Consider the following 56782-nt stretch of genomic DNA (forward strand, 5'->3'; position numbering starts at 1 on the left):
CCGGCACTTTCACCGCCTCGGCAAACTGCTTGTACATGGCAAGATCGGTAATGGCCTCGGGGAAGATCATGTCGGCGCCGGCTTCGACGCAGGCAATGGCGCGCTCGATGGCGGACTCCAGCCCTTCAACCGCCAGCGCGTCGGTGCGCGCCATGATCACCATATCCTGACGGCGGGCGTCGACGGCGGCCTTGATCCGGTCAACCATTTCTTCCTTGCTGACGATGGCCTTGTTCGGGCGATGTCCGCAGCGCTTTTGCTGGACCTGGTCTTCAATATGCACGGCGGCGGCACCGGCTTTTTCCAGATTACGCACCGCGCGGGCAATATTGAATGCGCCGCCCCAGCCGGTGTCGATGTCGACCAAAAGCGGCAGTTCGGTGACGTCGGTAATGCGGCGTACATCGATCAGCACATCTTCCAGGGTGGTGATGCCAAGGTCGGGAATGCCGCAGGAGCAGGCGGCGACACCGCCGCCGGACAGGTAAATGGCTTTAAAACCGGAGTGTTCGGCAAGGCGGGCAAAATAGGCATTAACCGCGCCGACAACCTGCAGCGGTTTTTCTTGCTCGACGGCAAGACGGAAACGTTGGCCCGGGGTATGCATCTGGCGGCTCCTTGATGGTGCGTTGGCTGAGTGATTATTCCAAATTCTAGCAAGTGCTTGGTAAGTTCGTAAATGGCGTAGGCATTATTTTTCTGGAGTCTGGCTATTTTTTTGCAGCTTGTGTTGTTTTTGGCTGGTAAACGCATGTTTGCAAGAGCGTGCCACGGTCAGAAGCAGGGCTTGTCGGTTTTGCTTTGCAATATGCTCTGTTAAGGTGACAGCCTGTATGATCGAACTTATCCGGAACAGAGGCGTCATAAGGGATGACTATAAAAATCTGGACAGCAAGCATAGAAAAAATCAGGAGCTGTAAACAAGAATGAGTGATCGGGAACTCGATCAGCAGTTGGTGGAGCGTGTCCAGCGCGGGGAGAAGCGCGCCTTTGATTTGTTGGTTTCCAAGTATCAAAGACGTCTGGGGCGCTTATTGTCGCGCTTCATTAAGGACAGTGCAGACATTGAGGATGTGACGCAAGAGGCCTTTATCAAGGCCTACCGGGCATTGCCGTCATTTCGGGGTGAGAGCGCTTTTTACACCTGGCTATATCGTATCGGAATCAATACGGCCAAGAACTTTCTCAGTGCCAATGGTCGAAGACCTGTGTTCAAGGCCGGGGTTGAGGATGAGGATGGCGAGATCGCAGACCTGGGCGATCAGATGCCGGACTACCATACGCCCGAAGCGGACATGATGAATCGTCAGATCGTGGAAACGGTCAATCAGGCGGTGAATGCATTGCCTGAGGAATTGCGTACGGCCATTACCCTGCGTGAAATGGACGGCCTCAGCTACGAGGAAATCGCCCAGGTCATGGACTGTCCGATCGGTACGGTCAGGTCGCGTATTTTCCGTGCGCGTGAAGCGATTGCAACGCAGTTGCGCCCCTTGCTGGATACGGCAAAAGACAAGAGGTGGTAGTGATGAAAGAGAATATCTCTGCTTTGATGGATGATGCGCTGGATGATGCCGCGGCACATGCGGCCATCACTGATTTGCAGGCGGACAAGGCCTTGAAGGATAGCTGGGATACTTATCAGCTGATCGGGGATGCCATGCGTGGTGGCGCTGCGTTGCAGCTGGATGTGCGGTGTGAAGTCAGTGAGCGCTTGCGTGATGAGCCTACCGTTCTGGCTCCGGTCAGGTACGGGTTCTTGCCCGCTCGCAAGCTGCGCCATTATGCATTGGCCGCATCGGTCGCTTGCGCGGCCATTGTTGGCTGGATGGGCTGGCAGCAGGACGAGTCGGAAATGGTGGTGGCTAAAGCAAGTGAAACTCAGGTGTTTAGTCCGGCTACCGCGGTAGACGCGCCTTATTTGTTGGCGCATCAGGAAATGGCAGGAACGATTGATGGCTCGCAGCGGCGGGTCGCTTATGTGCCTGCACGTGACAAGGCGGTACATTGATGCAGTTTAGGTCCTGTATTTTTTTTGGCGTGTTGCTGGCGCCTCTGGTGCATGCTGCGCCTGATAGTGACTGGGCCTTGCTTGGCAAGGCGGCGCAAGCTGCACGCCAGCAAACATTGTCCGGTAGTTACCTGCATCAGATAGGTTCGGCATCCGAGACCTTCCGTATCCAGCGCGCAGTTAGCAAGGGGAAAGTCAGGGAGCGGCGTGTGTCGCTGGATGGTTTGCCGCGCGAGATTATTCGCCACGGCGACACGCTGATCACCGCCGCACCGGACGAACATTCGCTGCTGGCGGCAAAAATAAGCAGTGCCAAGCTGTTTCCTGCCATTTTGCCGGATGATGTGGCCATGCTGGCCGATAGTTATGCCTTAAGCCGCTTGGGTTCGGATAGGGTCGCGTCGCGTGAGTGCCAGTGGTGGCAGTTGAAATCGCTGGAGGCCGGTCAGCGCTATACCCAGCGCGTCTGTCTGGATAAGACCAGCCAGTTGCCGCTAAAGTGGGTCACGCTGGACGCACAGCAAGATGCGGTCGAATTATTCAGTTTTATCGATCTGGATGATCGCGCACCGCGCGCCAAGGTGAGTGTGCAGCCGGCTTATCCCTTAAGTGCCACATCCTCTGTGACTGCAGTGAAAGCGGTAGAGGGCGCCGAGTCGCTAGAGATCAAAGGTATTCCGCAGGGCTTTCGCTTGCTGCGTTCTGTCATGCGCAAAATGCCGGGCCATGATGCAGCACCACTGGTGCAGCACCGGGTGTATAGCGATGGTCTGGCCATCTTTTCCCTGTTTGTCGAGTATGCCAAGGATGCAAAACCGGCCCCGCATTTGACGCACGGGCCTATTTCGGTGGCAACCGATAACGAAGGCGAGTACCGCTTGACCTTGGTGGGCGATTTGCCTGATTCCAGCTTGCAGGCGATTGCCCGTAATTTGCGGCTGGTTAAAAAATCATGATTGAAACCGAAGCACGCGTGTTGCGCACCGAGCCCGGCGCGGCTTGGGTCGAGCCCAAGCCGCATTCGCCCTGTGGCCAGTGTGACGCTAAGGGGGGGTGCCGCTCCTTGAGTATCGCGCGCATGTTTAGTGGGCGGGATCCGGTGTTCCGGGTGCTGGATAGTCTGGGGGTCGGGGCCGGTGATCGGGTTATGGTCGCCGTGCCTGAAAAAAGCCTGCGGCAAAGCGTGTTGCTGATGTATGTCTTGCCGTTGTTTGCCTTGTTCGCCGGCGCGCTACTCGGCGCGCTGTATGGCGAGCTGGCATCGGCGCTCGCCGGTTTGGGCTGCTTGCTGCTGAGCCTGTTGCTGGTGCGCCGCCGGGCGCAGCGCTTGTCGGAAGATGGCCGTTTTCAGCCGCATATCGCCAGCAAGCTGGATCCTGACGCCATCGGGGCCGCACCGGATCGTACTTGCCGTTCCAAAAAGCGAGACATGGAGTAAGAATGACGCTGACACTGATGTTCCGCGACTATTGCAGCCTGTGTCATGCCATGCGTGATGCCTTATTGCCCTGGCAGGCACGCTACGGCTTTGAGCTGGATATTGTCGATGTGGATGCTGACCCGGTGCTGGAAGAAAAGTACAACGAGCTGGTGCCTGTGCTGCTGGATGCTGAGGGCGAGATCTGCCATTGGCACTTGAATGAAGCCGTCTTGGCGGAACGTTTGGCTGCACATGCCGGCGAAATCCGCTAGAATCGCGCACTAATTGATACCTGTACGAGGGCGCACTACGTGCCCTCGTCTTTTTGTTGTCTGCGAGCCTGATGAAACACATACGCAATTTTTCTATCATTGCCCATATCGACCACGGCAAATCCACGCTGGCTGACCGTTTTATCCAGTTCTGCGGTGGCTTGGATCTACGCGAAATGAGCGCCCAGGTGCTCGACTCAATGGATATTGAGAAAGAGCGTGGCATTACCATCAAGGCGCAGACCGCAGCCTTGCATTACAAGGCGCGCGATGGCGAGGTTTACAACCTCAATCTGATCGACACGCCGGGACACGTTGACTTCAGTTATGAAGTGTCGCGCTCCTTGTCCGCCTGCGAAGGCGCGCTGCTGGTCGTGGATGCGTCGCAAGGCGTAGAGGCCCAGACCGTTGCCAACTGCTATACCGCCATCGACCTGGGGGTCGAAGTGGTGCCGGTGCTGAACAAGATCGACTTGCCGGCGGCCGAGCCCGAGCGTGTCTGCCAGGAAATCGAAGACATCATCGGTATCGAGGCCATCGATGCGGTGCGCGCCTCGGCCAAATCCGGCATCGGCATTGAGGATATCCTCGAAACGCTGATTGCCAAGATCCCGCCGCCGGTTGGCGATGTGGATGCTCCGCTTAAGGCGCTGATTATCGACTCGTGGTTCGACAACTACGTCGGCGTGGTGATGCTGGTGCGGGTCAAGGATGGCGTGATCAAGCCCAAGGACAAGATCAAGTTCATGGCTACCGGTGCCGAGCACCTGTGCGAGCAGGTCGGCGTGTTTACGCCTAAAGCCCTGCAGCGCAGCGAGCTGCGTGCTGGCGAGGTGGGCTTTATCATTGCCGGCATCAAGGACATCAAGTCGGCCAAGGTGGGCGATACCATCACCCTGATGAAAACGCCGGCAGCCGAAGCCTTGCCGGGCTTTAAGGAAGTCCAGTCGCAGGTGTTTGCCGGTCTGTATCCGGTGGAAAGCCACGATTACGACAATCTGCGCGATGCGCTGGAAAAGCTGCAGCTGAACGATGCTTCGCTCAAGTACGAGCCGGAAGTGTCGCAGGCGCTGGGCTTTGGCTTCCGTTGCGGCTTCCTGGGTCTGCTGCATCTGGAGATTGTGCAGGAACGTCTCGAGCGCGAATTCGATATGGATCTGATCACCACGGCGCCTACCGTGGTGTACGAACTATTGATGAAAGATGGCGAGGTGATCCATGTGGAAAACCCGTCCAAGCTGCCGGACCCTGCCAAGGTAGAAGAAATTCGCGAGCCCATCATTACCGCCCATATCCTGCTGCCGCAGGAGTATGTCGGTGCGGTGATGACTTTGTGCAACGGCAAGCGTGGCGTGCAGCGCAATATGCAGTATCTGGGCCGCCAGGTGATGCTGACTTACGATATGCCGATGAATGAAGTGGTGATGGACTTCTTCGACAAGCTCAAGTCCACCAGCCGCGGCTATGCATCGCTAGACTACGACTTCAAGGAATATCAGGCGTCCGACCTCGTCAAGCTGGATATTCTGGTCAACAGCGAGAAGGTGGATGCCCTTTCGCTGATCGTGCACCGCCAGAGCGCCCAGTTCCGCGGTCGTGCCGTTGCCGCCAAGATGCGCGAGCTGATTCCGCGCCAGATGTTCGATATCGCGGTGCAGGCCGCTATCGGTGCGCACATTATCGCGCGCGAAACCATCAAAGCCTTGCGTAAAAACGTGCTGGCCAAGTGCTATGGCGGCGATATTACCCGTAAGAAAAAGCTGCTGGAAAAGCAGAAAGCCGGTAAACGCCGCATGAAGCAGGTGGGTAATGTGGAAATTCCGCAGGAAGCCTTCCTCGCCATCTTGCAAGTAGGGGACAAATAAGTGAGCGGGAATCTGTTCTGGGTGTTTGTCGTTGTCGCGATAGTCGGTATCGCGCTGATTGCGTCGGCTGGCAAGAAAGAAGCGGGTGCCAAGGAGTGGCCGGCTGCCGTGCAGTGGGGCTATATCGCTTTGCTGGTCGGCTGCTTCGGCGTGCTGTCGAGCTGGATGAGCTTTTCGGCGGTGATGCTGGTGATTGTGCTGGTGACCGGCTTTGGCTGGGCGCTGGACAAGTTCTATCTGGCAGGGCGCCGTGCGCCGGGCGAAGAGCCCGGCCATATGGTCGACAACGCCAAGGGCTTTTTCCCCATCATTCTGGTGGTGTTCCTGCTGCGTTCGTTTATTGCCGAGCCGTTCCAGATTCCCAGCAGCTCGATGCGGCCGGGGCTGATTGTCGGTGACTTTATTCTGGTCAATAAATTCACCTACGGCATACGGGTGCCGGTACTGAACAAGGTGGTGGTGCCGGTGCATGAAGTGGCGCGTGGCGACGTGGCAGTGTTCAATTTCCCGCCCAACCCGCGTGTCGACTACATCAAGCGTGTGATCGGGCTGCCGGGGGATACGGTCGAGTATCGCAACAAGAGCCTGACTATCAACGGCAAGGCCGTGCCGGATGTCGCAGATGGTACGTATGACTATCTGGAGCAGGGCCTGGCGATGATACGAAACGACCAGTACATCGAAACCCTGCCATCCACACCTGAGGCCAAGACCTATAAGGTACTGAAGATTCCGCAGGCGCCGGTTTACGATCCGGCCCAGGTGCGCGACTTCCCGTATCGCGATAATTGCCAGTATGCGGAAGACGGTTTTGTGTGCAAAGTGCCACAGGGCAACTACTTCATGCTGGGCGACAATCGCGACAATAGTCTGGATGGCCGTTACTGGGGCTTTGTTGCCGATGACCTCTTGGTGGGCAAAGCTTTCCTGATCTGGATGAATTTCGGTGATTTTTCGCGCATCGGAATGAAAATAGAGTAAGCGTTTCGCTTTTTGACTGCCCGGTTCCCGCCTGTACCGCTGCGGGGCCGGGCTTTTTCATTCGCTACATTTGGCCGCGCGTGCCAGCAGGTTTAGAATGCGGCTTTCGCCGTCATGATAACGATCAGTTAAAAACAGGAGCAGAGCGTATGCGTTCTCGGGAATACGGTTTATCTGTGGTTTCGCTTTTGATGACGATACTGCTGGCTGGTGCCTTGATTCTGGGGTTTTTCCGGGTGGTACCGGTTTATTCCGAGTATTTCGAGATCAGGAATGCCTTGAATGATATGGCCAAAAATCCGGCAGCCGAGGGCGAGTGGGGCTTGCGCCAGGATTTTGCCCGTCGTGCCGGAGTGAACGATATTAGCTCGATTAAGCCGCAAGACTTGCACATCTACGCGCCGGTCGGCCAGCAGCCGACCATTACCGTCGCCTGGCGCCGTGAAGTACCCATGGTCTCCAATGTGAGCCTGCTTTTCGATTTCAACATTCACGCTGGCCAAAAAGCCGGCATGCAACCCTAAGCCGTGACTCAACATAAAGATATCCGATTTCGCCGCCTCAGCGAGGCATTAGGCTACCGTTTTACCCGCCCCGAGTGGCTGCGTCAGGCTTTGACGCACCGTAGCTACGGTACGCCCAACAACGAGCGGCTGGAGTTTGTCGGTGACAGTATTCTCAACTATACCGTCGCCCGCATGCTGTATGACCGCTTCCCGCAATTGACCGAGGGCGAGTTGTCGCGCTTGCGTGCCAATCTCGTCAATCAGCAGACCCTGTCCGAACTGGCCCAGCTGCTCAAGCTGGGGGACGAGCTGTATCTGGGCGAAGGCGAGCTCAAAAGCGGCGGCTTTAACCGGCCGTCCATTCTGGCGGACGCACTGGAGGCAACCTTTGCCGCCGTGAGCTTTGACGCGGATTTTGCCGCGGCCGAAACCGTAGTGCGCCATTTGTACCGCGCCCGGGTTGATGCGATTGACCCGACCCGCCATGCCAAAGATGCCAAGACACGCCTGCAAGAAGCGCTGCAGGCGCGCAAATATCCGCTGCCGCGCTACCGTATCCTGAGCCAGTTGGGTGAGGCGCATGAGCAGCACTTCAAAGTCGCGTGCGAGCTGGGGGATCTGGGCATCGATACCAGCGGTGAAGGTAATAGCCGGCGCGCGGCCGAACAGCAGGCCGCCGAACAGGCGCTGCTGCAACTGGAAGCACAATTCAAACTGGGCAAGAAATGACCGAAACCTCTTATCGCTGCGGCTTTGTGGCCATCGTCGGACGTCCCAATGTGGGCAAATCGACGCTGATGAACCACCTGATAGGCCAGAAGATCAGCATCACCTCCAAAAAGGCACAGACCACGCGCCATCGCGTGACCGGCATTCATACCACCGATCACAGCCAGTTTGTCTTTGTCGATACGCCGGGCTTCCAGACTTTTCACGGCGGTGCGCTGAACGAGACCTTGAACAAGAGCGTCAAGGACACGCTGGGTAATGTCGATTGCGTGATGTTCGTACTGGAAGCCAAGCGCTTTACCCCGGCCGACCGCGAAGTGATGGCGCTGTTGCCGAAGAAAATTCCGGTGATTCTGGTGGTGAACAAGGTCGACAAGGCCAAGGACAAGATCGAGCTCGCCAACTTTATCGACGATGTGCGCGCCGAGTTCCCTTTTGTCGATGCCGAAGTGGTCAGCGCCAAGCATGGCCAGCGCATTGCCGAGTTGCTGGAAAAAGTTGCACCCCATCTGCCCGAGTCGGTGCCCCTGTATCCGGAAGATATGATTACCGACAAGAGTCAGCGTTTTCTCGCCGCCGAAATCGTGCGCGAGAAGCTGTTCCGCTATCTGGGGGAAGAGCTGCCTTACTCGATGAATGTCGAGGTCGAGCAGTTCGAGGTGGATGGTGCCATGTATCGCATCCACGTTGCCATCCTGGTCGACAAAGAGGGGCAGAAGCCTATCGTGATCGGCAAGGGCGGTGAAAAGCTGAAAAAAATCTCTACCGAAGCAAGGCTGGATATGGAGGCATTGTTCGATACCAAGGTTTACCTCGAGGTGTGGGTCAAGGTGAAGTCCGGCTGGGCCGACGATGTGCGCTTCCTCAAGGAATTCGGCCTCTGAGCGGCGTATCTATGTTTGCCCGCACCCCCGCGCCGCCTTATTGGGCGGTGATCTTCGCAAGCCAGCGCAGTGATGTGGCCGATGCTTACGCCGAAATGGCCGATGCCATGGTCGCGCTGGCGGCTGAGCAGCTCGGCTTTCTGGGGGTCGAGAGTGTGCGCGGTGATGACGGTTTCGGCATCACCGTTTCCTACTGGGAGAGCGAGGAGGCGATTGCCGCGTGGAAGGCAGAAGGCCGGCATCGCCAGGCACAAGCCGAGGGCTTTGCGCGCTGGTATGACGGACTGTTTACCCGCGTGGCCTGCGTGAAACGCGACTACGCATGGACGCGCGGCTGATGCAGCCGGGCAAGATAGACCGCCAGAGCGCGTATATCCTGCATGCGCAAGCCTATCGCGAAACCAGTTTGCTGCTGGATGTATTAACGCGCGACTACGGGCGCGTGGCCATGGTGGCACGGGGCGCACGCCGTCCGCGTGCCGAATTGCGCGGCCTGTTGCTGCCGTTTCAACCCCTGTCGCTTGCCTGGTTCGGCAAGACCGAATTGCGTACCCTGCATCGTGCCGAATGGCAAGGCGGGGTGCGTCTCTTGGCCGGGCAGAGCCTGGTATGCGGTTTTTATCTGAACGAGTTGCTGGTGCGCCTGACCGTGCGCGAAGACCCGACCCCTGCAGTTTTTACCGCTTACGATGCCGCTGTGCGGGCGCTGGCGCAAGGCGAGGCGCAGGGTGTGGTGTTGCGCCGCTTCGAGCTGGCCCTGCTGGGGGCGCTGGGTTATGCACCCTTGCTTGGGCATGATGATGCCGGGGCGCCGCTGGATGCCGGCGCTTTGTATCGGGTACAGGCCGGCTCTCCTCCCGAGCGCTGGCAAGGCGGCGTAGCGCATGATGGCCAGGCTGTCGTGCGCGGGGCAGTGTTGCTGGCACTGGCGGCCGGTGATTTTGACGATGTGCATGCGCTGCGCGAAGCGCGCGGCGTGACCCGGCTGATGCTGGCCAATCTTTTGGGTGACGACAGGCTCGCCACCCGCGAATTGCTGCTGCCGCTCGCCTAGGCGACGGAGGCAGCCAAACCGGTTTAAGACGAACGAGGAAACAGGCATGATCCTGCTGGGCATCAATATCGACCATGTGGCCACCTTGCGCCAGGCGCGCGGCACTCGCTACCCCAGCCCGATAGAGGCGGCATTGGTGGCCGAAACGGCTGGCGCCGACCTGATTACCCTGCATCTGCGTGAAGATCGCCGCCATATTCAGGATGCCGATGTTGTCGCCATGAAGCAGGTTATCAAGACCAGAATGAATCTGGAGATGGCGCTGACCGAAGAGATGCTGGAAAACGCACTTCAGGTCATGCCGGAAGATGTGTGTCTGGTGCCGGAAAAACGTGAAGAAGTCACCACCGAGGGCGGGCTGGATGTGATCCGCTACTTCGATGAGGTTAAACGCTTTACCCAGATCCTGTCCGATGCCGGTATCCGCGTGTCGCTGTTTATCGATGCCGACCGTGCCCAGATCGAGGCGGCGTTTGAAGCCGGTGCCCGGGTGATCGAGCTGCACACCGGTGCCTATGCCGATGCCCATTCGGCGGAAGTACGTCAGGCGGAACTGACCCGCATCCGCGAAGCGGCGGTGTATGCGGCGCATCTGGGCTTTACCGTCAATGCAGGCCACGGTCTTTCTTACCATAACGTCAAGCCGGTGGCAGCCATCCGCGAAATTGCCGAACTCAATATCGGCCACGCCATTGTGAGTCAGGCTCTGTTTGTCGGCTTTGCCGCTGCGGTGCAGGAAATGAAGGCGCTGATGCGCGAAGCGCGGCGCGGCGAATAATGATCTGCGGCGTGGGCACTGACCTGGCCGAAATCGCGCGTTTCGAGGCGATGCTGGCGCGGCGCGGCGCGGCCATTGCCCGCCGCTTGCTGGCACAAGCAGAGCTCGCTGCTTTCGCGCAAAGCCGCGAGCCGGCACGCTTTCTGGCCAAGCGCTTTGCCGCCAAGGAAGCGCTGGCCAAGGCGCTGGGCACCGGGGTGAGGGCGCCGGTGTTGCTGACGGCGATTGCCGTTGGCCATGACGCGCTGGGCAAGCCGCAGTTCGAACTCTCGGCCGAACTCTCGGCCTTTGTCGCGACACGCGGCGTCACCCATCTGCATCTGTCCATCAGTGACGAGCGCACGCAGGCGCTGGCCTTTGTGGTGGCCGAGTGCCGCATGGTGTAAGCCGCCAATAGCAAAAAATGGAAAAAATTATGAATGACGAATTGCAGGTTATCGATCTTGTATTGGGCGAAGGCAAGGCTGTGGTCAAAGGCGCCTTGATTACCACCCAGTACCGCGGCTGTCTGGAAGACGGCACCCAGTTTGATGCGTCTTATGACCGCGGCCAGCCTTTCCAGTGTGTGATTGGTACCGGGCGCGTGATAAAAGGCTGGGATCAGGGGCTAATGGGGATGAAAGTCGGCGGCAAGCGCAAGCTGCTGGTGCCGGCGCATCTGGCGTATGGCGAGCGCCAGATCGGCGCGCACATCAAGCCTAACTCCAATCTGGTTTTTGAAATCGAGTTGCTGGAAGTGCTGACGCGGGATTGACGCGCTCACGCTTGTGGTCTCTGCCATCTGTCTGACAAGGATGATCCGAATGTCTGCCCCCCTGAATCTTGCCCGCGGCCCGGTGATGGCCGATGTGGCCGGCTTTACCCTGACCGATGCCGAGCGCGTGCGCCTTTGCCACCCGCTGGTGGGCGGCGTGATCCTGTTCCGCCGCAACTTCGAGTCGGTCGAACAGCTGAAGGCGCTGAGCGCCGACATTCGCGCTTTGCGCACACCGCATCTGCTGATTGCGGTTGATCACGAGGGCGGGCGGGTGCAGCGCTTTTTGCCCGGCTTCACCCGGTTGCCGCCGATGAAGATGCTGGGCGAGGCATTTGACGCCGACCCGCAAGCGGCGCTGGCACTCGCCCGCGACGTCGGCGAAGTGCTCGCCGCGGAGCTTGCCGCCTGCGGGGTCGACCTCTCGTTCACGCCGGTGCTGGACCTTGACTGGGGCCAATGCGCGGTGATCGGCAACCGCAGCTTCCACCGCGACCCGCAGGTGGTTACGCAACTGGCGGTGGCCTTGCAGCAGGGCCTCGCCGCCGGCGGCATGGGGAGCTGCGGCAAGCATTTCCCCGGTCACGGTTTTGTCGAGGGCGACAGCCACCACGTGATCCCGGTCGACGCGCGCAGCCTCGACGAACTCAGGGCCGACGACCTCAAGCCGTTCGCGGCGCTCGCCGCGGCCGGCATGAGCTCGGTGATGCCGGCGCACGTGGTTTACCCGGCGGTGGACAGCCTGCCGGCCGGTTTCTCGCGGGTGTGGCTGCAGGACATCCTGCGCAGCGAGCTGGGCTTTGACGGGGTGATCTTCTCGGACGATTTGACCATGGAAGGCGCCGCCGGCGTCGGCAATATCGGCGCGCGCGCCGACGCGGCGTTTGCCGCCGGCTGCGACATGGTGCTGGTATGCAACCGGCCGGATCTCGCCGACGAATTGCTGGCGACCCTGCAGCCGCCGGCGCAGCCCGAACTTGCCGCGCGCCTCGCGCGCATGCAGGGCAAGGGCACGCCGGACGCCTGGCGCGCGCATTGTGACACCGACGCCTTCGCCGCCAAGCGCACGCGCGTCGCCGCGCTGTCCATCCCGCCGGAAGCCTGCCAGGGCGTTGCGGTGGGGGAGGCGAGCTGAAGAGGAGCTAATTCTCAAGCCGTCCGCTTGCTGCGAGATCAACGAAAGACGCCGACAAGTCGGCGTTTTTCAATTGCAATCAATTCATGGCTAATTATTTGAAGATGATATCTATCCGGCTTTCTCTTCCAGACGAGGGTGCGCGTGTTGTTGAAATCTGGCGTCGCGCGGTTGATGCCACCCATGACTTCCTGTCTCCAGAGGATCGCCAGGCCATCGATGAACTGGTCTGCGCTTTCCTGCCGAAAGCTACGCTCTGGCTGGCTGTTGATGTCCATGATTATCCTCTGGCGTTCATGCTGATCGATGATGGGCATATGGAGGCGCTGTTCGTTGATCCGGCTTACCGAGGGCTGGGGGTCGGCCGCGCGTTGGTCGGCCACGCCCTGCACCTTTGCCCTGCCTTGACCACCGATGTCAACGAACAGAACACGCAGGCCGTCGGCTTTTACCTGAAAATGGGCTTCCGGCTGACGGGGCGTTCGGCGCTTGACGGGCAGGGCCGGCCCTATCCGCTGATCCACCTAAAGTTCGGCAAGGCCTGACCCATGCAGCCGTCAGGCAAAGCCTGTGCTCACAGCGTGGCTGTCTTGACTTTGCAGGGGTGTTGCCTAGATTTGGCTCCGCGTTTCGCAGCTTTTTTGTTGTCCGCCGCAGGATGGCCCAAGCCTCAAGTCAGCAATCTGAGTCAGGATCGGCGGGGGCGCATCAGGCATAGTACGGACATGGAGGGAATATGGCGCGACATAGCGAACAGGTCTACGCACGTAGATTCAGCAAGGTGCTTGAGCATATCGACCGCTCGCTGGATCTTCCGTTGGATGTGGCGCATTTGAGCCAGCTTGCGCATTTCTCGCCCTACCATTTTCACCGGCAATTTACGGCGTGGTGCGGGGTGAGTGTGGGGCGTTACTTTCAGTTAATGCGACTGAAGCGCGCGTCGTTGTGCCTTGCCTTCAATAAACACGAACGCATTATCGACATTGCGCTCGATGCCGGTTTTAAAAATCCGGAGTCGTTCTCGCGTGCCTTCCGCCTTGCCTTTGCCCAGACGCCAACGGATTTCCGGCGTCATCCGGATTGGGCGGGCTGGTCGCGGCGGCTCCCGCACCCTGAACGGGAAAGGAAAATCAGTATGGACGTACGAATCGTTAACGTGGCCAGCGAGCGGGTGGCCGTCTTGCAACACCGCGGCAGCCCGGACATGCTCAATGCCAGCGCACAGCGGTTTGTCGAGTGGCGAAAAAGCAGCCATCTGGCGCCGCTATCAAGGGGGCGCACCTATGGTATCGCCTACGACAATCCGGCCACCACGACACCGGAAGCCTTCCGCTTTGATCTTTGCTGTACCGTGGAGCAGGCTGTGCCGGAAAACCCGCAGGGGGTGATGAACGGGGAAATGCCGGCCGGGCGTTGTGCGGTGCTGCGGCACCATGGCTCGCACGACGGCTTGCCGGAGAGTATCTATTCCCTGTACCGCGACTGGTTGCCAGGCAGTGGCGAGCAATTACGTGATTACCCTTTGTATTTCCACTACCTCAATTTCAAGTTCGATACACCCGAGCATGAATTGCTGACCGACATTTATTTGCCCCTGCAAGGTTGAAGCCAAGCCGCCTCTGGCTGAGCCAGACATGAAAAACGCTGCCTCGGCAGCGTTTTTTGTTGGCAGTTTCAAGACGCCGGCGTCGGTGGCGCGTGGCGGCGGGCGAGGCGGACGAACACCAGGCCCAGCGCGGCGAAGGCGAGCGACGCGGTGGCCAGCAGCGTGACGCTGTGCCAGATCAGCGGGGCGAGGGCGCCGGCGACCACGGCGCCGGTCAGCGTTTGCACGAAGCCCTGCATCGAGGAGGCGGTGCCGCGCTGCGCGGGGAACAGATCGAGAATGGCCAGCGTGATCGACGGTGCGGCGAGCGACATCCCCATGGTGTAGAGCCCGATCGGCAGCACGCTGGCCGGCAAGGATGGCGGAAACAGCAGCGCGTGCGCGACGTTGGCGAAACCGGCTGCAAGCATCATCACGTAACCTGCGTTGACCGCCTGCCGCGCGGTGAAGCGGCCGGCGGCGCGCCCGGACAGCCAGGCGCCGATTATCATGCCGGCGACCGCCGGGCCGAACAGCCACAAGAAGTCGTTGGGGCCGAGCCCGAGCTGGCCGATCAGCATGGCCGGGGCGGAGGGCACGTAGACGAAGAAGCCGACGAAGTTCAGGCTGACCGCGACGGTATAGAGCCGAAAGCGCGGGTTGGTCGCGACGGTGCGGTAGTTGGCCAAGAGCGCGCGCGCGGCCAGCGGCGTGCGTTTGTCTGCCGGGTGGGTCTCGGGTAGCGAGGTTGCGCACAGCACGAACAGTACGGCGCCGACCACCGCCATGAAGGCGAATACCGCGCGCCAGCCGAAGGCGGTGAACAGCCAGCCGCCGATCACCGGCGCCAATGCGGGAGAGAGCGCGAACAGCATGGTCACCTGCGACATCAGCTTCTGCGCGGCGATGCCCTGGTAGCAGTCGCGGATGATGGCGCGCCCGACGATCAGGCCGACCCCGCCGCTGACCCCCTGCAGCACGCGGAAGGCGATGAGTTCACCAAAGCTGTCGGCGAAAGTGCAGCCCAGCGCGGCGAGCGCGTAGCAGAAGGTGCCGGCCAGCAGCACCGGGCGGCGGCCGATGGCGTCGGCAATCGCGCCGTGCCACAGCATCATCAGCCCGAAGCTCGCCATATAGGCAGAGAGGATCAGCGGCGTCTGCGTGTCGTCGACGGACAAGGCACCTGCGATCGCCGGCATTGCCGGCAGGAAGGTGTCGATGGCGAAGGGGCCGAGGGTGCCGAGGGCGGCGAGGATCAGGGCAAGGGGCGGGGCATAGCGGGGCATGGATTCGTCAGGAAGGTGGGCTGCAGGATTCTAGCGTACTTGCGGCTGACCCTGCATCCGTGAGGTTTGGTTTGCCTGATTTGGCGCAATATTCTGCCGCAAATAACGGGCTACCTTGTCTGTTTATTGTCGAGGAGTGCGTCATGCGCTTGTTGCTGGTGGGTGGGCCGTTGGATGGGCAGTGGCATGAGGTGGTGCGCGAGCCGGAAACACTGCGGCTGGCGCATGCGGGGGCGCTGCTCGAGTACCAGCGCGTGCTATGGGTGTGGCCGCCGCGCGATGCGCTGTGGCTGTTCTGGTGGCATGGCGCGCCCGCTCCCGAGGCGGTGCTCTCGACGCTGGACCGTGCGGGCCTGGCGCCCTTGTGCAGTCAGCGCGAGGCGCTCGGGCAGGGCGCGCTGGAGGTGACGCCTGCCATCCGGCCGTAAGAGCCTGTTCACGATCTGCTGCGCATCGACGATACAGCGTTGAAAACGGCTTCGAAATGCTCATGTACCACTTGTACATTCCTCTTTCTCAGCCGTTTTCGCCTTGTCTTGCCCTCGCTCGCGAGATCGTGAACACGCTCTAAGCGGGCAGCCGGTATGGTTCTGCGCTTAAGGCATCGTCGTTGGCTGGCCGCTCTCCCTACTCCCTACTCCCCATTCCTTGTTGCCGTACGGCGGCAATTATTGCCGCTTGCGGATAGGGTTTTGTTTTTATTTTGTAAATTCACCCAATAAAAATCAGCTTTATTCGATAGCGTGTGAATAGTTTGTGTTTGGCACGAATCCTGCTATATCCTTGGCGATTACTGGGGGTGGATATGCTAGACAAAATTGCCAAACACTTTGAATTTCAGCAAAAATCGCTGAACCTGCGCGCCTACCGGGCCGAGGTGCTGGCGAGCAATCTTGCCAATGATGACACCCCCAATTACAAAGCCGTCGATTTCGACTTCGGCCAAGCCCTGTCTGCCGCCCAGTCGCAGCAAGGCGGTGCCTTGGCCATGACGCGCACCAGCGCCGCCCATCTGGATGGCGCTGCAGGTGCCACAAACGACAAGCCCAGTCTGGCCTACCGCAATAGCGTACAGCCCAGCCTGGATGGCAATAGTGTCGATATGGACGTAGAGCGGGCGGCATTTACCGACAACTCTTTACGTTACCAAAGCACGCTGACATTCCTCAATCGCCGCATCACCGGCCTTGCCGACGCAATCAAGGGTGGTCAATAAAAATGTCGCTTTCCAATGTATTTACCATTGCCGGCTCCTCGCTGACCGCGCAATCACAACGCCTTAATCTGGTCGCCAGTAATATCTCCAACGCCGAGAGTGCGACCAGTTCGACCGGCGAGCCTTATCGTGCACGCCATGTGGTGTTTTCGGCCACGCCGGTGTCGGCCAGCCAGCCACAAGTGGCCGGGGTGCGCGTGACCCAGATTGTCGAAGACACGTCGCCTTTCCGGTTGAAATACGACCCCTCGCATCCGCTGGCAGACGAGAAGGGTTATCTGAAGCTGCCCAATGTGAATCCGGTGGAGGAGATGGCCGACATGATCTCGGCCTCGCGCTCCTACCAGACCAGCGTGGAAGTCATGAATACCGCCAAGACCCTGTTGCAGAAGACCCTGCAGCTGGGCCAGTAAGACTAAAGGATTGAATCATGGTTAGCAGCGTCAGCAACGACATCATCTCCGACCTGAACAAGACAGCGAATGCCAGAAGCGGCAACAGTAATGCCAATTCGGCCCAAGGCATTCAGGATCGTTTTCTCAAGCTGCTGATGACGCAGTTGCAGGCGCAGGACCCGATGAATCCGATGGACAACGCCGAGATCACCAGCCAGATGGCGCAAATCAGCACCGTCACCGGCATGGAAAACATGAACCAGACGATGAATATGCTGCTGCAGTCGCAGTTTGCCAACCAGTCGATGATGGCGGCGACGCTGATCGGCAAGAGTGTGATGACCGACGGTGACACGCTGACCTTGAAGGGGGAAGCAGGTACGGCAGGCGGTGCGGTCGAGCTGAATGGTCCTGCCGACAAGGTCATGGTGTCGGTGACAGATAAGGACGGCAATGTCGTGCGCCAGATTGCCATTGATAAGCCGACCACCGGCATCAACAAGTTTGAGTGGGATGGCAAGGACGGTAATGGCGAGGCTTTGCCTGAGGGCGAGTATAAGTTCAAGGTCGAGGCCAGTAATGGCGGCACTGCGGTGAAGGCTACGACGCTGGGTTTCCAGAATGTGAACGGCGTGACCTGGGAGCAGGGTATTCCGATGCTGATGCTGGGTAATGGCAAGACCACGTCGCTGGCAGAAATCATTCAGATCGTTTGAACCGGGCGCGACAGATCAAATTAAAGAGGGGTAGGCAATGAGTTTCCAGCAGGGTCTGAGTGGTCTGGGGGCTGCATCCAAGCAGCTTGACGTCATCGGCAATAACGTGGCCAACGCCAGTACCGTCGGCTTTAAGCGCGCACGTGCCGAATTTTCCGATTTGTACGCAGCCAGTATGTACGGTGTGTCGGCCACGGCTACTGGTATCGGTTCCCGTACGGTGGCGGTGACGCAGCAGTTTAACCAGGGCCCGGTGACCAGCACCGGCAATCCGCTGGATCTGGCGATTACCGGGCAGGGCTTTTTCCGTATGCAGGGCGCAGACGGGCAGGCCATGTATACCCGCAATGGTGAATTCCAGCTCGACCGCGAAGGTTATTTCGTCAACGCCGGCCATTACCTCACCGGTTATGGGGTGGATGACAAGGGCCAAGTGATTGCCGGCCCTCCCCAGCCCTTGCGCGTGGACACCTCGAATATCGGCGCCAAAGCCACGACCGAGATGATTCTGGGCACCAATCTGGATGCGCGCGCCGAGCCGCCGGCCAAGGCGTTTCCGAATGTGGCGCCTGGCTCGAATACGCCGGACCCGGATAGTTATAACTACACCAATACCGTAACGGCTTACGATAGCCTTGGGGTTAGCCATCAGGTGAGTTTTTATTATGTGCGCCGTCCGGATGCCGCGCCAGTACCACCGGCCACGGAGGGGACGAAGTCGCTGGAATGGGATGTCTATACACGGGTTGATGGGGATGCGGTGGCAACAGCCGCACCGGTGCCGCCGGCGACGGTGGGCGCACCGATTGCCGCGACCCAATTGCAGTTTGACAGTAGTGGCAAGGTTGTATCGCCTGCAGGCTCTTTTTTGTTGAATCAGGCGGTTACGAGTGGCGGGGCGCCATTATCGATTGCAGTCGATATGACCGGCTTTACTCAAAATGCCGGCCCTTATGCCAATGCCGAGCAGCGCGTCGATGGCTGGGCTGATGGCGTGCTCTCCAGTGTAGGGACATCGAAAGAAGGTTATGTCGAGGCGCGTTACTCCAACGGCCAGACCAAGATCGTCGGACAGGTGGTGTTGGCCAACTTTGCCAATGCGCAAGGCTTGCAGCCTATTGGCGACAACCGCTGGGTCGAAACCTATGCTTCGGGTGGTGCCAAAATCAATGCGCCGGGTAGCAGTAACGTCGGCTATGTACAAGGCGCGGCGCTGGAGGACTCCAACGTCGACATGACGACCGAACTCGTCAATATGATTACCGCGCAGCGTTTTTATCAGGCCAATGCGCAGACCATCAAGACGCAGGACACGGTGCTGCAGACGCTGATCAACCTGCGTTGATAAGGAGCTAGGCGATGGACCGCATGCTGTATCTGGCCATGAACGGCGCCAAGCACGTCGAGTGGCAACAGTCGACCACGGCGCAAAATCTGGCCAATGTCCACACCAACGGCTACAAGGCCGATCAGGTGGTGTTTCGCGCCTTGCCGGTAGTGGGCGACGGTTCGCCTACCCGCGTTTATCAGGTCGACAATACCGTGGGGCATGATCTGTCGCAGGGCAGCTTGCAGCAAACCGGCAACGAGAGCGATTTTGCGCTGGCCAACGATGGATTTTTTGCCGTCACGGCACCGGATGGCTCCGAGGCTTACACGCGTGATGGCGGTTATGTGCTCGACGAGGCAGGCACCATGCGCACCCGCTCCGGCCTGCCGATTATCGGCGAGGCCGGACCTTTGCAGGTGCCGCCCAATAGCCGGGTACTGATTGCGCGCGATGGTTCGGTGTCTGCCGTGCCGACCGAAGGCGGCGACCGCAACCCGCAGGAAGTCGGGCGTATCAAGCTGGTCAACCCGGGCGCACGCGCCGTGTACAAGGGCGAGGATGGCCTGTTCCGCCAGCATGGTGGCGCGGTGGCGCTCGCCGACCCGAATGTAAAAGTCGTCAGCGGAGCGCTGGAAGCCTCCAATGTCAATGCGGTCGAATCGCTGGTGCAGATGATCAGCCATGCCCGCCACTATGATCTGCACGTCAAGCTGATGCAGACCGCCGACCAGAATGCCCAGCGTGCGACACAGTTGCTGTCGTTGAACGCTTAAGCCGCCAGATAAGGAATCTGCATCATGATGCGCTCGCTGTATATCGCCAAAACCGGCATGGACTCCAGCCAGTTCCGGCTGGATGTGACCTCCAATAACCTGGCCAACGTGAATACCAAGGGCTTCAAACGCTCCAATGCGGTATTCGAAGACCTGTACTACCAGACACTGCGTCAGCCCGGCTCGCAGATTGCCGGCGGCGGCACCTTGCCGACCGGCTTGCAGGTCGGTACCGGTTCGGCTGCGGTGGCTTCTGCCCGCATCCACTCGCAGGGTAATCTGGTGCGTACCGAGCAGACCTTTGATCTGGCGATCGTCGGGGATGGCTTCTTTCGGGTGCAGATGCCGGATGGAATTACCGGCTATACCCGTAATGGTGAATTCAGGCGCAACGAGGAAGGCACGATTGTGAATTCCAGCGGTTATGCACTGGACCCGGCGATTACCATTCCGTCCGATGCGTCCCAGGTCAGTATTTCCGACTCGGGTGTGGTGCAGTATTTCATCAAGGGCAATCCCGACCCGGTCGTGGCCGGCACCATACAGACCGCGTCCTTCATCAATCCGCAGGGTCTGGAGAGTCTGGGCGAGAACCTGTATCTGCCAACCGCGGCTTCCGGCGCGGCAATCGAGGGTGACCCTGGCGTCGAGGGGCGCGGGCGTGTGAGTCAGGGTTATCTGGAAGACTCCAACGTCAATGTGACCGAAGAGCTGATCAATATGATTCAGGCGCAACGCGCATTTGAAATGAACTCCAAGGCGATCAAGACCGCCGACGAGATGCTGCAGCGTGTAGCGCAGTTGTAAATAAGCAGAGACCGTTGATGAATCAGTATCGGGTAAGGCGGCTGGCCATGGCGCTGGCCTTGTGTATCTTGTCGGCCTGTGCGGTACAAGCGCCTTCCATCGTGCAGCAGCCGGTGACGGTGCGCCCGCAGCCGGTGCCGCTGGCCGTACCTGCCAATGGTTCCATTTTCCAGCAGAGCAGTTTTCGCCCGCTGTTTGAAGACCGCATGCCGGTCGGCGTGGGCGATATCCTGACGGTGCAGATCGAGGAAAATACCCGCTCCTCCCTGAGCGAGGAGTCCAAGGGCAGTCGTGACGCCAGTATCAAGGGCGGCATCGATGCCGGCATCAATATTCCGTTTTTCTCCAATTATCTGGAAAACAAGCTAGGTGGTGCCGCGCTGAATGGTAGCGGCTCGGCCAGCCGTAACGGCAAGGGCAGTAATACCAATGTCAGCTCGTTCAATAGCTCGATTTCGGTGACGGTAATCGATGTACTGGCCAACGGTAATCTGGCAGTCAGCGGCGAGAAGCAGATGCAGATCAATGAGGAGCTGGAAGTCGTGCGCCTGTCGGGGGTGATCAATCCGCGCGATATCAAAAAGGGCAATGTGGTGTCGTCGACACGCATGGCCGATGCGCGCATCGAACAGGTCAATCAGGGCAGTAACCGTCTGTTTAACCAGACCGGCTGGTTGTCACGCTTCTTTCTGACCATCTTGCCGTTCTAGGAGCGCATGTGCGTAATATTATTTTTGCCTTGTTGACGGCCCTGATGCTGCCATTGACGGCACAGGCCGAACGACTGAAAGATATTTCCACTATTGCCGGCGTGCGCCAGAACCAGTTAATTGGTTACGGTTTGGTGGTTGGTCTTGACGGTAGTGGCGACAAGGGCAATTCGTCGCCCTTCACCACCCAGTCGCTGGGTAATATGCTGAACCAGCTTGGGGTGCAGATTCCGCAAGGCATGAAGCTGGATCCGAAAAACGTAGCAGCCGTCAGTCTGACCGCGACCTTGCCGGCTTTTGCCCGCAGCGGGCAGAAGATTGATGTCACCGCCTCGTCGCTGGGCGATGCCAAGAGCCTGCGTGGCGGTACTTTGCTGCTGTCGCCGCTCAAGGGTGTGGACGGGCAGATCTATGCCATGGCGCAAGGCAGCCTGATTGTAGGCGGGGTGGGCGCGGCGGCGGCCGGCAGCAGTGTGCAGGTCAACCATTTGTCGGTCGGACGCGTGCCAGGCGGCGCCATTATCGAGCGCGATGCGCCGGCCGCCGCGCGTGGCGGTCTGGTTGAACTGGAGCTTAATGAAGCCGATTTCAGTACCGCGAATAGTGTGGTGTCGGCGATTAACCGCGAGTTTGGCGGGGGCGTGGCGCGCGCCATAGACGGGCGACTGGTCGAGGTTTCCGCGCCGCAGGACAGTAATAGCCGGGTCCAGTTTTTGGCGCGGCTGGAAAATATTGCCGTCACACCGGCAAAAGCATCCCCTTTGGTAATCGTGAATGCCCGCACCGGCTCCATCGTGATGAACCAGACCGTGACGCTGGAGCCTTGCGCCGTGGCGCACGGCAATTTGTCGGTAACGGTCAGTAATACCCCGCAAGTGAGCCAGCCTGGCGCTTTGGCCGGCGGGCAGACCGCCGTGACCAATCAGGCAGATATCAATATCAAGGCGGATGGCGGCAAGGTGATCAGTGTGCCGCGCGGCGTGGATCTGGCCCGCGTGGTTGCAGCGCTTAATTCGCTGGGGGCCGGCCCGCAAGACCTGATTTCCATCTTGCAGGCGATGAAGGCTGCCGGTGCACTTAAAGCCGAATTGCAAATTATTTGATAGTTGGCACTATTATTGCATGATGTAGTGCAATAAGGAGAGCTTGTATGTCCGTGGTGTCATCCCTTAATCCCGCGACTGATTTATCCCGCCAGCTGGCACTCGATCCATCGGGTGCCAGCCGTCTGGCCGATATTGCACGCAAAAGCCCGGAAGAGGGCATACGTCAGGTTGCCCACCAGTTCGAATCCATGCTGATGGAGACCATGGTGCGCTCTATGCGGGCAACCGATCTGGGCGGCGAGGAAGATAGCTCGGACATGCAGACCTGGCGCGGCATGCTGGACCAGCAGATGGTGCAGGCCATGGTGGGCTCGGGTGGCATCGGCATGGGGGATATGCTGGCGCGTGAGATAGGCAAGCTCTCCCAAGTTGAGATGCCCGCGCGCGAGGTGCAGCGTTTAGCCAGCCCGGCATCGACCTTGCCCTCTGCACTCATGCAATCGCTTGAGCGTGCCCGCCTGGCCGTCAAAACCGTGGCCGAGCCGGCGGCTGTGCCGACCGATAGCCAGGTTGCCATTCCGCGCGAGGCGCGAGCCTTTGTGGAAACGCTGTTGCCGCATGCGCAAAAAGCGGCCGCGCAACTGGGGGTCGATGCACACCTGATCGTCAGCCATGCTGCGCTGGAGTCGGGCTGGGGCAAACGTACCATCCGCCACCCCGACGGGCGCGAGAGCTACAACCTGTTCGGCATCAAGGCCGGCGGCAGCTGGCAGGGCGACAGCGTCGCGACGCTGACCACCGAATTTGTCGGTGGCAAGGCGCAAAAACAGGTGGAAAGCTTCCGCGCCTACGGCTCTTTGCAAGAGGCGTTTAACGACTATGCCCGGCTGATCCAGGGTAGCTCGCGCTATCAGGCGGCGTTGGGCAGCGGCACGGATGCCGCCGCTTACGGTAAAGCGCTGCAGCAGGGCGGTTATGCGACCGATCCGGCTTATGCCCAGAAACTGCAGGCTGTCGCGCGTAGCGCCCGACAGGGATAAATACTAAACATTCTGCCGAATGGGTCGATAAGCAGAGTGTGATGAAGGAGATAACGTGTCCATTTTCAATATCGGTTTGTCGGGGCTGAATGCGGCGCAAGTTGCGCTCAGTACCGTAGCCCAGAACGTGACCAACGTGAATACTCCGGGCTATCACCGTCAGCGCGTGAGTCAGGCCGCACAAATGCCGAGCTTCGAAGGTTATGGCTTTGTCGGGCGCGGGGTCGAGATGACGGCGGTGAACCGTGTCTATAACAGCTATCTGGAGCGTCAGCTGACAACTGCGACGACGCAGGACAGCAAGCTGATGACGCAGATGTCGTATTTGTCGCAGCTGGAAGACTTGCTGGGCGATGAGAGCACCAGCCTCGGCAATAGCATGTCCGATCTGTTCAAATCCATGCAGGCATTGAATTCGACACCCGACTCCATTCCGGCACGTCAGTCCGTGGTCAATAGTGCGCAAGCATTTGCCGGACGGGTGCAATTGGTGAATGGCCGTTTTGAAGAGTTGCGTACCGGCATCAATACCCAGATACATTCCAGCGTCAGCCAGATCAACGCCATTGGCAAGCAAATTTCCGAAATCAATGTGCAGATCCAGTCCTTGGGCCAGGGCGCGGCGATCCCCAATGATCTGATGGATAAGCGGGATCAGCTGGTACTGGATCTGAACCGTCTGGTGAAGGCCGATGTGACCGTGCAATCGGATGGCCGCTATACCGTCTCGATTGGCAGCGGACAGGCACTGGTGGCTTCTGGTGACCACTTTCCTTTGGAAGTGGTTCCATCGCTGGAGGATCCGCAGAAGCTGGAAATTGCCTATGCCGGCAGTAATGGCACGGTTCGTATTCCCGACCGTTTATTCGAAGGCGGCTCGCTCTCCGGTCTGATCAATAGCAAGGCCGAGGCACTTAACCGCTCGCAGGCGGATTTGGGGCGTCTGGTGATTGAGGTCGCCGACCAGCTCAACCGTCAGTCGAGTACTGGCCGCGACCTGTATAACCAGCCCGGTGGTGACATTTTTAAAAGCCTCAATGCGTTCCGGCCCTTGCCGGTAGGTGAAGAGATTCAGCCCCCGACGGTGCCGCCGACTTTCCAGACACTGGAAACGCAGATGAAAAGCTACCGCGATGCGGCTGCGAATTTTGCCGTCGTGATTACCGATCCGTCCAAACTGGCGGTGGGTTCTTCGCTTAAGGCTTCGCTGCCGCTGGATGGCAAGCTTAAACCGACGATTTCCTCGGTGTGGCAATCGGCGCAAGGTAGTAATGGGGCAGCCATCCCCACCTTGCCCGGGCCGATAGAACTCAAATATGTCCCGGATGCGAAGCCGCCATTCACTGCCGCAGGCTATACCGTGACCGATGCGCCAGGCGTGCCGGGCGGATATGTCCTGACCAGCGATACGGATCCGTCTTTGGTGGTCGAATTCAAAGCCGAGGGCATGGGCGAGGATGCGGCGACCTTGCTTATTTCGAACAAGGCGCTGGGCAAGGATACCAACTCAGGTTTTGCCGTCAAACCCGAGGCCGGCGGGATTGCCGCCATGTGGGCACCTTATGGCGATACGGTAGGGAGTATGCCGGCCGCGGGTGTCAGTATCAGCTGGGATGGGAGTGCCTGGTCTGCACCGGCAGGCTATACGGTAGAGGCGGCCAATCCGCCTGACAACGGTTACCGCATTATGAATGCTGCTGGTGAGCAGGTGGTCGGCTTTGCCGCTAATCCGGCCAAGCTTGCTGCTGGCAATAGCTTTACCATCGGATCGGGGCCATCGGATTTCACGCCATCCGACAACAGCAATATGCTGGCGATGGTCAAAATTCAGACCAAGAAGACCATGAGCAGCACCCCTAATGGTATTAACAACTTCCATCCGGGGGATGCGGCAGGAAAAACGACGGACTTTCAGGGGTTTTTTGGTCAGTTGGTCAGCTTTGTCGGCAATAAAACCAATGAAGTTAAGATTGCAGCACAGGCTCAGACCGTGACTCTGAAAGAAACCTATCTTGCCCGGGAATCCTTTTCCGGCGTGAACCTGGATGAAGAAGCAGCCAATTTGATTCGTTTCCAGCAGGCGTATCAGGCATCGAGCAAGGTGATCCAGATTGCGCAGCAGGTTTTTTCCGATCTGCTACAGATGCGTTAACCGAGAGATTGAGTCATGCGTATTAGTTCGAATACCCAGTTTATTGCCTCCAATTACAGCCTGAATTCTAATCATGCCCGGTTGAGCAGTCTGAACGAGCAGCTCTCTTCACTGAAACGCATCAACCGTCCGTCGGATGATCCGGTTGCTTCCGCCCAATTGATCAATCTGGGGCAGTCCATGTCGCGCAATGACCAGATGATGATCAATACCCGCACGATAGAGTCGACGCTGGCGCTATCCGAGGAGTATCTGTTCCGGGGCGGGGAGGTTCTGCAGAGCATTCAGAATCTGGCCATTCAAGCCGGTAATGCCTCATTGACGGATGAGGATCGCAGCTATTTGCGTACCCAGTTGCAGGAGCAGGTCAAAGGTCTGGTTGGTATTGCCAACAGTGCGGATGGCCAAGGCAAGTATTTGTTTAGCGGTACCAAGTCGGATACGCCGCCATTCGAATTGACGCTGGAGCCGACCATGAGCATCCAGTACAAGGGCGACTGGCAGCGGCAGGACGTTGCGGCTTCTGCATCGCGAGATATTGCCATTACCGAACCGGGGGGATTGTTGTTTGGCGCCTCGTCTACGGTGGCCGATGCGAGCAAACCTGACGAATTCAGCGCCGGCAATGAGCTGTGGCAGGCGCTGGCTCGTTTTGACCAGATTCTGGCCGCCGGCCCGAATGGGATGGCTAAGGCGGGGCCGGATGGCGAGGTCGTGATGAATAATGCGACGCCACCTGCTGCGGTGTTGGGTGCCGATGGTAAGCCCATGCAGTTCAAGGATGGTTTGCCGCGACTGGATGTGAATGGTGCTGCCTTGCTTGAGCCCGTGCTGGATGCCGGTGGCAATCCTGTGCTGGGGCCAGATGGTGTGACCCCCTTGCAGCAGGCGCAGACCAAGGATTTGCCGCCGACTTATGATGAGTCGCTAGCCAAAACCATTGAAGGCTTGAAGGATGGGCAGGAGCAATTGCTACGCTCCCATACCTCTATCGGCGCGCGCCGCGCCGAGGTGGAGACTTTGAGCAAAACCGGCGAAGGTTTGGATGTGCAATATAAATCTGCCGTAGGCCAGTTGCAGGATCTGGACTATGTACAGGCCATTACCGACCTGAATATGGCGATTACGGCACTGGATACCACGCAAAAAACGTATAAGCTGGTGTCCGAGCTCAGCCTGTTCAAATATATCTGATCCGCGCCGGTGAAAGCCGCCTCAGGCGGCAACCGGCTCGATCACGATCCCTGCCCTTAGCCCCGGTTTGACGCCGGGGTTGGGGAACAGGATGCGTTCATTCCCGCCTTGCGCGATATAGCGCGTGTCGCCATCCTCGGCAATCACCATGCCATCAGGTAGTAGCGTGAAATTCTCTACCTTGTCATCCAGATTGAGCCTGAAGTCATCGCTGTGCTTGATCAGATTGTATTTGGCGCGAAATAGCAGCGGGCAGGGGGCGAGTCTGGGTTTTGCTGCGGCCAAGAGGCGGCGCAAGCCCTCTTCAATACCGGCAAAGCGTGAAAGATCATTTTCACCGAAGGGGCGTGCCTTGCCCAGCTCCAGCGTAAAAGCATCGGCTTGGCAGTGGTAGCTGGTGTAATAGCTGAAGGTCGTGGCGGGTGCGCTATGCAATAGCAGCGCCTCTATCCCGCAACCGCCCAGCCATGCCTGTTGCGCGTCGTTCTGCTGTTTGTCGTGCAAAAAGGGGACGATGGCGAATTTTTCGAATACCGAGCCGCGAATAGCGGTATGCAAATCGTAGTGCAGGCGCCGTGCGCCATCGGGCGTGCTTGAGAAGAAGTGTGCGGCAATGCGCTCGATTTCGGCCGCGCGCAAAGACTCCTGCGCGTCGGGGTGTTGCCGGTGTGCACCCGCAAATAGCCGGTTCATGTCGAAATCGATATAGCGCTCGCCGCTCTTGAGTGCAGCGGGATGGCCCAAAACCAGCAATAGGCGGGTCTGTAGCAGTAGGCGTCCAGCGAGGATGTCGCTTAGCAGGGTATTGAGGACTTCGACGGGTGCCGTTTCATTGCCGTGAATGCCGGCGGAGATCAGGATATGGTCGGCATGTGCGGCCAGCTTGTGCGGAACGAGTTCCAGCAAGCCACGACCATGCCAGACCATGCGTAGTTGGGTAAGGGTGCAGGAGGCAGGGAAGTCGGTTTTTGCTGCCGCAAGCGTGGCAGCGAGGAAGTCGGTGTGAGGGCTGAACGGCATGGCGGACACATTTCCTGGCGGGTAGCGTAATAACGGTTTGACATAGCATACGGCAAAAGCGGGTGCTTTTGCCAACGTTGCTATCCGGTGTCGGCCACCCGCCTGCCGGGCTTAGTCCTGCCAGTGCGGTTTGCGCTTTTCGATGAAGGCGCGCAAACCTTCCCGTCCTTCCTGGCTGCTGCGTGTTTCACTGGCACGGTGGATGGCCAGCTCCATTGCTTCCTTGCCCGTACCCAGTAAAGCCAGATCGTTAATCAGGCATTTTGCCTGATGCATGGCTTGCGGACCATTACACAGCAGATTGCTGACTTGTAGTGCGATAGCACTATCCAGTTCTTCGTCTTCGACAACCTGATGCAGCAGCCCCAGTCGCTTGGCCTTGCCTGCATTGAGCCGCTCGGCGCTGAGGAAATAGCGTCTTGCCGCACGCTCGCCAATGGCGCGCAGAACAAAGGGTGCAATGGAGGCAGGAATGGCGCCTATGCGGGTATCGGGGAAGCTGAACAGGGCTTCGGACACGCCGTAGGCCATATCACAGCAACTGATGAGCCCGGCGCCGATGCCGAAAGCCGAGCCTTGTACCCGGGCGATCGTAGGCTGGGGCAGGGTGTCCAGCGTATGCAGCATGGTGCTGACTAGGCGGGCTTGTTGTGCGATCTCGTCGGCACTGGCACTGGCCATTCTTTGTAGCCACGCCATATCATGCCCGGCCGAGAAGTTGATGCCGTTACCGGTCAGGATAAGGACACGGATACTTTTATCGGCGGCGACCTGAGCTAGGGTGTGGGTGAGCAGGCTCACCATCTCATCGTCCATGGCATTATGCAGGTCGGGGCGGTTGAGACGGATCGTGGCAACACCGCGTGTGTCTTGGCTGAGTAGGATGGTCGCTGTCATTTGGGGTTTCCTTGTCTTTATCCTGCAAAGTGCGTAATGGCGTGCGCCAGGGCCTGTGGTGCCTCCAAGTGCAAGGCATGACCGCAATCATCCAGCTGCAGTAAGCGGGCATGCGGGATGTTTTGCGCCAGCAGGGCGGACTGGTAATAGGGCGTCAGACGGTCGACGCGGCCTACGATGATCAGTGTCTCGCAATTGAGGCTGTTTAGCCAAGGGCGTGCATCATGTTCGAGCACGCCACGGCTGAGGCGTTGTGTTGCCGGCCAGTCTACGCTGGCTGCAATTTCGCGTAGCCGTGGCAGCATGGCCTGTTGTGTGCTGAGAAAATGGCTGGAAAACAGCCAGGGCAGGCCGGTGTTAAAGCGAAGTTCAAAGCCGCCAGCCTCATCCGAGTTGGCCCAGTTGCGGGCAATCAGCTCATTGACCGGGTCGGACCAGGCCAGTGTCGCAGCCAGTATCAGGCGTGACAGGCGTGTCGGGTGTTGCCGCGCAAAGTGTTGCGCCACCATGCCGCCATAAGACAAACCCGCCACATTGACTTGTCCGATTTGCAATTGATCCAGCAAGGTCGCGACATCATCCGCCTGATCGCTCAGGCAATAGTGCTCGGCCACCGGCTTGGCGCTTAAACCCTGACCGCAAAAATCCAGTTGCAAGACCCGAAAGTGTGGCGTCAGAAAGGGGAGCAGCAAGCCCCATGCTGTTGTGCTCATGGTGATACCGTTCAGTAGCAGTAATGCCGGCTTGTCCTTGTTGCCATGATCTTCATAGAACAAGCGCTGTTGTCTGGCTTCAAAGTAGGGCATGCGTCACCTCCGCTCCTGTTTATACCATTGTAGTGTCTTCCTTCGCGCGCTCCAGACTCTTTGGTGGGTACGAAATCTTGTCTGGTCTGTTTGAGTATTTAAACAGCGCTACGCTTTCTTTGATCTTTTTGGCTGCGATATTGTCTGACAATGCCGTAATTTGCCTAGCCTGCTGATCTTTTTTGTTTAAGCCCGTGTTTTTTATGCATTATCTTGCGCTGCAACAATGAAAAAGTCCGCATTTGATGCTTGTCAATTTTATTAAACATGGCATAAGCTGCAGTTGCATTTTGCCATTTGGATAATTGTGTGGTGTCGCCATCGCGTTGTGGCGGGGTTAGGGATGACTAATCTGACGGCCGCTATACGGTCGGCATCGTGCCGAGGCATGCAATTTGCTTATGCTTGGGCGGATCAAGCTGCAATCAAAAAACTAGAAGTTGCGCAGCAAACCAAATCTACATTGAGGGAGTCATCATGACGGAAGCTGTTGTTGCCTCGTCCGGTGCGGCTAAAGCCGCAGCCGGTCAGCCGTATCTGAAAATTGCTGGCATTGTTAAAAAATTCGGCGACAATTTTGCCGTTGATAATCTCGACCTTGAAATCCAGCAGCACGAGATTTTTGCCTTGCTGGGCAGTTCCGGCTGCGGCAAGTCGACGCTGCTGCGCATGCTGGCGGGCATGGAGCGGCCAACCTCGGGCAAGATCATTCTGGATGGGCAGGACATTACCCAGTTAGCGCCGTATGAGCGCCCACTCAATATGATGTTCCAGAGCTATGCCCTGTTCCCGCATATGACTGTCGAGCAGAACATCGCCTTCGGCCTGAAACAGGATGGCCTGCCCAAAGATGAAATCGCCAACCGTGTACTGGAAATGCTGGATCTGGTGCAGCTACGCAAATACGCCAGCCGCAAGCCTTACCAGTTGTCCGGTGGCCAGCAGCAGCGTGTCGCACTGGCGCGCTCGCTGGCCAAACGGCCGAAAATGCTGTTGCTGGACGAGCCATTGGGCGCGCTGGATAAAAAACTCAGGCAGCAAACCCAACTGGAACTGGTCAATACGCTGGAAAAGGTCGGCGTCACTTGCATCATGGTGACGCATGATCAGGAAGAAGCGATGACCATGGCCACGCGTATCGGCATTATGAGTGAGGGCAAGCTGTTGCAGGTCGGCACGCCGTCGCAGATTTACGACTATCCGAATTGCCGCTTTACCGCCGAATTCATTGGCGAGACCAATCTCTTTACCGGCCAGGTGGTGGTCGACGAGGCCGACCGCGTCGAAATCGAAACCGCAGAACTGGGCGGGCGCATTCAGGTCAGCCACGGCATTACCGGCCCCAAAGGCATGGATGTCTGGGCCAGTGTGCGTCCGGAAGATGTCCGTATCGATATTCGCCCTATCGCCGCCGGCCCCAATGCCGCGCGCGGCAAGGTCAAGGAAATTGCTTACCTTGGCAGCTTCTCCATTTATCACGTGATTTTGCCTAGCGGCAAAGTGGTCAAGTCCATGGTGCCGGCCAACCGCTGGTACGAGGCGGGCGAGCAGGAACCGACCTGGAACGATGAAGTGTATGTCAGCTGGCGCGCAGACATGCCTGTCGTGCTGACGGCTTAAGGGAGAACGGCCTGATGGATATCCAGCATTTTGCCAAAAAGTGGCTCAAACCCGGGCGCGGCAGCGTAATCGCCATGCCGTATCTGTGGCTGGGCGTATTTTTTCTGATTCCGTTTTTCATCGTGCTCAAGATCAGCTTTGCCGAGCAGGATATCGCCATTCCGCCGTTTACCAGCTTGCTGGCGTACGAGGAGGGTTTTCTCAATATCAAGGTCAACCTGTCGAATTTTCTGTTCATCTTTACCGATGAATTTTATTTCGACACCTATATCTCGTCGCTCAAGGTTGCGCTGGTGACTACGGTGCTGTGCCTGCTCCTGGGCTATCCGATCGCCTATGCCATTGCCCGTACCGATCCTGCGCGGCGCAATGTGCTGTTGATGCTGGTGATGTTGCCGTTCTGGACCTCTTTCTTGCTGCGCGTCTATGCCTGGATGGGCTTGCTGAACGAGAACGGTCTGATCAACACCTTCTTGCTGTGGACCGGCATCATCAGCGAGCCTTTGCAGATGTTCCATACCGACTTCTCGCTGTACTTGGTGATGTTGTATGCCTATCTGCCGTTTATGATCCTGCCGCTTTACTCGCATCTGGTGAAGATGGATGTGCGCCTGCTGGAAGCCGCCGGCGACTTGGGGGCCAAGCCCTTGAAGGCATTTGCCACCATCACCTTGCCCTTGTCCAGAAACGGCATTATTGCCGGCTCCATGCTGGTGTTTATTCCTGCCGTGGGCGAGTTTGTGATTCCGGAGCTGGTTGGCAGCTCGGAAACGCTGATGATAGGCAAGGTGTTGTGGAACGAGTTCTTCGACAATAACAACTGGCCGATGGCCGCTGCCGTGGCAACCGTGATGGTCTTGCTATTGCTGGTGCCGATTGCCTTTTTCCACCGCTTCGAGACGCGTGAGCTGGAGGGTAAGAACCATGTATAACGGCAACAAGCTCTCGCCATTTCTTAAGGGCGTACTGGTCGTGGGTTTTCTGTTTCTGTACATACCCATACTCAGCCTGATCGTCTATTCGTTTAATGAATCCAAGCTGGTGACCTTATGGGGCGGCTTTTCGCTGCGCTGGTATGCGTCGCTGTTCGAGAACGAGCAGATCATCTCGGCAGTCTGGCTGTCCATCCGCATTGCGCTGGCTAGTGCCACGGCCGCGGTGGTGCTGGGCACCATCGCCGGCTTTGTCTCGGCGCGCTTCAAGCGTTTTCGCGGCAGCACGCTGTTTGCCGGCATGCTGACTGCGCCAATGGTGATGCCCGAGGTGATTACCGGTCTTTCCATGCTGCTCCTGTTTATTTCCTTGCAGCAACTGACCGGCTATCCGTCCGAGCGCGGCTTTTTCACCATCTGGGTCGGTCACACCACCTTGTGCATGGCTTATGTAGCGGTGGTGGTACGCTCGCGTCTGGTGGAGATGGACAAGAGTCTGGAAGAGGCGGCGATGGATCTGGGCGCACGTCCGCTCAAGATTTTCTTTGTGATTACCTTGCCGCTGATCTCACAGGCTATCGCATCGGGCTTTTTGCTCTCGATCACCCTGTCGCTGGATGATCTGGTGACCACCGCCTTCCTGTCCGGCCCCGGTTCGACTACCTTGCCGCAAGTCATCTTCTCCAAGGTGCGGCTGGGCCTGAATCCGGAAATCAATGCGCTGGCCAGTATTACGGTGCTGATCGTCGGTATTTTCGTAATCCTCGCCAACTATCTGATGCTTAATTCGCAAAGAAAGCGCGAGCGTGCGATTGCCGAGGCAATGCGCGGCGATGCACCGGTGTTGCCCTCTGCGCCGGTTGGCGTTGAGGGTATGGGCCGTCCGGGGCGCGCCTAAGAGCGTGTTCACGCTCTCGCGAGCGAGGGCGAGACAAGGCGAAAACGGCTGAGAAAGCGGAATGTACAGGTGGCACATGAGCATTTCGAAGCTGTTTTTAACGCCGTATCGCCGATGCGCAGCAGATCGTGAACAGGTTCTAAGCCCCAAGCCGCAGCGCCCTTGTGCGGTGTTGCGGCTGTTTTAATCTTGCTGTTTAAAGCCATTCTTCGACCCTTTGACCCGACTTTATCCGGACATTCAAGCTCATGCTGACCTTTGCCCATCAAGCCCACGTGCCGTCTTATTACGCAGCTACCGCCACGCCCTGGTCCGACCAGCCTCCCTTGCAAGGCGCGGTCGCAAGCGATGTCTGCGTGGTCGGCGGCGGGCTGGCCGGACTGTCGGCGGCGCTGAATCTGGCCGAGCGCGGTTTTTCCGTGACTTTGCTGGAGGGTGCGCGCATAGGCTGGGGCGCGTCCGGGCGCAATGGCGGGCAGGTGATCGTGGGCTATTCCTGTGATATCGATACCATCAAGGCGCAGTTGGGGCTGGATATGGCGCGCGCCTTCTGGGATATGTCGGTGGAGGCGGTCGATATTATTGACGAGCGGGTCAAGCGCCACGGCATAGACTGCGACTGGGTGCGCGGCTTTTGTAATGCGGCGGTAAAGCCTTCCTCCATGGATGACCTTAAAGCGTGGCAGGCGACGCTGGAGCAGGATTACGGCTATGGCGGCACCGAGATGTGGAGTCGCGAGCAGCTGACGACGCAGCTGGCCAGCCCGCGTTATCAGGGCGGTTTGTTCGATCCGCGCTCCGGCCATATCCATCCGCTTAATTATGCGCTGGGTCTGGCGCGAGCCTGTCTTGAAGCCGGCGTAATCATTCATGAAAACTCGCCGGTGATTGGCATCGATGAGGGCGCGCGCCCATGCGTGCGAGCGGAGTCGGGGCAGGTGAGCTGTGCGCATGTGGTGCTGGCGTGTAATTCGTATATCGGGGAGTTGGCACCCAAGCTCGAGCGCAAGATCATGCCGGCCGGTACCTATGTGATTGCGACCGAGCCTTTGGGGGAAGCGCGGGCCAAGGCGCTGATCGCCAATAATATGGCGGTATGCGACACCCAGTTCGTGCTGGACTATTACCGTTTGAGTGCCGATCACCGCCTGCTGTTCGGCGGCAAGGTCAGCTACTCCGGGCGCGAGCCGGCCAATCTTTCTGAAGCCATGCGGCAAGACATGCTCAGGGTGTTCCCGCAGCTGGCCGATGTGAAAATCGACTATGCCTGGGGCGGCATGTGCGACATCACCATGAACCGTGCGCCGGATTTCGGCCGCCTGTCCAGTAATGTCTACTATCTGCAGGGCTTCTCCGGTCATGGCGTCAATATCACCGGTCTGGCCGGACGCGTACTGGCCGAGGCGATTGCCGGCTCGGCCAGCCGCTTCGATCTGTTCGGCAAGCTGCGCCACCGCGATTTCCCCGGCGGCAAGCTACTGCGCACGCCGGCACTGGTGTTGGGGATGGCCTACTATCGCTTGCGTGACTATTTGTAAGCGCAGCGTGGCTGGCATTCTCGCTTAAGCGCCTTCGGGCGCTTTTTGATATTGCAACATTTCAACTTTAGTTGTAATGTTGACTCATGGAAAATAAAACCGCCACCCAATTATTCGAATCGCTGTCTGCCGGTATCCGTCTGGACGCCTTTCGCCTGCTGGTGAAACACGGTCACGCCGGTCTGGTGGCCGGCGAAATTGCCGCTGAACTTGATCTTGCTCCCAATAAGCTGTCCTTTCATCTGAAGGGCTTGACCCATGCGGGCTTAGTGTCGGTGACGCAGGAGGGGCGCTTCCAGCGCTACCGTGCCAACCTGCCGCTGATGCTGGAATTGATCGCCTATCTCACTGCCGAGTGCTGCAGCGGCAAGCCCGGTCAATGTCTGGACGCGCGTGCGGCCTCAGCCTGTCCGGACGCGGTGCTGCCCCCCGTTTCTCCTTCGCTGGAACCTTAAGCATGAATATCCTTTTTCTGTGTACCGGCAACTCCTGTCGTTCCATTTTGGGCGAAGTCACCTTCAACCATCTGGCACCGGCCGGCTTCAGGGCGATGAGTGCCGGCAGCCAGCCGACAGGCTTTATCCACCCGCGCTCGATCGCGCTGCTTGCGCGCGAAGGCATGAAGGTCGACGGCCTCGCCAGCAAAAGCTGGGATGCGCTGCCGGCCACGCCTGACATCGTGATTACCGTGTGCGCCTCCGCCGCCGGCGAAAGCTGTCCGGCTTATCTGGGCCCGGCACTGCGTACACACTGGGGTGTGGACGATCCGGCGCACGCGACCGGTAGCGATGAAGAAATCGATGCGGCCTTTACTGCGGCGTACCGCACCTTGCGTGCACGCATCGAAGCGCTGCTGGCCTTGCCGCTGCCAAGCCTGGATCGCAGTGAACTCAAGGCTGAGCTGGACCGCATCGGGCGTGAATTCTGCTGAATTTGCTTAACGTTTCAATATTATTAGGATTATTGACATGACAAAAATCGAGATTTTTGACCCGGCGCTGTGTTGTTCCTCCGGCGTATGCGGCACCGAGGTCGACCAGGCTTTGGTGAATTTTGCCGCCGACTTTGATTGGGCCAAGGCGCAGGGGGCCGATATTTGCCGCTTTAATCTGGCGCAAGAGCCGCTGGCCTTTGCCGAAAACCCGGTGGTAAAAGGCTTTCTCGAGCGCTCCGGCGCCGACTTGTTGCCGCTGGTGCTGGTGAACGGCGAGATCGCCTTGATGGGGCGCTATCCGCGCCGCGCCGAGCTCGCGCGTTTTGCCGGCATCTCGACCTTTGCCGCCGCCAGTGCGCCAGCGCAGTCCTCCTGCTGTGGTGGCAGTACCGGCTGCTGCTAAGGAGCGCATCATGCTTTTTCTCGACAATCCGCCTCCTTTTCTGTTTTTCACCGGCAAGGGCGGGGTGGGTAAAACCTCGATCGCCTGCGCCAGTGCGCTCAGTCTGGCGCGTAGTGGCCAGCGCGTACTGCTGGTCAGTACCGATCCGGCATCCAATGTCGGTCAGGTCTTCGGCCAGCATATAGGCAATATGATCTGCCCGATTGCGGCGGTAGAGGGCTTGTCGGCACTGGAAATCGACCCGCAGGCGGCCGCGCAAGGCTATCGCGACCGTATTGTCGGCCCGGTGCGGGGCGTATTGCCCGAGGCGGTGGTTAAAGGCATAGAAGAACAGCTCTCCGGTGCTTGCACCACCGAAATCGCTGCCTTTGACGAATTCACTGCGCTGTTGACCGATGCTAGGCTGATCGCGGCTTACGACCATATCGTGTTCGATACTGCGCCGACCGGCCACACCATCCGCCTGTTGCAGTTGCCCGGTGCCTGGTCGGGCTTTCTCGATGCCAACCCGGACGGGGCATCCTGCCTGGGGCCGCTCTCAGGTCTCGACAAGCAGCGCACGCAATACCATGCGGCGGTCGCTGCGCTAGCCGACCCGGACAAGACCCGGCTGGTGCTGGTTGCGCGCGCGCAAGCTTCGACACTGCGCGAAGTGGCGCGTACCCACGAAGAGCTCGCTGCGATCGGCCTTAAGCGCCAGTTTCTGGTGATTAACGGTGTGTTCCCGGCGAATGAGGCCGGCGAGGATGCACTGGCTCAGGCTATCGTGTGCCGCGAGACGGCGGCACTGGCGGCCATGCCGCCGGTGCTGACCGGCTTGGCACAAGACCGGCTGGCGCTCAAGCCCTTTAATCTGGTCGGCATGGCGGCGCTGGAGGCCTTGCTGCGGGATGCACCGCTTGCGGGCGCTGCGCTCGAGGCGGTGGCGCTGCCCGCCGGAACCGGCACGCTGGCCCAGCTGGTCGACGGTATCGCAGCTAGCGGCCATGGTCTGGTGATGGTGATGGGCAAGGGGGGCGTTGGCAAAACCACGATTGCCGCCGCAGTTGCCGTTGAACTGGCAAGGCGCGGTTTGCCGGTGCATCTGACCACCTCCGATCCAGCCGCCCATCTGGGCGAGACCTTGGCTGGCAGCGTGCCAGGTCTGGCAGTCAGCCGTATCGATCCGGCGGCCGAGACCGCGCGCTATCGCCGCGAAGTCTTGCATAGCAAGGGTCAGGATCTGGATGCGGCGGGGCGTGCCTTGCTGGAGGAGGATCTGCGCTCGCCCTGTACCGAAGAGATCGCGGTGTTCCAAGCCTTCTCGCGCGTTATCCGTGAAGCCGGCCAGCGTTTTGTGGTGATGGATACAGCTCCGACCGGCCACACCCTGCTCTTGCTGGATGCAACCGGTGCCTACCACCGCGACATGGTGCGCCAGATGGGCGGCAAGGGGCTGCACTTCACGACGCCGATGATGCAGTTGCAAGACCCGGCGCGCACCAAGGTGCTGATCGCGACGCTGGCTGAAACCACGCCAGTGCTGGAAGCGGCAGCCTTGCAGGCCGACCTCCTGCGTGCCGGCATCACGCCATGGGCGTGGGTGATTAACCAGAGCATCGCGGCAGCGGGTAGTACATCGCTTTTGCTGGCAAAGCGCGGCCAAAATGAAGCGCGCGAAATTGATGCGGTGCTCACTCGTCACGCCACACGCGTGGCACTGCTACCGCTGCTGGCGCAAGAGCCGGTCGGCGCGGCCGCACTGATCGCACTCGCGTCATCGGTCTGACATACAGCCGCCCCGTGCCGGGGCTGCTGTCGCGTGATCTTGGCTTGGATTGTATGTAACGATTCAATATTCGTTTTTTAATTGAATTAACCGGGCGTTAGCGACGCCCGAGTGAAGCACAGAGAGGTTGTTATGTTGTCGTTTTCCATGGCATCGCTGCAGTCTGCGGCGGCTATGTTCGTGTTTTTGGCGCTGGAGCTGTCCCTGCTGTTCGTGCTGATCAGTTTTGCCGTCGCCGTTATCCAGCACAAGCTGCCGGCCGGCAAAGTGCAGTCGCTGCTCAGCAGCAAGAAGGGGAGCGGCTATCTGACCGCTGCCGCGATCGGCTCGGTGACGCCGTTTTGCAGCTGTTCGACCATCCCGATGCTGAACGGCCTGCTGCGTGCCGGTGCCGGCTTCGGCCCGACCATGACCTTTTTGTTTGTGTCGCCGCTACTCAACCCTATTGTGGTCGGTTTGCTGTGGATGACTTTCGGCTGGAAGGTTACCCTGGTCTATATGGCGGCGACGCTGCTGGTCTCGCTGCTGGCCGGCGTGCTGCTCGAGCGCCTGAATTTCGGCCGTTACGTGAAGCAGACCGCGCCGCAGGCGAGTGCGTGCTGCACCACAAAACCGGCGGTTGAGCCCAAGGCTTCCTGTTGCGCTCCCAAGCCGGTCGAGCCCAAGGCTTCTTGCTGCGTGCCCAAGCCGGTCGAGCCCAAGGCTTCTTGCTGCGTGCCCAAGCCGGTCGAGCCCAAAACTTCCTGCTGCATGCCCAAGCCGGTCGAAGCCAAGGCTTCCTGTTGCGCGCCCAAGCAGGTCGAGTTCAAGACTTCCTGCTGCATGCCCAAGGCGGCGGCGCCTATGCCAGAGAAGGCAAAGCTGCCTTGGCGGCAACTGTGGCGCGAAGCGTTCGGCCAATTCCGCGCGGTGTTTCCTTACCTGATGCTGGGGGTGGCCATCGGCGCCTTTACCTACGGCTTCATCCCCTCCGAGTGGATTGCCGCGCATACCGGCAGCGACAAGCCGCTGGCGATCCCGTTGGCGGCGGTGGCCGGCATTCCGCTTTACCTGCGCGCTGAAACGCTGATTCCGATGGCGTCGATGTTTGCGCTCAAGGGTATGGGGCTGGGCGCGCTGATGGCGCTGATCATCGGCGGCGCGGGGGCCAGCCTGACCGAGCTGATTCTGCTTAAGGCGCTGTTTCGCAAGCAGATCCTGATTGCTTTTTTAGTCGTGATTATCGGCACCGCCATTTCGGCTGGCTATCTGTTTAGTGCGCTGACACCGTGGCTAGCCTGAATCATCAATCCTTAAACACGCCAAGAGTTCCATTATGAGTCTGCCCAAGCAACGCCTTTCTTTTCTCGACCGCTACCTCACGCTATGGATCTTCGCTGCCATGGCATTGGGGATTTTTCTGGGTACGGTGATGCCGGGTTTTCCTGACTGGTTAAATAGCCTGTCGTCCGGCTCGACCAATATCCCGATTGCGATCGGCCTGATCGTGATGATGTATCCACCCTTGGCCCGGGTGCACTATGAAGACTTGCCTCGCGTGTTTGCCGACAAGAAAATGTTGGCACTGTCGCTGATCCAGAACTGGATTATCGGGCCGGCGCTGATGTTTGCGCTGGCGGTGATCTTCCTGCGTGATCAGCCCGAGTATATGACCGGGGTGATTCTGATCGGGCTGGCGCGCTGTATTGCCATGGTGCTGGTGTGGAATACGCTTGCGCGCGGCGACAACCAGTATGTCGCGGGCCTGGTTGCATTCAATTCGGTGTTCCAGATCCTGTTTTTCAGCGTATTTGCCTGGTTTTACCTCACCGTATTGCCGCCGTTATTCGGTCTGGCCGGCAGCGTGATCGATGTCGGTTTTGCCACCATTGCCCAAGCGGTGCTGGTCTATCTGGGCATTCCTTTTATCGGAGGGTTCCTGACCCGCCAGCTGCTGATCAAGGCGCGCGGTAGCGTGTGGTATGAAACCCGCTTTTTGCCCCGGATCAGCCCGCTGACGCTCATCGCCTTGCTGTTTACCATTGCCGCCATGTTCAGCCTTAAGGGCGCGGATGTGCTGCGTCTGCCGCTGGATGCGCTGCGTATTGCGCTGCCGCTGGTGATCTATTTTGTGCTGATGTTCTTTATCAGCTACGCCATGGGCCACCGCGCCGGCGAGAACTACCCCAAAACTACGGCGATGAGCTTTACTGCGGCCAGTAATAATTTCGAGCTGGCAATTGCAGTGGCGATTGCTGCCTTCGGGCTGGCGTCGCCGATTGCCTTTGCCGCCGTGATCGGGCCGCTGGTCGAGGTGCCGGTGCTGATTCTGCTGGTTAATGTCGCGCTATGGATAGGGCGGCGTTATTTCGTCGGTCGCGGTGCGCCACTGTAGTGGCGATAGCCTGAATGTGGGGTTTTTTGTTGTGCATCAGCCGATGCCAGTAGCGTTTTGCGCGACCAAATTTTTTTCATGGTCTACACCGAGTAGTTATATACGTAGCTAAACGGGTATGCCATGGCACAAGATTATGCAGCAGATGACTGTCAAGATCGGGTAGTGGTGGGGGAGACGACGACTGCTCCCGCCCCGTTTTTTTGTTTTGTGCCACCGGCAGCCAGACTCAGCCAGGAAGGGCCTGCCGGCCTGCGTTTCGATTTCAATCTGGGCGCGCGCCTGTCCTTGCCCGAGGGGGCATGGCGGGTGCGGCTGTCGGACACACAGACCCACAATGTGCTGTTCGAGACCGAAATCGGCGCCGGCAGTGTCACCAGCAGCAAGAAGTATTTCGTGCCGTTTCGCATCGAAGTGTGGCGCGGTGAGGAAAAAGTGCTGGATCACACCCTCAGCCTGCGCGCTCAGCCGGTGCTGGTGCAATTTCCAGTGGGCACGCTGGGCGATGTGCTGGGCTGGTTTCCCTACGCCGCGCGTTTTGCCCGGATGCATGGCTGCCAGCTGACCTGCTCGATGGCCGCCAATCTGATTCCGCTGTTTGCTGCCAGCTACCCCTCGATCCGCTTTGTTACACCAGAGACATTGCAGCCCGAGGCATATTACGCGAGCTATTATCTGGGCTTGTTTTTTGGTGATGAAGAGCGCCATTACCAGCCCGGTGACTTCCGTCTGGTCGGGCTTGCCCGTACCGCCGGCCATATTCTCGGTGTAGACCCCGGCGAAGCCACCGCTACCATCGCCATTCCCGACGATAGCCGCCCCATTGCCGAGCCTTATGCTTGCATCGCAGTGCAAAGCTCGACCCAGTGCAAGTACTGGAATCACCCCAGCGGCTGGCTGGAGGTGGTGAAGTATTTGAAAGGGCGCGGTTTGCGCGTGCTGTGCATAGACCAGAAAGCGTGTCACGGCGCCGGTCTGACCTGGACCACGCTACCACATGGCTGTGAGGACTTTACCGGTGACTTGCCGTTGCTTGAGCGTGCCCGCCTGCTTAAACATGCCGAATTTTTTGTTGGCCTCTCCAGTGGCCTAGCATGGCTGGCGTGGTCGGTCAGCACGCCGGTAGCCCTGATCAGCGGCTTTACCCATCCCTTAAACGAGTTTTCTACGCCTTACCGCATTTTTAACCACCACACTTGCAATAGCTGCTGGAACGATCCGCGTCATAATTTTGATCATGCCGATTTTTTCTGGTGCCCGCGCCATAAGGGTACACCGCGCCAGTTCGAGTGCACGCGCCTGATCACGCCGCAACAGGTGATCGATACCTTGGCCCGCATTCCATTACGCACGCAGAGCATGGAAGGAAATTTGGCATGAAATACCGCTCATTCAATCTGCGCTATGGACAGCGCCGTTTTGCCCGTTCGCTGCGTTGGTCGCGCCTGTTACTGGTCTTATTGGGGTTGCTACCCTTGTTGCCTGCGGCACAGGCAGAAGTGGTGTCCGGCGTGGTCAGCGGCGGGCAGGTGGTGCGGGGAGCAACGCAGGACGTGGTCTCGGGCGGGGTGGCCACCCGCGTCGAAGTCGACGGCACGCAGAACGTGTCGGCCGGCGGTCAGACCAGCGCCACCTTCGGTACCGGTGTGCAAAACGTCTATTCGGGCGGGGTGGCCAGCGGGACGGGCATGACCGGCACCCAGAACGTGTACAGCGGTGGCCTTGCCAGCGCGACGGTAGTGTCTGGCTTGTCGCAGAACGTCGAAGGTGGCCGTGCGGTGGGCACTACGGTCCTCAGTGGAGGCTCACAGCAGGTCAGTGCAGGCGGTGTCGCGGTGTCGACCACGCTGGTCGGTTCAGGCGCGGGGCAGGCAGTGCTGGCCGGTGGTAGCGCAAGCCAGGTATCGGTCGGCTCGGGTGGAATCCAGACCGTGGCCGGCGGCAGTGCGACGCAAACCACCGTATCGGCCGGTGGCCTGCAGCAGGTGCTGACCGGATCTGCGAGCGCAACCGTGTTGTTGTCCGGTGCCACCCAGACAACACTTGGTGGCGGTACGGCGAGGCAGACGACGGTCAACGCGGGGGCCACACAGAACGTGGGCGGGCAGGCGATCGACAATGTGGTCAGCGGCGGCACGCAGAACATAACTTCGGGCGGCACCGCCACCTCGACGACGCTGCTGGCGGGCGGCCAGCAGGTGGTGTCGTCCGGCGGCTACGCCAGCGCGACGCAGGTGGTGAGCGGCACGCAGACTGTCTCGGCCGGTGGCTCGGCCGGACAGACCACGGTCGGTGTCTCCGGCGTGCAGAATGTGCAAGGGGTGGTCAGCGCAACCATCGTCAACGGCGGCGCGCAGATCATGCTGTCGGGCGAGGCGTTTGACACCACCATCAACTCGGGCGGATCGCAGTCGGTTGGCGGCGGACAGACCTTGAACACCACGCTCAACGGCGGCAGCAACCAGACCGTGCTGTCCGGCGGCCAGGCCAACCAGACCATCCTCAATGACAGCGACCAGAATATCCTCGCCGGCGGCACGGCGCAGCTGACCGAGGTGAATAGCGGCAGCAATCAGACGGTGCAGGGGGTGGCCAGCGCGACGGTGGTGCAGGCAGGCGGGCGCCAGTATGTCAGCGCCGGCGGCAGCGCGGTGCTTACCACCGTCAACGGCGGCTTGCAGGACGTGTACTCCGGCGGCTCGGCGACCAACACCACTGTGCTGTCGGGCAGCCAGCGCGTCGAGGCGGGCGGGGTCGCGACCTCAAATACAGTCAGTAGTGGCGGAGACCAGATCATCTACGGCAGCGCCAGCGCCAACCAGATTAACGGTGGTCGCCAGTTCGTTTATTCCGGCGGCGTCGCCAGTGACAATACCCTGGTCGGCGGCAGCCAGCAGATTACTAGCGGGGGGCTCGCCAGCGGCAACAGCGTGACTTCGGCCAGTCAGTTCGTGGAGGGCGGCGCTGTTGCTGAAAATACCACGCTGCAATTGGGCGGGCAGCAGACCGTTTCCAGTGGCGGGCTGGCCAATAATGACATCATCAATAACGGCGGGCGCGCCTGGATCAATGGCGGTGTGGCCAACTCGGCGACGGTGAACTCGGGCGGCATTCTGTTGGTAACCAGTGGCGGTGTGGCGAATGCGACCGAGGTGGCGGGTGGGCAACAGTTAGTTGGCAATGCCGGCGTAGCATCCAGCACCACTATCGAGTCCGGCACGCAAACGGTCAGCGCCGGCGGTTCGGCCAGTCAGACTATCGTTGCTGCCAATGGCTTGCAGGATGTCTCCGGCACGGCGACGGGTAACATCTTCAACGGCGGCAAGCAGAATGTGCAGTCGGGCGGGGTGGTCAGCATGACCACGGTGAATTCTGGCAGTACGCAAACGGTCAGCGCCGGTGGTTCGGCCAGTCAGACTATCGTTGCCGCCAATGGCGTACAGGACGTCTCCGGCACGGCGACGGGCAACACCCTCAACGGCGGCAAGCAGACGGTGCAGTCGGGTGGGGTGGTAAGCACCACCACGGTGAACTCGGGCGGCACGCAAAGCATTGCTGCCGGAGGACAGGCTTCGGATAACACGATTACTTCCGGCACGCAAACGGTGGGTGTTGGCGGCTCGGCGACGCAAACCACGGTTGCCAGCAATGGCGTACAGGACGTCGCCGGTACGGCGACCAGCAACACCTTAAATGGCGGCAAACAGAATGTGCAGTCGGGCGGGGTGGTGAGCACGACGACGGTGAACTCGGGTAGTACGCAAAACATTGCCGCCGGTGGCAAAGCCGATGCCTCGACGATCAACTCTGGTACACAAACGGTCAGCGTCGGCGGTTTGGCCAATCAGACTATCGTTGCCGCCAATGGCGTACAGGACGTAGCCGGCACGGCGACGGGCAACACCCTCAACGGCGGCAAGCAGAATGTGCAGTCGGGTGGTGTGGTCAGCACCACCACGGTGAACTCGGGTGGTACGCAAAGCATTGCTGCCGGCGGCAAAGCTTCCGATTCAAGCATTATCTCGGGCACGCAAACGGTCAGCGCCGGTGGTTCGGCGACACAAACCACGGTTGCCAGCAATGGCGTACAGGACATCTCCGGCACGACGACGGGCAATACCCTCAACGGCGGCAAGCAGACGGTGCAGTCGGGCGGGGTGGCGAGCACGACGACGGTGAACTCGGGTGGTACGCAAAGCATTGCTGCCGGAGGACAGGCTTCGGATAACACGATTACTTCCGGCACGCAAACGGTGGGTGTTGGCGGTTCGGCGACGCAAACCACGGTTGCCAGCAATGGCGTACAGGACGTCTCCGGCACGGCGACGGGCAATATCCTCAACGGTGGCAAGCAGAATGTGCAGTCGGGTGGGGTGGCGAGCACCACCACGGTGAACTCGGGTGGCGTACAGAGTATCGCCGACGGAGGCCAGGCTTCGGACAACACGATTACTTCCGGCACGCAAACAGTCAGCGCCGGTGGTTCGGCCAGTCAGACCATTGTTGCCGCCAATGGCGTACAGGACGTGGCCGGCACAGCGACGAACAACACCCTCAACGGCGGCAAGCAGACGGTGCAGTCGGGTGGGGGGGCGAGCACCACCACGGTGAACTCGGGAGGTACGCAAAGCATTGCTGCCGGCGGCAAAGCTTCCGATTCAAGCATTATCTCGGGCACGCAAACGGTCAGCGCCGGTGGTTCGGCGACGCAAACCATGGTTGCCAGCAATGGCGTACAGGACGTCTCCGGCACGGCGACGGCCAATACCCTCAACGGCGGCAAGCAGAATGTGCAGTCGGGCGGGGTGGTGAGCACGACGACGGTGAACTCGGGTAGTACGCAAAACATTGCCGCCGGTGGCAAAGCCGATGCCTCGACGATCAACTCTGGTACACAAACGGTCAGCGTCGGCGGTTTGGCCAATCAGACTATCGTTGCCGCCAATGGCGTACAGGACGTAGCCGGCACGGCGACGGGCAACACCCTCAACGGCGGCAAGCAGAATGTGCAGTCGGGTGGTGTGGTCAGCACCACCACGGTGAACTCGGGTGGTACGCAAAGCATTGCTGCCGGCGGCAAAGCTTCCGATTCAAGCATTATCTCGGGCACGCAAACGGTCAGCGCCGGTGGTTCGGCGACACAAACCACGGTTGCCAGCAATGGCGTACAGGACATCTCCGGCACGACGACGGGCAATACCCTCAACGGCGGCAAGCAGACGGTGCAGTCGGGCGGGGTGGCGAGCACGACGACGGTGAACTCGGGTGGTACGCAAAGCATTGCTGCCGGAGGACAGGCTTCGGATAACACGATTACTTCCGGCACGCAAACGGTGGGTGTTGGCGGTTCGGCGACGCAAACCACGGTTGCCAGCAATGGCGTACAGGACGTCTCCGGCACGGCGACGGGCAATATCCTCAACGGTGGCAAGCAGAATGTGCAGTCGGGTGGGGTGGCGAGCACCACCACGGTGAACTCGGGTGGCGTACAGAGTATCGCCGACGGAGGCCAGGCTTCGGACAACACGATTACTTCCGGCACGCAAACAGTCAGCGCCGGTGGTTCGGCCAGTCAGACCATTGTTGCCGCCAATGGCGTACAGGACGTGGCCGGCACAGCGACGAACAACACCCTCAACGGCGGCAAGCAGACGGTGCAGTCGGGTGGGGGGGCGAGCACCACCACGGTGAACTCGGGAGGTACGCAAAGCATTGCTGCCGGCGGCAAAGCTTCCGATTCAAGCATTATCTCGGGCACGCAAACGGTCAGCGCCGGTGGTTCGGCGACGCAAACCATGGTTGCCAGCAATGGCGTACAGGACGTCTCCGGCACGGCGACGGCCAATACCCTCAACGGCGGCAAGCAGAATGTGCAGTCGGGCGGGGTGGTGAGCACGACGACGGTGAACTCGGGTAGTACGCAAAACATTGCCGCCGGTGGCAAAGCCGATGCCTCGACGATCAACTCTGGTACACAAACGGTCAGCGTCGGCGGTTTGGCCAATCAGACTATCGTTGCCGCCAATGGCGTACAGGACGTAGCCGGCACGGCGACGGGCAACACCCTCAACGGCGGCAAGCAGACGGTGCAGTCGGGCGGGGTGGTCAGCACGACCACGGTGAACTCGGGCGGCACGCAAAGCATTGCTGCCGGAGGACAAGCTTCGGATAACACGATTACTTCCGGCACGCAAACGGTGGGTGTTGGCGGCTCGGCGACGCAAACCACGGTTGCCAGCAATGGCGTACAGGACATCGCCGGTACGGCGACCAGCAACACATTAAATGGCGGCAAACAGAATGTGCAGTCGGGCGGGGTGGCCAGCGCGACAGTGGTGCAGACGGGGGGGCAGCAATTCGTCAGCGCCGGCGGCAGCGCGGTGCTTACCACCGTCAACGGCGGCTTGCAGGACGTGTACTCCGGCGGTGCGGCGACCAATACTACGGTGCTGTCGGGCAGCCAGCGTGTCGAGGCGGGCGGCACTGCGACCTCGACCACGGTGAACACTGGCGGCAACCAGGTCATCTACGGCAGTGCCAGCGCCAACCAGATCAATGGCGGGCGCCAGTTTGTCTACGCAGGTGGCAGCGCGGTGCTTACCACCGTCAACGGCGGCTTGCAGGACGTGTACTCCGGCGGTGCGGCGACCAACACTACGGTGCTGTCGGGCAGCCAGCGCGTCGAGGCGGGCGGGGTGGCGACCTCGACTACGGTCAGCAGCGGCGGCGACCAGATCATTTACGGCCGCGCCAGCGCCAACCAGATCAACGGCGGGCGCCAGTTCGTCTACGCAGGCGGCGTCGCCAGCGGCAACACACTGAGCTCGGCCAGCCAGTTTGTGGATGCCGGCGGCGTTTCGCGGGAGACCACCTTGCTCGCCGGGGGGCGCTTGACGGTGTCCGCCGATGGCCTCGCTCAGGATGTGACGATAGCGACTGGCGGCGCGGTGCTGGTTGCCGGTGGCACACTGGATAACGCAACGCTCGCCGGTAGCGGCGGGCGCTTGCAACTTAATAGCGGCACCCTGGCCGGGCAGACCCGCATCAGCGGCGACGACAACCGGTTGGTGCTGCAAGGCGGGCAGACCACCGGCAGCCTGTCGGTCGCAGGCAGCGGCAATCAGGTCGGCATCGGTAAGGCCGACCTGTCGGCATGGGGGCCGTTGACTGATAGTACCGGCGCCAACACTTTGGTGGTGCTCTCCGGTATCAACGTGCGCGCGCTGACGGGTAGCGCCAGTGGTGCGCTCGACTTGCAGAACTGGTCGGCGATCCGTGTCAACAGCGGCGGCACGCTGGGATTGGCTGGCAACCTGGCGCTCGCCGCTGGCGGCACGCTCACCGTGTCGGGTACGCTCGCGGTGCCGCAGGCGGCTACCGTCAGCGGCAGCCTCGGCAACGCCGGCGTGCTCGCCTTGTCCGCACCACTGACGGTGACCGGCAACTACGCAGGCTCGGGCGGCGTGCTGCAGGACAATGTGTCGGCTGGTGGCGACAGCGCCGCCTTACTGACTGTGAGCGGAGAAGGCAGCGGCACCACCCGTGTCGCCTTCGTCAACGATGGCACGCCGGGACGGCTAGGCGAAAAGATCGAGTTCGCACGGGTTGCCTCGGGCAGCGCCAACTTCGCCGCCGCCAACCCGGTCGGTGTGAAAAACCCGTACGACGTACGCCTGAAGGGCAGCCCCTATGTGTGGCAGATCGTGCGTGCGGGTGACGAGTGGCTGCTCGAGTCGCCGGCTGTACCGGTAACCCCGCCTATCCCCGAGCCGCCCACCCCGGTGCCCGAGCCGGTTAAGCCGCTCAAACCGGATCGCTTGCTGCCGGAAATCCCGGCCTATGGCACCTTGCCTGCGTTGTCCGATATCTTGTTGCGCGGCAACCTGATGTCGCTGGGGCAGAGGCTGGACAGCACGCCTTCTGCCCTGCGTGATCTTTGGCTCAAGGTTGACGGTTTACATTTGCAGCAAAGTGCGCGTTATGGCTTTTCCTTTGACGGGGAGGGCGTGTCGTTGACTGCAGGCGCGGACCGTAGCGGCGAGACAGCAGATGGCAAGCGCTGGCGTGGCGGGGTGTTTGCCGCATGGAACCGGGCTTGGCTGGATGTGAACGGCGAAGGCAAAGTCATTCCGTCGCGCGCCACCTCGGATATCCATCTGGACAGTCTGCAAGCCGGTGTTTATGGCCAGCTTGAGCAACAAGGCTGGTTTGCGCGCGGCATTGCTTTGGCCGGGCGCGAACGCGCCAAGATTTCGACCGAGGATCACTACTTCAATACCCTGCATGCCAATATCTGGGCACTGCATCTGGCTGCCGGCAAGATGTTCGAGCCGGCCGAGAACTGGCGGCTGATTCCGCAACTGAATGCCAGCTACGCCAATTTTGATTGGAATCTGGTCGACGACAGCATCAAGGGTCGCTATGACAAGACCAGCCACTGGTATGGCGGCGCCGGTTTGCGCGTCGAGAAGGTGCTTAATGACATGACCCGTGTCTGGCTGCGCCCGGGCGTGACCCATCAGTTTGGCGATGCGCCGGCACTGGCCTTGAGTGCGCCGGATGTCTATCTGCCAGCGGCCGGCCCGAGTACCACTTGGCAATTGCAGGCGGGCTTTAATAAAGAGACGCGCTGGGGAGGCTATTACGGCCTGCTTGGCGGTAGCTGGGCGAAAGGCCAGCAACTGGGGCGTGTCGAAGCGGGCTGGCGCTGGTTATGGTAAATCCGGCCGGATAAAAGCAAATGGGGGTGTTCAATATATTGGACATCCCCATTTTTTTGCAGCGCCTGCCCGGCAGAAAATCAGTCTGCAATCAAGGTGATTTTCACGATGGCTTAAGCCCGTCTAAGGTACTGTTTTTACGGTGCTGTTGATTAAATTGCACAGGGTAAAAAAACGCTTGTCATGCTGCGTGATGTTGCTAAAATCCGCGTCCATTCAAGCCTAAGGGCATGAAACAGCAGCTCCGACATCCCAGGCCCACATGAAGCGAGTCCCGCCTGAAAGCCGCGCACTAAGGAGTGATTCCATCCTGTATTTGTAGAGGGCAGCACCATGGCGTGGACAGTGGCAGACAGCCGGAGCCTGTATGGCATCCGGCATTGGGGGGACGGGTATTTCGATATTGGCGACAATGGTTGCGTCAGCGTGCGGCCGAATGCCGATGTCGGACAGGATATCGACTTGATGGCGCTGCTGACGCGCCTGTATGGCAAGAATCTGGATCTGCCTTTGCTGATCCGTTTTCCCGATATCCTGCAAAACCGTGTGACACGGCTGTGCCGCGCTTTCGACAAGGCTATCGCCGACGCCTGTTACGGCAGCCGCTATACCGCCATCTATCCGATCAAGGTCAACCAGCAAGAAGCCGTGGTCAAAAGCATTATCGCCACACCCGATGTTTCCATCGGGCTTGAGGCCGGCTCCAAACCCGAACTGATGGCGGTGCTGGCCTTGTCACCGATAGGCGGCACCATTGTTTGCAATGGCTACAAGGATCGCGACTTTATCCGTCTGGCGCTGATCGGGCAGAAGCTGGGGCATGAAGTCTTTATCGTGATCGAGAAGGAAGTCGAAGTCGATCTGGTGATCGAGGAGGCGGCACGCTTGGGTGTGCGCCCGTGGCTGGGGATGCGGGTGCGCCTGTCCAGCATCGGCGGCAAATGGGCGGACACCGGTGGCGAAAAGGCCAAGTTCGGCCTGTCGGCGGCGCAGCTGATTTCGGCTGCAGAAAAACTGGCGGCTGCCGGCATGGCCGATTGCGTGCGCCTGATGCACTTTCATATGGGCTCGCAAATCGCGCATCTGGAAGACTACCGCAAGGGCTTTCGCGAGGCGATCCGCTACTATGGCGAACTGCGCGCGCTGGGCTTGCCTATCGATCATGTCGATGTCGGCGGCGGTCTGGGCGTCGACTACGACGGCACCCATTCGCGTAATGAAAGCTCGATTAACTACGATATCGAAGAATACGCGCAAGCCGTGGTTGGCCTGTTGGGCGAGTTTTGCGCCGACAATGACCTGCCGCCGCCGCGCATTCTGTCCGAGTCGGGGCGCGCCATGACGGCGCATCATGCGCTGCTGGTGATGAATGTGACCGATGTCGAGCGTCTGGGCGAAACCGTGCCCGAGATTGCCGATGTGGCCGCCTTGCCGCAGTCGCTGCAAAAGCTGCTGGAACTGACCCGCTTGTCGGACGCGGACATGGTGACTGAAACCTACTACCGCGCCAGCCATTTGGTGTCGGATGTGGCCGAGCTGTACACCGAGGGCAGGGTTTCGCTCAAAGAAAAGGCGCTGGCCGAAAATATTTACGCCGCCTTGTGCCGTCGCCTGCAGCGTCAGCTTAGCGCCAGCCAGCGTAGCCAGCGCCAGGCTTACGATGATCTGACCGAGCGTCTGGCCGACAAGTACTTCTGCAATTTCTCGGTATTCCAGAGTCTGCCCGACACCTGGGCCATCGATCAGGTGTTGCCGCTGATGCCGATTCACAGGCTGGACGAGGAGCCGACCCGGCGCGCGGTCTTGCAGGATCTGACTTGTGATTCGGATGGCAAGCTCAAGCAGTATGTAGACGGCCAGAGCATAGAAACCACCATGGCGGTGCATGAGGTCCGTCCGGGTGAGGCATATCTGATCGGCGTGTTTCTGGTCGGGGCTTATCAGGAGATTCTGGGCGATATGCACAATCTGTTTGGCGACACCGACTCGGTCAATGTCTACCAGTATGCCGGCGGGGCGCTGGAGTGCTGCGGGGTGGAGGAGCACGACACCATAGAGGACATGCTGCGCTATGTGCATCTGTCGCCCGAAGAGCTGTTGGAGCGCTACCGCCATAAGGTCGCGGTGCTGGATGTCACCGAGCGCGGCGCCTATCTGGCCGAGTTTGCCCGCTGTCTAAAACAGTCGTCCTACCTGTCGGTGTAAGGCGGTAACAAGGAAAAAACGGCTGGCGCTGGATCGTCAGCCGTTTTTTTATATGCTCTTCCCTGGCACTAACAGGTGGTGACGCCGTCGCTGGTGAGCAGGCTGCGGTACATCTGTGGGCGGCGGTCGCGGAAGAAGCCCCAGGACTGGCGCTCGGCGCGGATGGCATCCAGATTAAAACTGGCGAGCAAAATAGCCTCTTCGCTGCGTCCGGCTTCAGCCAGTTTGGCGCCGGTGTGGTCGGCAATAAAACTCGAACCATAGAATGTGTTGGTCAGCGCCTGCTGCTGAGGATTGCCGTTGCCGATGCCGGTTTCGCGGCCGATGCGGTTGGCTGCCACCAGCGGCAGCATATTGGCCGCGGCGTGGCCCTGCATGGTGCGCTGCCAGTGGCCACAGGAGTCATAGTCGGCGCTGAAGGGCTCGGAGCCGATAATGGTTGGAAAGCACAGCACTTCGGCGCCCATCAAGGCCATGGCGCGCGCGGTCTCCGGATACCACTGATCCCAGCAAATACCGATGCCTATCTTGCCCACATTGGTGTCCCACACTTTGAAGCCGGTGTCGCCCGGCGTGAAATAGTATTTTTCGGTGTAGCCCGGCCCATCCGGAATATGGGTTTTGCGGTAGATGCCCAAGATGCGGCCATCGGTATCGGCCACTGCCACCGAGTTATAGGCGGCATTACCCGCGCGCTCGAAAAAGCCGATAGGCAGCACCACGCCCAATTCGCCTGCCAGTGCGGCAAAATGCCGGATACGCGGGTTGTCGGCAAAGGGTTCTGCCAGCGCCAGATGTTGCGCGTTCTGGTCGATGCAGAAATAAGGCATCATAAACAGCTCGGGGCAGACAATCAGCCTCGCACCCTGTGCGGCCGCTGCGCGGATCAGCCGTTCGGCAGTGGCCATATTGTCGTCAAAGTGCCAGCTGCCCGAGGCCATCTGGATGGCGGCGACGGTGAGGGTTCTTGCAGTCATGATTTTCCTTCTTGTGGGTTGAATGGGCGCTGACAGCCGGCAGTTGCTGGGTCGAGCAGTGCAGGGTAGCGCCGATAGAAAGGGTCGCGCCCGGCAATAGTGCTATCTTGCGCCAGGGGAAGGCATGCTGGAAAACGGCGTGTGCGGCATGGTCTTCTGCGGCCACAAACGCGGTAGCGATGACGGCGCCAGTGACCAGCGTGTAGTTGGCATCGCAGTCACAATAGCGTTTAGCGCCAACGCATTCTTTGACATGGGGAGAGGGCAGGGCTACCCGGCTGAAACGCCGGCCTTGCGCATCCCCGCCAGCTCAAGGACGCGGCGATTTTCCTGCATGATACGGCAGTACTCGCCCTGATCTTCGCTGGCATTTTGAAACAGTAGCAGGCTAGGAGCAATATAAAGAGACGATGCCAGCAATTTGCGGTCGACCGACGAGTCAGCCCGCTTTGTCGATGAAGTGGATATCGACCTGTGCATAGGCGAGCGAGGCCGGCTTGGTGCGACAACTGTCTACGCTAGAGCAAAGCCGGCCTCACAAGCACGCCGGCCTCATCTGTCTGGAAGCGAGTTTTACCGGGGATGCCACCGCCAAGTTGTTTCGCGAACAGCTGGTACCGTTTCGCAAACAGGCCATCTGCGACGATGTGCGGCTATTGCTGGATGCCGTCAGGCGTAGCGGTGCGATAGCCTGTTTTTGATACTTTATCGCGCGACGAGCTGGTTATTTTGCCCGCTTATCCACGCTCACTGGTACACGCTGGTGCTTGTCGCGTCGGGCCGGAGAGTCGCGCTTGCTTCTGCTTACCAGTTGCTCTCGCGCTCGGGGGTGGCGCTGATTTTATGGATGGACAGGTCGGCGCCGTTAAATTCTTCTTCTTCCGTCAAACGAATACCCACCGTATTTTTCAGCAGGCCGTAGACGATCAGGCCGCCGCCAAAGCCGATGCCAATACCGAGCAAGGTGCCGGCCAGTTGCGACATCAGGCTGACGCCGCCGCTGCCGCCTAAGGCTTCCAGTCCGAACAGGCCGGCAGCGATACCGCCCCAGGCGCCGCACAAACCATGCAGCGGCCACACGCCCAGTACATCATCGATTTTCCAGCGGTTCTGGGTCAGGGTGAACAGCCAGACAAACAGTGCGCCGGCAATGGTGCCCACGGCCAGTGCGCCCAAGGGGTGCATCACGTCCGAGCCTGCACATACCGCGACCAGTCCGGCCAGCGGGCCGTTATGGATAAAGCCCGGATCATCCTTGCCCAGCCACATCGCCGCCAGCGTACCGCCGACCATGGCCATGAGCGAATTGATGGCGACCAGACCGGAAATGCCTTCTATCTTTTGCGCGCTCATCACATTAAAGCCGAACCAGCCGACGATCAGTATCCATGCGCCCAGCGCCAAAAACGGAATGGAGGATGGTGGGTGGGCTGCGACACGGCCATCCTTGCCGTAGCGGCCCCGGCGCGGGCCCAACAGCAAAATGGCGGCCAGCGCGATCCAGCCGCCGACGGCATGCACGACTACCGAGCCGGCAAAGTCATGAAACGGTGCGCCAAAAGCGCGGGTCAAACCATCCTGAATACCGAAGTGGCCATTCCAGGCAATGCCTTCGAATAGGGGATAGACCAAGCCGACCAGCAAGAAAGTGGCCGCCGTTTGCGGGTGGAAGCGGGCGCGCTCGGCGATGCCGCCTGAAATAATGGCCGGAATGGCGGCGGCGAAGGTCAGTAAAAAGAAGAATTTGACCAGCTCCACGCCATGGTTGGCCGACAGCGTCTTGGCCGGGGCAAAAAAGTCTACGCCATAAGCGAGGCTGTAACCGACGAAAAAATAGGCGATGGCCGATACGGCAAAGTCGGTGAGGATCTTGACCAGGGCATTAACCTGGTTTTTCTTGCGCACGGTGCCTAGTTCGAGAAAGGCAAAGCCTGCGTGCATGGCCAGTATCATGACCGCGCCCAAGAGCAGGAATAGGGTATTTTCAGCACTTCCGGTCATGGCATTCCCTTATGTTTTGGTTTGCCATGACTTATGCAAAATAAGTGCCAACTTGGTGCGGCCTTGGCGCCGCTCTGGTGCGTTTTCGATGCCCGTCATTGGTGCGTGGCATTGCTTGGTTGCACCATATAAGTGAATGTGCGCTTAGAGCGTGTTCACGCTCTCGCGAGCGAGGGCGAGACAAGACGAAAACGGCAGAGAAAGCGGAATGTACAGGTGGTACATGAGCATTTCGAAGCTGTTTTTAACGCTGTATCGCCGATGCGCAGCAGATCGTGAACAGGTTCTTAGGCTAAGGGCAGGTTAAGCGTTTCCTTGATTTCTTCCATTACCACATAGCTTTTCGATTCATTGGCCGCCGGCAGCTTGAGCAGGATGTCGCCCAGCAGTTTGCGGTATTGCGACATATCGGCGATGCGGGCCTTGATCAGATAGTCGAAGTCGCCGGAGACCAAATGGCAGTCGAGGATTTCGGGGATTTTTTGCACGTCGCGGCGAAAGGCATCAAAAATATCGCCCGACTTGCTGGAAAGTTTGATTTCGACAAAAACCAGCAAGCCGGCACCCAGCAAGGCCGGATTGAGGCGGGTGTAGTAGCCGCTAATCACGCCTTCGCGTTCCATGCGTTTGACGCGCTCGCTGCAAGGCGTGGTGGACAGGCCGACTTTGTCCGCCAGTTCAGTCATGGCGATGCGTGCATTGCCCTGTAGTTCGCGCAGTATTTTTTTATCGGTTTTATCCAGCGTGCCGGTCTTGTTCATGCTTTCTCTTTTTTTTATGCGTTTGCATTAATTGATCGCTAATTTTAGCTGATTCTTTGGTGAAAAAAACTGGCTCAGCCTCAATATACTACGCCAAATCACTAAATGGAGACGCGGCCATCGCAGCCGTGGGAGAAAAGATGAAAGTTGTCGTACTGGGTGGCGGTGTGGTTGGGATTTCGAGTGCATGGTATCTGGCCAAGGCCGGTTGCGAAGTGACCGTGCTCGAGCGGCAAAGTGCTGTCGCGCTGGAAACCAGTTTCGGCAACGCCGGCCAGATTTCTCCCGGCTATGCCGCGCCATGGGCTGCGCCCGGTATTCCGCAAAAGGCCGCCAAGTGGCTGCTGCAGCGCCATGCGCCGCTGGCCATTCGTCCGGACGGCTCGCTGTATCAGCTGCAGTGGATGGCCAAGATGCTCGCCAACTGCAACCCCAAGGCTTACAACCTGAACAAGAGCCGCATGATGCGGCTGGCCGAATACAGCCGCGACAAAATCCGCGAATTGCGCGCCGAGACCGGTCTGGCTTATGAAGGCCGCCAGGGTGGCACTTTGCAGCTATTCCGCTCCCAGGCGCAGGTCGATGCGATGGGTAAGGATATCGAGGTGCTGGAAGAGTGCGGTGTCGCCTATCAGGTGCTGGGGCGTGATGAGTTGGCCAGCGTCGAGCCGGCGTTGGCGCGGGTCAAGCACAAGCTTACCGGCGGTTTGCGCCTGCCGAATGATGAAACCGGTGACTGTCAGCTGTTTACCTCGCGTCTGGCCGAAATGTGTGTCGATGCCGGCGTGCGTTTCGTGTTTGATGTGGCCATCGAGCGCATTGAAGAGGCTAATGGCAAAGTGTCGGGCATCGTGGCGGGGGGCGAGCGTTATGTGGCCGACCACTATGTGGTTGCGCTGGGCAGTTATTCGCGCGAATTGCTGCAGAGTCTGGCTATCGATATTCCGGTTTATCCGGTCAAGGGTTATTCGCTGACCGTGCCTATCGTCAATGCCGCTGCCGCGCCGGTGTCGACCATACTCGATGAAACTTACAAGGTGGCGGTGACCCGCTTTGATAACCGCATCCGTGTCGGCGGTATGGCCGAATTGTCCGGCTATAACCTGGAACTCAATCCGCGCCGGCGTGAAACGCTGGAAATGGTGGTGTCCGATCTGTATCCGGACGGTGGCGATGTGAAAGCGGCCAGTTTCTGGACTGGCCTGCGTCCGATGACGCCGGATGGTACGCCAATTATTGGCGGCACCCGCCTGGCCAACCTGTCGCTCAACACCGGTCATGGTACCTTGGGTTGGACTATGTGTGCCGGTTCGGGCAAGGTGCTCTCCGATATGATCACCGGTCAGTCGCCTGAAATCAGCATTGATGGCCTGTCTATGCAGCGCTACGCCAAGGCAGGGCAAACGCTGGTGACGCCATCTCGCACGCTGGTGACCGGTTAATGCGCCCCTTGCAGGCGGAAATCCGCCTTGATGCACTGCGCGACAATTACCGCCTGGCGCGCCAGAGCGCCGGCGGGCGCACCTTGGCGGTGGTGAAGGCCAATGCCTATGGTCATGGTGCCGTGCGCTGCGCACGGGCGCTGGATGGTGAGGCCGATGGTTTTGCCGTGGCGTGTATAGAAGAAGCGCAGCAATTGCGTGCGGCCGGTATCGCCGCCCCCATTTTATTGCTGGAGGGGGTGTTCGAAGCCGATGAATACCTTCTGTGCGCCGAGTTGGGCTTATGGTGCGTGGTGCAAAGCGAAATCCAGCTGGCCATGCTGGAGGCGAGCCCGGTCGTCGCCTTGTCATCGGTCTGGTTGAAGATGGATTCCGGCATGCACCGCGCCGGCTTCGCGCCGGATGATTACCGGGTGGCATGGCAGCGGCTGACTGCAAGCGGCAAGGCGCTGGAAATCGTCAAGATGAGTCATTTTGCCCGTGCCGACGAGCCGGAGCAGGTGATGACGCAGAGTCAGATCGAAACGTTTGATGCGGCATGTCGCCATCTGCCGGGGGCAGCCAGTCTCGCCAACTCGGCCGGCTTGATGGTGCATCCGCGTGCCAGGCGCGAATGGTGCCGCGCCGGCATTATGCTGTACGGGGCCAACCCTTTGCCGCCGGGGATGGGGCCTGTTCTCAAACCGGTGATGCGTTTGAGTAGTCGCGTGTTCGGTGTGCGTGAAATTGCTGCGGGTGAGCCCTTGGGCTACGGCAACAACTTTGTGGCGTCACGTCCGAGCCGGGTCGGGTTGGTGGCTGCCGGTTATGCTGACGGTTATCCGCGTTTGGCGTCTACCGGTTCGCC

The 56782-nt window shown here is 59.5% G+C and carries 54 protein-coding genes and 1 pseudogene (2 of these 55 only partly in view); 46 read left to right on the forward strand and 9 right to left on the reverse strand.

The window, feature by feature from the left end; all coding sequences use genetic code 11:
* Positions 1–607, reverse strand: partial view of a methylisocitrate lyase gene (gene prpB, locus M3P88_RS04155; RefSeq protein WP_249614805.1) — the 5' portion only. It extends 272 nt beyond the left edge of the window; the window shows 607 of its 879 coding nt (coding positions 1–607); the start codon lies at positions 605–607; the stop codon falls past the left edge of the window.
* A 319-nt stretch (positions 608–926) separates the two neighbouring features.
* Here prpB and rpoE point away from each other — a divergent pair, with 319 nt between their 5' ends.
* From rpoE to M3P88_RS04245, 18 genes are all read left to right on the forward strand, one after another.
* A complete protein-coding gene (rpoE, locus tag M3P88_RS04160; RefSeq protein WP_249614806.1) occupies positions 927–1526 on the forward strand; it encodes an RNA polymerase sigma factor RpoE in 600 nt (199 codons plus the stop codon).
* A 2-nt stretch (positions 1527–1528) separates the two neighbouring features.
* Complete coding sequence (locus M3P88_RS04165; RefSeq protein ID WP_249614807.1) at positions 1529–2011, forward strand: RseA family anti-sigma factor; 483 nt, start codon at positions 1529–1531, stop codon at positions 2009–2011.
* Complete coding sequence (locus M3P88_RS04170; RefSeq protein ID WP_249614808.1) at positions 2011–2967, forward strand: MucB/RseB C-terminal domain-containing protein; 957 nt, start codon at positions 2011–2013, stop codon at positions 2965–2967. The genes M3P88_RS04165 and M3P88_RS04170 overlap by 1 nt, the downstream gene beginning before the upstream one ends.
* Positions 2964–3449: a SoxR reducing system RseC family protein gene (locus M3P88_RS04175; RefSeq protein WP_249614809.1), complete on the forward strand. Its 486-nt coding sequence runs from the start codon at positions 2964–2966 to the stop codon at positions 3447–3449. Before M3P88_RS04170 ends, M3P88_RS04175 begins: the two co-directional genes overlap by 4 nt.
* A 2-nt stretch (positions 3450–3451) precedes the next feature.
* Entirely contained in the window at positions 3452–3703 is a 252-nt protein-coding gene (locus M3P88_RS04180) for a glutaredoxin family protein (RefSeq protein WP_249614810.1), read from the forward strand.
* A 71-nt stretch (positions 3704–3774) separates the two neighbouring features.
* On the forward strand, positions 3775–5568 hold the full coding sequence (lepA, locus tag M3P88_RS04185) for a translation elongation factor 4 (protein ID WP_124734374.1): 1794 nt from the start codon (positions 3775–3777) through the stop codon (positions 5566–5568).
* Positions 5569–6549: a signal peptidase I gene (gene lepB, locus M3P88_RS04190; protein WP_349629038.1), complete on the forward strand. Its 981-nt coding sequence runs from the start codon at positions 5569–5571 to the stop codon at positions 6547–6549.
* Positions 6550–6698: 149 nt separating this feature from the next.
* The gene (locus M3P88_RS04195; RefSeq protein ID WP_249614811.1) at positions 6699–7073 is read left to right on the forward strand and encodes a DUF4845 domain-containing protein; all 375 of its coding nucleotides are present in this window, start codon (positions 6699–6701) and stop codon (positions 7071–7073) included.
* Between the two features lie 3 nt (positions 7074–7076).
* On the forward strand, positions 7077–7784 hold the full coding sequence (gene rnc / locus M3P88_RS04200) for a ribonuclease III (RefSeq protein WP_502798941.1): 708 nt from the start codon (positions 7077–7079) through the stop codon (positions 7782–7784).
* Positions 7781–8668: a GTPase Era gene (gene era, locus M3P88_RS04205; protein WP_160796027.1), complete on the forward strand. Its 888-nt coding sequence runs from the start codon at positions 7781–7783 to the stop codon at positions 8666–8668. The genes rnc and era overlap by 4 nt, the downstream gene beginning before the upstream one ends.
* An 11-nt stretch (positions 8669–8679) precedes the next feature.
* Entirely contained in the window at positions 8680–9006 is a 327-nt protein-coding gene (locus tag M3P88_RS04210) for an antibiotic biosynthesis monooxygenase family protein (RefSeq protein WP_249614812.1), read from the forward strand.
* A complete protein-coding gene (gene recO / locus M3P88_RS04215; protein ID WP_249614813.1) occupies positions 8991–9722 on the forward strand; it encodes a DNA repair protein RecO in 732 nt (243 codons plus the stop codon). Before M3P88_RS04210 ends, recO begins: the two co-directional genes overlap by 16 nt.
* Before the next feature lie 46 nt (positions 9723–9768).
* A complete protein-coding gene (gene pdxJ / locus M3P88_RS04220; protein WP_249614814.1) occupies positions 9769–10500 on the forward strand; it encodes a pyridoxine 5'-phosphate synthase in 732 nt (243 codons plus the stop codon).
* An 11-nt stretch (positions 10501–10511) separates the two neighbouring features.
* Positions 10512–10886 carry a holo-ACP synthase gene (acpS, locus tag M3P88_RS04225; protein ID WP_249614815.1) on the forward strand — a complete coding sequence of 125 codons (375 nt, stop codon included), beginning with the start codon at positions 10512–10514 and terminating at the stop codon, positions 10884–10886.
* Positions 10887–10915: 29 nt separating this feature from the next.
* A complete protein-coding gene (locus M3P88_RS04230) occupies positions 10916–11254 on the forward strand; it encodes an FKBP-type peptidyl-prolyl cis-trans isomerase (protein ID WP_249614816.1) in 339 nt (112 codons plus the stop codon).
* Between the two features lie 49 nt (positions 11255–11303).
* Positions 11304–12389, forward strand: a complete 1086-nt coding sequence (gene nagZ, locus M3P88_RS04235; protein WP_249614817.1) for a beta-N-acetylhexosaminidase — start codon at positions 11304–11306, stop codon at positions 12387–12389.
* A gap of 86 nt (positions 12390–12475) precedes the next feature.
* Positions 12476–12934, forward strand: a complete 459-nt coding sequence (locus tag M3P88_RS04240) for an acetyltransferase (protein ID WP_249614818.1) — start codon at positions 12476–12478, stop codon at positions 12932–12934.
* Between the two features lie 191 nt (positions 12935–13125).
* Positions 13126–13995, forward strand: a complete 870-nt coding sequence (locus M3P88_RS04245; protein WP_249614819.1) for an AraC family transcriptional regulator — start codon at positions 13126–13128, stop codon at positions 13993–13995.
* A 68-nt stretch (positions 13996–14063) separates the two neighbouring features.
* Here M3P88_RS04245 and M3P88_RS04250 read toward each other — a convergent pair whose 3' ends face one another.
* Complete coding sequence (locus tag M3P88_RS04250) at positions 14064–15260, reverse strand: multidrug effflux MFS transporter (RefSeq protein ID WP_249614820.1); 1197 nt, start codon at positions 15258–15260, stop codon at positions 14064–14066.
* 80 nt (positions 15261–15340) lie between these two features.
* Here M3P88_RS04250 and M3P88_RS04255 point away from each other — a divergent pair, with 80 nt between their 5' ends.
* The 12 genes from M3P88_RS04255 to flgL all read left to right on the forward strand — a co-directional run bounded on the left by M3P88_RS04255 (position 15341) and on the right by flgL (position 26639).
* Positions 15341–15688, forward strand: a complete 348-nt coding sequence (locus M3P88_RS04255; protein ID WP_249614821.1) for a hypothetical protein — start codon at positions 15341–15343, stop codon at positions 15686–15688.
* A gap of 377 nt (positions 15689–16065) precedes the next feature.
* On the forward strand, positions 16066–16476 hold the full coding sequence (gene flgB, locus M3P88_RS04260; RefSeq protein WP_249614822.1) for a flagellar basal body rod protein FlgB: 411 nt from the start codon (positions 16066–16068) through the stop codon (positions 16474–16476).
* Positions 16477–16478: 2 nt separating this feature from the next.
* Positions 16479–16889: a flagellar basal body rod protein FlgC gene (gene flgC / locus M3P88_RS04265; RefSeq protein WP_124734360.1), complete on the forward strand. Its 411-nt coding sequence runs from the start codon at positions 16479–16481 to the stop codon at positions 16887–16889.
* Positions 16890–16906: 17 nt separating this feature from the next.
* Complete coding sequence (locus M3P88_RS04270) at positions 16907–17587, forward strand: flagellar hook assembly protein FlgD (RefSeq protein ID WP_249614823.1); 681 nt, start codon at positions 16907–16909, stop codon at positions 17585–17587.
* A gap of 37 nt (positions 17588–17624) precedes the next feature.
* Positions 17625–18932, forward strand: coding sequence for a flagellar hook protein FlgE (flgE, locus tag M3P88_RS04275; protein ID WP_249614824.1), 1308 nt, complete (start codon positions 17625–17627; stop codon positions 18930–18932).
* A 14-nt stretch (positions 18933–18946) separates the two neighbouring features.
* A complete protein-coding gene (locus M3P88_RS04280) occupies positions 18947–19690 on the forward strand; it encodes a flagellar basal body rod protein FlgF (RefSeq protein WP_249614825.1) in 744 nt (247 codons plus the stop codon).
* Between the two features lie 24 nt (positions 19691–19714).
* A complete protein-coding gene (gene flgG / locus M3P88_RS04285; protein ID WP_249614826.1) occupies positions 19715–20497 on the forward strand; it encodes a flagellar basal-body rod protein FlgG in 783 nt (260 codons plus the stop codon).
* Between the two features lie 17 nt (positions 20498–20514).
* On the forward strand, positions 20515–21207 hold the full coding sequence (locus M3P88_RS04290) for a flagellar basal body L-ring protein FlgH (RefSeq protein ID WP_249615204.1): 693 nt from the start codon (positions 20515–20517) through the stop codon (positions 21205–21207).
* 44 nt (positions 21208–21251) lie between these two features.
* The gene (locus M3P88_RS04295) at positions 21252–22310 is read left to right on the forward strand and encodes a flagellar basal body P-ring protein FlgI (protein ID WP_283773125.1); all 1059 of its coding nucleotides are present in this window, start codon (positions 21252–21254) and stop codon (positions 22308–22310) included.
* A 47-nt stretch (positions 22311–22357) separates the two neighbouring features.
* Positions 22358–23293, forward strand: a complete 936-nt coding sequence (flgJ, locus tag M3P88_RS04300; RefSeq protein ID WP_249614828.1) for a flagellar assembly peptidoglycan hydrolase FlgJ — start codon at positions 22358–22360, stop codon at positions 23291–23293.
* Between the two features lie 55 nt (positions 23294–23348).
* Positions 23349–25445, forward strand: coding sequence for a flagellar hook-associated protein FlgK (gene flgK, locus M3P88_RS15995; RefSeq protein WP_249614829.1), 2097 nt, complete (start codon positions 23349–23351; stop codon positions 25443–25445).
* A gap of 15 nt (positions 25446–25460) precedes the next feature.
* Positions 25461–26639 carry a flagellar hook-associated protein FlgL gene (flgL, locus tag M3P88_RS04310; protein WP_249614830.1) on the forward strand — a complete coding sequence of 393 codons (1179 nt, stop codon included), beginning with the start codon at positions 25461–25463 and terminating at the stop codon, positions 26637–26639.
* Between the two features lie 21 nt (positions 26640–26660).
* Here flgL and astE read toward each other — a convergent pair whose 3' ends face one another.
* From astE to M3P88_RS04325, 3 genes are all read right to left on the reverse strand, one after another.
* Positions 26661–27659, reverse strand: a complete 999-nt coding sequence (gene astE / locus M3P88_RS04315; protein WP_249614831.1) for a succinylglutamate desuccinylase — start codon at positions 27657–27659, stop codon at positions 26661–26663.
* Positions 27660–27770: 111 nt separating this feature from the next.
* Complete coding sequence (locus M3P88_RS04320) at positions 27771–28556, reverse strand: enoyl-CoA hydratase-related protein (RefSeq protein WP_249614832.1); 786 nt, start codon at positions 28554–28556, stop codon at positions 27771–27773.
* 17 nt (positions 28557–28573) lie between these two features.
* Entirely contained in the window at positions 28574–29362 is a 789-nt protein-coding gene (locus tag M3P88_RS04325; protein ID WP_249614833.1) for an alpha/beta fold hydrolase, read from the reverse strand.
* Between the two features lie 477 nt (positions 29363–29839).
* On the opposite strand from M3P88_RS04325, the gene M3P88_RS04330 reads away from it, so the two are divergent.
* The 13 genes from M3P88_RS04330 to speA all read left to right on the forward strand — a co-directional run bounded on the left by M3P88_RS04330 (position 29840) and on the right by speA (position 50754).
* Complete coding sequence (locus M3P88_RS04330) at positions 29840–30982, forward strand: ABC transporter ATP-binding protein (protein ID WP_249614834.1); 1143 nt, start codon at positions 29840–29842, stop codon at positions 30980–30982.
* A gap of 14 nt (positions 30983–30996) precedes the next feature.
* Positions 30997–31914: an ABC transporter permease subunit gene (locus tag M3P88_RS04335; RefSeq protein ID WP_249614835.1), complete on the forward strand. Its 918-nt coding sequence runs from the start codon at positions 30997–30999 to the stop codon at positions 31912–31914.
* Positions 31907–32812: an ABC transporter permease subunit gene (locus M3P88_RS04340; protein ID WP_249614836.1), complete on the forward strand. Its 906-nt coding sequence runs from the start codon at positions 31907–31909 to the stop codon at positions 32810–32812. Before M3P88_RS04335 ends, M3P88_RS04340 begins: the two co-directional genes overlap by 8 nt.
* A gap of 248 nt (positions 32813–33060) precedes the next feature.
* The gene (locus tag M3P88_RS04345) at positions 33061–34350 is read left to right on the forward strand and encodes an NAD(P)/FAD-dependent oxidoreductase (protein WP_249614837.1); all 1290 of its coding nucleotides are present in this window, start codon (positions 33061–33063) and stop codon (positions 34348–34350) included.
* Positions 34351–34436: 86 nt separating this feature from the next.
* The gene (locus tag M3P88_RS04350) at positions 34437–34805 is read left to right on the forward strand and encodes an ArsR/SmtB family transcription factor (RefSeq protein ID WP_249614838.1); all 369 of its coding nucleotides are present in this window, start codon (positions 34437–34439) and stop codon (positions 34803–34805) included.
* A gap of 2 nt (positions 34806–34807) precedes the next feature.
* The gene (locus M3P88_RS04355) at positions 34808–35281 is read left to right on the forward strand and encodes an arsenate reductase ArsC (protein WP_249614839.1); all 474 of its coding nucleotides are present in this window, start codon (positions 34808–34810) and stop codon (positions 35279–35281) included.
* A 37-nt stretch (positions 35282–35318) separates the two neighbouring features.
* Entirely contained in the window at positions 35319–35687 is a 369-nt protein-coding gene (gene arsD / locus M3P88_RS04360) for an arsenite efflux transporter metallochaperone ArsD (RefSeq protein ID WP_249614840.1), read from the forward strand.
* Positions 35688–35697: 10 nt separating this feature from the next.
* Entirely contained in the window at positions 35698–37455 is a 1758-nt protein-coding gene (arsA, locus tag M3P88_RS04365) for an arsenical pump-driving ATPase (protein WP_249614841.1), read from the forward strand.
* Between the two features lie 132 nt (positions 37456–37587).
* A complete protein-coding gene (locus M3P88_RS04370; protein ID WP_249614842.1) occupies positions 37588–38736 on the forward strand; it encodes a permease in 1149 nt (382 codons plus the stop codon).
* Positions 38737–38770: 34 nt separating this feature from the next.
* Positions 38771–39829 carry an ACR3 family arsenite efflux transporter gene (arsB, locus tag M3P88_RS04375; protein ID WP_249614843.1) on the forward strand — a complete coding sequence of 353 codons (1059 nt, stop codon included), beginning with the start codon at positions 38771–38773 and terminating at the stop codon, positions 39827–39829.
* Between the two features lie 123 nt (positions 39830–39952).
* On the forward strand, positions 39953–41209 hold the full coding sequence (locus M3P88_RS04380) for an autotransporter strand-loop-strand O-heptosyltransferase (RefSeq protein WP_249614844.1): 1257 nt from the start codon (positions 39953–39955) through the stop codon (positions 41207–41209).
* The gene (locus M3P88_RS04385) at positions 41206–48549 is read left to right on the forward strand and encodes a hypothetical protein (protein ID WP_249614845.1); all 7344 of its coding nucleotides are present in this window, start codon (positions 41206–41208) and stop codon (positions 48547–48549) included. The genes M3P88_RS04380 and M3P88_RS04385 overlap by 4 nt, the downstream gene beginning before the upstream one ends.
* A gap of 333 nt (positions 48550–48882) precedes the next feature.
* Complete coding sequence (speA, locus tag M3P88_RS04390; protein ID WP_249614846.1) at positions 48883–50754, forward strand: arginine decarboxylase; 1872 nt, start codon at positions 48883–48885, stop codon at positions 50752–50754.
* Between the two features lie 68 nt (positions 50755–50822).
* Here speA and aguB read toward each other — a convergent pair whose 3' ends face one another.
* Positions 50823–51731 (reverse strand): N-carbamoylputrescine amidase, encoded by a 909-nt coding sequence (gene aguB / locus M3P88_RS04395; protein WP_249614847.1) that lies wholly within the window; start codon positions 51729–51731, stop codon positions 50823–50825.
* A pseudogene (locus tag M3P88_RS16040) lies at positions 51670–52020 on the reverse strand (agmatine deiminase family protein); the annotation flags it as partial. The pseudogene M3P88_RS16040 and the gene aguB, both read right to left, overlap by 62 nt.
* A gap of 211 nt (positions 52021–52231) precedes the next feature.
* Between M3P88_RS16040 and M3P88_RS04400 the strand changes: the two are divergent.
* Positions 52232–52432, forward strand: a complete 201-nt coding sequence (locus M3P88_RS04400) for a hypothetical protein (protein WP_249614848.1) — start codon at positions 52232–52234, stop codon at positions 52430–52432.
* A 103-nt stretch (positions 52433–52535) separates the two neighbouring features.
* On the opposite strand, the gene M3P88_RS04405 is transcribed toward M3P88_RS04400, so the two are convergent.
* Together M3P88_RS04405 and M3P88_RS04410 are read right to left on the reverse strand one after the other, a co-directional pair.
* The gene (locus M3P88_RS04405; RefSeq protein ID WP_249614849.1) at positions 52536–53732 is read right to left on the reverse strand and encodes an ammonium transporter; all 1197 of its coding nucleotides are present in this window, start codon (positions 53730–53732) and stop codon (positions 52536–52538) included.
* A gap of 287 nt (positions 53733–54019) precedes the next feature.
* Positions 54020–54493: an Lrp/AsnC ligand binding domain-containing protein gene (locus M3P88_RS04410; RefSeq protein WP_249614850.1), complete on the reverse strand. Its 474-nt coding sequence runs from the start codon at positions 54491–54493 to the stop codon at positions 54020–54022.
* An 83-nt stretch (positions 54494–54576) separates the two neighbouring features.
* On the opposite strand from M3P88_RS04410, the gene M3P88_RS04415 reads away from it, so the two are divergent.
* Together M3P88_RS04415 and alr are read left to right on the forward strand one after the other, a co-directional pair.
* The gene (locus M3P88_RS04415) at positions 54577–55935 is read left to right on the forward strand and encodes a D-amino acid dehydrogenase (RefSeq protein WP_349629042.1); all 1359 of its coding nucleotides are present in this window, start codon (positions 54577–54579) and stop codon (positions 55933–55935) included.
* Positions 55935–56782 carry the 5' portion of an alanine racemase gene (alr, locus tag M3P88_RS04420; protein ID WP_249614852.1) on the forward strand. The gene runs 208 nt beyond the window's last position, so only the first 848 of its 1056 coding nucleotides appear in the window; the start codon lies at positions 55935–55937; the stop codon falls past the right edge of the window. The genes M3P88_RS04415 and alr overlap by 1 nt, the downstream gene beginning before the upstream one ends.

It is taken from the genome of Craterilacuibacter sp. RT1T, from assembly GCF_023502145.1.
Lineage (GTDB): Bacteria > Pseudomonadota > Gammaproteobacteria > Burkholderiales > Chromobacteriaceae > Craterilacuibacter.

What these genes read in the sequence shown, in the direction of transcription:
- M3P88_RS04250 (WP_249614820.1), bottom strand. Translation starts at nt 15,260, where the DNA reads ATGCCCCGCTATGCCCCGCCCCTTGCCCTGATCCTCGCCGCCCTCGGC.
- M3P88_RS04195 (WP_249614811.1), top strand. Translation starts at nt 6,699, where the DNA reads ATGCGTTCTCGGGAATACGGTTTATCTGTGGTTTCGCTTTTGATGACG.
- M3P88_RS04370 (WP_249614842.1), top strand. Translation starts at nt 37,588, where the DNA reads ATGTTGTCGTTTTCCATGGCATCGCTGCAGTCTGCGGCGGCTATGTTC.
- M3P88_RS04295 (WP_283773125.1), top strand. Translation starts at nt 21,252, where the DNA reads ATGCTGCCATTGACGGCACAGGCCGAACGACTGAAAGATATTTCCACT.
- M3P88_RS04330 (WP_249614834.1), top strand. Translation starts at nt 29,840, where the DNA reads ATGACGGAAGCTGTTGTTGCCTCGTCCGGTGCGGCTAAAGCCGCAGCC.
- M3P88_RS04170 (WP_249614808.1), top strand. Translation starts at nt 2,011, where the DNA reads ATGCAGTTTAGGTCCTGTATTTTTTTTGGCGTGTTGCTGGCGCCTCTG.
- speA (WP_249614846.1), top strand. Translation starts at nt 48,883, where the DNA reads ATGGCGTGGACAGTGGCAGACAGCCGGAGCCTGTATGGCATCCGGCAT.
- M3P88_RS04245 (WP_249614819.1), top strand. Translation starts at nt 13,126, where the DNA reads ATGGCGCGACATAGCGAACAGGTCTACGCACGTAGATTCAGCAAGGTG.
- M3P88_RS04345 (WP_249614837.1), top strand. Translation starts at nt 33,061, where the DNA reads ATGCTGACCTTTGCCCATCAAGCCCACGTGCCGTCTTATTACGCAGCT.
- M3P88_RS04290 (WP_249615204.1), top strand. Translation starts at nt 20,515, where the DNA reads ATGAATCAGTATCGGGTAAGGCGGCTGGCCATGGCGCTGGCCTTGTGT.
- M3P88_RS04230 (WP_249614816.1), top strand. Translation starts at nt 10,916, where the DNA reads ATGAATGACGAATTGCAGGTTATCGATCTTGTATTGGGCGAAGGCAAG.
- nagZ (WP_249614817.1), top strand. Translation starts at nt 11,304, where the DNA reads ATGTCTGCCCCCCTGAATCTTGCCCGCGGCCCGGTGATGGCCGATGTG.
- flgG (WP_249614826.1), top strand. Translation starts at nt 19,715, where the DNA reads ATGATGCGCTCGCTGTATATCGCCAAAACCGGCATGGACTCCAGCCAG.
- aguB (WP_249614847.1), bottom strand. Translation starts at nt 51,731, where the DNA reads ATGACTGCAAGAACCCTCACCGTCGCCGCCATCCAGATGGCCTCGGGC.
- M3P88_RS04355 (WP_249614839.1), top strand. Translation starts at nt 34,808, where the DNA reads ATGAATATCCTTTTTCTGTGTACCGGCAACTCCTGTCGTTCCATTTTG.
- rpoE (WP_249614806.1), top strand. Translation starts at nt 927, where the DNA reads ATGAGTGATCGGGAACTCGATCAGCAGTTGGTGGAGCGTGTCCAGCGC.
- flgL (WP_249614830.1), top strand. Translation starts at nt 25,461, where the DNA reads ATGCGTATTAGTTCGAATACCCAGTTTATTGCCTCCAATTACAGCCTG.
- M3P88_RS04180 (WP_249614810.1), top strand. Translation starts at nt 3,452, where the DNA reads ATGACGCTGACACTGATGTTCCGCGACTATTGCAGCCTGTGTCATGCC.
- M3P88_RS04210 (WP_249614812.1), top strand. Translation starts at nt 8,680, where the DNA reads ATGTTTGCCCGCACCCCCGCGCCGCCTTATTGGGCGGTGATCTTCGCA.
- M3P88_RS04410 (WP_249614850.1), bottom strand. Translation starts at nt 54,493, where the DNA reads ATGAACAAGACCGGCACGCTGGATAAAACCGATAAAAAAATACTGCGC.
- arsD (WP_249614840.1), top strand. Translation starts at nt 35,319, where the DNA reads ATGACAAAAATCGAGATTTTTGACCCGGCGCTGTGTTGTTCCTCCGGC.
- M3P88_RS04385 (WP_249614845.1), top strand. Translation starts at nt 41,206, where the DNA reads ATGAAATACCGCTCATTCAATCTGCGCTATGGACAGCGCCGTTTTGCC.
- astE (WP_249614831.1), bottom strand. Translation starts at nt 27,659, where the DNA reads ATGCCGTTCAGCCCTCACACCGACTTCCTCGCTGCCACGCTTGCGGCA.
- flgE (WP_249614824.1), top strand. Translation starts at nt 17,625, where the DNA reads ATGAGTTTCCAGCAGGGTCTGAGTGGTCTGGGGGCTGCATCCAAGCAG.
- M3P88_RS04350 (WP_249614838.1), top strand. Translation starts at nt 34,437, where the DNA reads ATGGAAAATAAAACCGCCACCCAATTATTCGAATCGCTGTCTGCCGGT.
- flgC (WP_124734360.1), top strand. Translation starts at nt 16,479, where the DNA reads ATGTCGCTTTCCAATGTATTTACCATTGCCGGCTCCTCGCTGACCGCG.
- flgJ (WP_249614828.1), top strand. Translation starts at nt 22,358, where the DNA reads ATGTCCGTGGTGTCATCCCTTAATCCCGCGACTGATTTATCCCGCCAG.
- M3P88_RS04340 (WP_249614836.1), top strand. Translation starts at nt 31,907, where the DNA reads ATGTATAACGGCAACAAGCTCTCGCCATTTCTTAAGGGCGTACTGGTC.
- recO (WP_249614813.1), top strand. Translation starts at nt 8,991, where the DNA reads ATGGACGCGCGGCTGATGCAGCCGGGCAAGATAGACCGCCAGAGCGCG.
- lepA (WP_124734374.1), top strand. Translation starts at nt 3,775, where the DNA reads ATGAAACACATACGCAATTTTTCTATCATTGCCCATATCGACCACGGC.
- M3P88_RS04175 (WP_249614809.1), top strand. Translation starts at nt 2,964, where the DNA reads ATGATTGAAACCGAAGCACGCGTGTTGCGCACCGAGCCCGGCGCGGCT.
- M3P88_RS04380 (WP_249614844.1), top strand. Translation starts at nt 39,953, where the DNA reads ATGGCACAAGATTATGCAGCAGATGACTGTCAAGATCGGGTAGTGGTG.
- pdxJ (WP_249614814.1), top strand. Translation starts at nt 9,769, where the DNA reads ATGATCCTGCTGGGCATCAATATCGACCATGTGGCCACCTTGCGCCAG.
- flgB (WP_249614822.1), top strand. Translation starts at nt 16,066, where the DNA reads ATGCTAGACAAAATTGCCAAACACTTTGAATTTCAGCAAAAATCGCTG.
- arsA (WP_249614841.1), top strand. Translation starts at nt 35,698, where the DNA reads ATGCTTTTTCTCGACAATCCGCCTCCTTTTCTGTTTTTCACCGGCAAG.
- era (WP_160796027.1), top strand. Translation starts at nt 7,781, where the DNA reads ATGACCGAAACCTCTTATCGCTGCGGCTTTGTGGCCATCGTCGGACGT.
- M3P88_RS04280 (WP_249614825.1), top strand. Translation starts at nt 18,947, where the DNA reads ATGGACCGCATGCTGTATCTGGCCATGAACGGCGCCAAGCACGTCGAG.
- M3P88_RS04320 (WP_249614832.1), bottom strand. Translation starts at nt 28,556, where the DNA reads ATGACAGCGACCATCCTACTCAGCCAAGACACACGCGGTGTTGCCACG.
- M3P88_RS04405 (WP_249614849.1), bottom strand. Translation starts at nt 53,732, where the DNA reads ATGACCGGAAGTGCTGAAAATACCCTATTCCTGCTCTTGGGCGCGGTC.
- M3P88_RS04335 (WP_249614835.1), top strand. Translation starts at nt 30,997, where the DNA reads ATGGATATCCAGCATTTTGCCAAAAAGTGGCTCAAACCCGGGCGCGGC.
- arsB (WP_249614843.1), top strand. Translation starts at nt 38,771, where the DNA reads ATGAGTCTGCCCAAGCAACGCCTTTCTTTTCTCGACCGCTACCTCACG.
- M3P88_RS04270 (WP_249614823.1), top strand. Translation starts at nt 16,907, where the DNA reads ATGGTTAGCAGCGTCAGCAACGACATCATCTCCGACCTGAACAAGACA.
- M3P88_RS04240 (WP_249614818.1), top strand. Translation starts at nt 12,476, where the DNA reads ATGGCTAATTATTTGAAGATGATATCTATCCGGCTTTCTCTTCCAGAC.
- M3P88_RS04165 (WP_249614807.1), top strand. Translation starts at nt 1,529, where the DNA reads ATGAAAGAGAATATCTCTGCTTTGATGGATGATGCGCTGGATGATGCC.
- M3P88_RS04325 (WP_249614833.1), bottom strand. Translation starts at nt 29,362, where the DNA reads ATGCCCTACTTTGAAGCCAGACAACAGCGCTTGTTCTATGAAGATCAT.